General features: G+C 39.3%; 40 protein-coding genes and 1 riboswitch. Of the genes, 12 read left to right on the top strand and 28 right to left on the bottom strand.

All coding sequences use genetic code 11. The features are described from left to right. The first annotated feature begins 333 nt into the window (after positions 1 to 333). Positions 334 to 1,182 (top strand): alpha/beta hydrolase, encoded by an 849-nt coding sequence (locus IV81_RS07445; RefSeq protein ID WP_236696851.1) that lies wholly within the window; start codon positions 334 to 336, stop codon positions 1,180 to 1,182. A gap of 76 nt (positions 1,183 to 1,258) precedes the next feature. On the opposite strand, the gene IV81_RS07440 is transcribed toward IV81_RS07445, so the two are convergent. From IV81_RS07440 to IV81_RS07430, 3 genes are read right to left on the bottom strand one after another with little or no spacing between them, the layout of a single operon-like run. Continuing rightward, positions 1,259 to 1,891 (bottom strand): TetR/AcrR family transcriptional regulator, encoded by a 633-nt coding sequence (locus IV81_RS07440; protein WP_057803831.1) that lies wholly within the window; start codon positions 1,889 to 1,891, stop codon positions 1,259 to 1,261. Positions 1,892 to 1,894: 3 nt separating this feature from the next. Next, positions 1,895 to 3,037: an ABC transporter permease gene (locus IV81_RS07435; protein WP_057803828.1), complete on the bottom strand. Its 1,143-nt coding sequence runs from the start codon at positions 3,035 to 3,037 to the stop codon at positions 1,895 to 1,897. Next, positions 3,034 to 3,759, bottom strand: a complete 726-nt coding sequence (locus tag IV81_RS07430) for an ABC transporter ATP-binding protein (RefSeq protein WP_057803827.1) — start codon at positions 3,757 to 3,759, stop codon at positions 3,034 to 3,036. Before IV81_RS07430 ends, IV81_RS07435 begins: the two co-directional genes overlap by 4 nt. Positions 3,760 to 3,960: 201 nt before the next feature. Here IV81_RS07430 and IV81_RS07425 point away from each other — a divergent pair, with 201 nt between their 5' ends. The 3 genes from IV81_RS07425 (at position 3,961) to IV81_RS07415 (ending at position 6,602) form a co-directional block, all read left to right on the top strand. After that, the gene (locus IV81_RS07425; protein ID WP_057803825.1) at positions 3,961 to 4,674 is read left to right on the top strand and encodes a MerR family transcriptional regulator; all 714 of its coding nucleotides are present in this window, start codon (positions 3,961 to 3,963) and stop codon (positions 4,672 to 4,674) included. Positions 4,675 to 4,758: 84 nt separating this feature from the next. Further along, complete coding sequence (locus IV81_RS07420; protein ID WP_057803823.1) at positions 4,759 to 5,280, top strand: GNAT family N-acetyltransferase; 522 nt, start codon at positions 4,759 to 4,761, stop codon at positions 5,278 to 5,280. Positions 5,281 to 5,426: 146 nt separating this feature from the next. Further along, positions 5,427 to 6,602, top strand: coding sequence for a multidrug effflux MFS transporter (locus IV81_RS07415; RefSeq protein WP_057803821.1), 1,176 nt, complete (start codon positions 5,427 to 5,429; stop codon positions 6,600 to 6,602). Between the two features lie 84 nt (positions 6,603 to 6,686). Here IV81_RS07415 and rbsU read toward each other — a convergent pair whose 3' ends face one another. From rbsU to IV81_RS07375, 8 genes are all read right to left on the bottom strand, one after another. Further along, a complete protein-coding gene (gene rbsU / locus IV81_RS07410) occupies positions 6,687 to 7,571 on the bottom strand; it encodes a ribose/proton symporter RbsU (protein WP_057803819.1) in 885 nt (294 codons plus the stop codon). Between the two features lie 37 nt (positions 7,572 to 7,608). Continuing rightward, a complete protein-coding gene (rbsD, locus tag IV81_RS07405) occupies positions 7,609 to 8,004 on the bottom strand; it encodes a D-ribose pyranase (protein WP_057803832.1) in 396 nt (131 codons plus the stop codon). An 88-nt stretch (positions 8,005 to 8,092) separates the two neighbouring features. Then, entirely contained in the window at positions 8,093 to 8,998 is a 906-nt protein-coding gene (gene rbsK, locus IV81_RS07400) for a ribokinase (RefSeq protein WP_057803817.1), read from the bottom strand. A 133-nt stretch (positions 8,999 to 9,131) separates the two neighbouring features. After that, positions 9,132 to 10,130 (bottom strand): ribose utilization transcriptional repressor RbsR, encoded by a 999-nt coding sequence (rbsR, locus tag IV81_RS07395; RefSeq protein WP_057803816.1) that lies wholly within the window; start codon positions 10,128 to 10,130, stop codon positions 9,132 to 9,134. A 226-nt stretch (positions 10,131 to 10,356) separates the two neighbouring features. Next, positions 10,357 to 10,680: a hypothetical protein gene (locus tag IV81_RS07390; RefSeq protein WP_057803814.1), complete on the bottom strand. Its 324-nt coding sequence runs from the start codon at positions 10,678 to 10,680 to the stop codon at positions 10,357 to 10,359. A gap of 270 nt (positions 10,681 to 10,950) precedes the next feature. Then, positions 10,951 to 12,294 carry an Nramp family divalent metal transporter gene (locus tag IV81_RS07385; RefSeq protein ID WP_057803812.1) on the bottom strand — a complete coding sequence of 448 codons (1,344 nt, stop codon included), beginning with the start codon at positions 12,292 to 12,294 and terminating at the stop codon, positions 10,951 to 10,953. Between the two features lie 403 nt (positions 12,295 to 12,697). After that, positions 12,698 to 14,461, bottom strand: coding sequence for an ABC transporter ATP-binding protein (locus IV81_RS07380; RefSeq protein ID WP_057803810.1), 1,764 nt, complete (start codon positions 14,459 to 14,461; stop codon positions 12,698 to 12,700). A gap of 3 nt (positions 14,462 to 14,464) precedes the next feature. Further along, positions 14,465 to 16,177 (bottom strand): ABC transporter ATP-binding protein, encoded by a 1,713-nt coding sequence (locus tag IV81_RS07375; RefSeq protein ID WP_057803808.1) that lies wholly within the window; start codon positions 16,175 to 16,177, stop codon positions 14,465 to 14,467. Between the two features lie 212 nt (positions 16,178 to 16,389). On the opposite strand from IV81_RS07375, the gene IV81_RS07370 reads away from it, so the two are divergent. Together IV81_RS07370 and IV81_RS07365 are read left to right on the top strand one after the other, a co-directional pair. Next, positions 16,390 to 17,436, top strand: a complete 1,047-nt coding sequence (locus tag IV81_RS07370) for an LLM class flavin-dependent oxidoreductase (RefSeq protein WP_057803806.1) — start codon at positions 16,390 to 16,392, stop codon at positions 17,434 to 17,436. Between the two features lies 1 nt (position 17,437). Next, positions 17,438 to 18,124 (top strand): NADPH-dependent F420 reductase, encoded by a 687-nt coding sequence (locus IV81_RS07365; protein ID WP_057803804.1) that lies wholly within the window; start codon positions 17,438 to 17,440, stop codon positions 18,122 to 18,124. Between the two features lie 72 nt (positions 18,125 to 18,196). Here the strand turns inward: IV81_RS07365 and IV81_RS07360 are convergent, their stop codons facing one another. After that, on the bottom strand, positions 18,197 to 18,754 hold the full coding sequence (locus IV81_RS07360) for a hypothetical protein (protein WP_057803802.1): 558 nt from the start codon (positions 18,752 to 18,754) through the stop codon (positions 18,197 to 18,199). Between the two features lie 344 nt (positions 18,755 to 19,098). On the opposite strand from IV81_RS07360, the gene IV81_RS07355 reads away from it, so the two are divergent. The 3 genes from IV81_RS07355 to IV81_RS07345 all read left to right on the top strand — a co-directional run bounded on the left by IV81_RS07355 (position 19,099) and on the right by IV81_RS07345 (position 20,968). After that, on the top strand, positions 19,099 to 19,704 hold the full coding sequence (locus IV81_RS07355; protein ID WP_057803801.1) for a histidine phosphatase family protein: 606 nt from the start codon (positions 19,099 to 19,101) through the stop codon (positions 19,702 to 19,704). Positions 19,705 to 19,772: 68 nt separating this feature from the next. Further along, positions 19,773 to 20,378, top strand: a complete 606-nt coding sequence (locus IV81_RS07350; protein WP_057803800.1) for a histidine phosphatase family protein — start codon at positions 19,773 to 19,775, stop codon at positions 20,376 to 20,378. 59 nt (positions 20,379 to 20,437) lie between these two features. Beyond that, on the top strand, positions 20,438 to 20,968 hold the full coding sequence (locus IV81_RS07345; protein WP_057803798.1) for a GNAT family N-acetyltransferase: 531 nt from the start codon (positions 20,438 to 20,440) through the stop codon (positions 20,966 to 20,968). A gap of 54 nt (positions 20,969 to 21,022) precedes the next feature. Here the strand turns inward: IV81_RS07345 and IV81_RS07340 are convergent, their stop codons facing one another. From IV81_RS07340 to IV81_RS07330, 3 genes are all read right to left on the bottom strand, one after another. Next, complete coding sequence (locus IV81_RS07340; protein WP_420848349.1) at positions 21,023 to 22,822, bottom strand: ABC transporter ATP-binding protein; 1,800 nt, start codon at positions 22,820 to 22,822, stop codon at positions 21,023 to 21,025. Position 22,823: 1 nt separating this feature from the next. Then, positions 22,824 to 23,414 carry a MarR family winged helix-turn-helix transcriptional regulator gene (locus IV81_RS07335; protein ID WP_057803795.1) on the bottom strand — a complete coding sequence of 197 codons (591 nt, stop codon included), beginning with the start codon at positions 23,412 to 23,414 and terminating at the stop codon, positions 22,824 to 22,826. 151 nt (positions 23,415 to 23,565) lie between these two features. After that, complete coding sequence (locus tag IV81_RS07330) at positions 23,566 to 24,201, bottom strand: NAD(P)H-binding protein (protein WP_057803793.1); 636 nt, start codon at positions 24,199 to 24,201, stop codon at positions 23,566 to 23,568. Positions 24,202 to 24,406: 205 nt separating this feature from the next. Between IV81_RS07330 and IV81_RS07325 the strand changes: the two genes are divergently transcribed. After that, complete coding sequence (locus IV81_RS07325; protein ID WP_057803791.1) at positions 24,407 to 25,675, top strand: MFS transporter; 1,269 nt, start codon at positions 24,407 to 24,409, stop codon at positions 25,673 to 25,675. Positions 25,676 to 25,741: 66 nt separating this feature from the next. On the opposite strand, the gene IV81_RS07320 is transcribed toward IV81_RS07325, so the two are convergent. The 3 genes from IV81_RS07320 to IV81_RS07310 all read right to left on the bottom strand — a co-directional run bounded on the left by IV81_RS07320 (position 25,742) and on the right by IV81_RS07310 (position 28,802). Continuing rightward, positions 25,742 to 26,431, bottom strand: a complete 690-nt coding sequence (locus IV81_RS07320; protein ID WP_057803789.1) for a 2,3-diphosphoglycerate-dependent phosphoglycerate mutase — start codon at positions 26,429 to 26,431, stop codon at positions 25,742 to 25,744. 94 nt (positions 26,432 to 26,525) lie between these two features. Next, positions 26,526 to 27,812 carry a phosphopyruvate hydratase gene (gene eno / locus IV81_RS07315; protein WP_057803787.1) on the bottom strand — a complete coding sequence of 429 codons (1,287 nt, stop codon included), beginning with the start codon at positions 27,810 to 27,812 and terminating at the stop codon, positions 26,526 to 26,528. A gap of 57 nt (positions 27,813 to 27,869) precedes the next feature. Continuing rightward, positions 27,870 to 27,933, bottom strand: a riboswitch (Fluoride riboswitch). 41 nt (positions 27,934 to 27,974) lie between these two features. Then, on the bottom strand, positions 27,975 to 28,802 hold the full coding sequence (locus IV81_RS07310) for a hypothetical protein (RefSeq protein WP_057803784.1): 828 nt from the start codon (positions 28,800 to 28,802) through the stop codon (positions 27,975 to 27,977). Positions 28,803 to 28,955: 153 nt separating this feature from the next. Here IV81_RS07310 and IV81_RS07305 point away from each other — a divergent pair, with 153 nt between their 5' ends. Then, positions 28,956 to 30,146, top strand: coding sequence for an SAM-dependent methyltransferase (locus tag IV81_RS07305; RefSeq protein WP_057803782.1), 1,191 nt, complete (start codon positions 28,956 to 28,958; stop codon positions 30,144 to 30,146). A 103-nt stretch (positions 30,147 to 30,249) separates the two neighbouring features. On the opposite strand, the gene IV81_RS07300 is transcribed toward IV81_RS07305, so the two are convergent. The 9 genes from IV81_RS07300 to ychF all read right to left on the bottom strand — a co-directional run bounded on the left by IV81_RS07300 (position 30,250) and on the right by ychF (position 38,659). Next, positions 30,250 to 30,582, bottom strand: coding sequence for an AzlD domain-containing protein (locus IV81_RS07300; protein WP_057803780.1), 333 nt, complete (start codon positions 30,580 to 30,582; stop codon positions 30,250 to 30,252). A gap of 21 nt (positions 30,583 to 30,603) precedes the next feature. Continuing rightward, positions 30,604 to 31,392, bottom strand: a complete 789-nt coding sequence (locus IV81_RS07295) for an AzlC family ABC transporter permease (protein WP_057803778.1) — start codon at positions 31,390 to 31,392, stop codon at positions 30,604 to 30,606. Positions 31,393 to 31,526: 134 nt separating this feature from the next. Beyond that, on the bottom strand, positions 31,527 to 32,789 hold the full coding sequence (locus tag IV81_RS07290; RefSeq protein WP_057803776.1) for a D-alanyl-D-alanine carboxypeptidase family protein: 1,263 nt from the start codon (positions 32,787 to 32,789) through the stop codon (positions 31,527 to 31,529). Between the two features lie 124 nt (positions 32,790 to 32,913). After that, complete coding sequence (locus IV81_RS07285) at positions 32,914 to 34,056, bottom strand: sensor histidine kinase (RefSeq protein WP_057803775.1); 1,143 nt, start codon at positions 34,054 to 34,056, stop codon at positions 32,914 to 32,916. Between the two features lie 10 nt (positions 34,057 to 34,066). Further along, positions 34,067 to 34,756, bottom strand: coding sequence for a response regulator transcription factor CroR (gene croR / locus IV81_RS07280; RefSeq protein ID WP_057803773.1), 690 nt, complete (start codon positions 34,754 to 34,756; stop codon positions 34,067 to 34,069). A gap of 93 nt (positions 34,757 to 34,849) precedes the next feature. Further along, the gene (locus IV81_RS07275) at positions 34,850 to 35,341 is read right to left on the bottom strand and encodes a methylated-DNA--[protein]-cysteine S-methyltransferase (protein WP_057803771.1); all 492 of its coding nucleotides are present in this window, start codon (positions 35,339 to 35,341) and stop codon (positions 34,850 to 34,852) included. Positions 35,342 to 35,656: 315 nt separating this feature from the next. Continuing rightward, positions 35,657 to 36,799, bottom strand: a complete 1,143-nt coding sequence (guaB, locus tag IV81_RS07270; RefSeq protein ID WP_057803768.1) for an IMP dehydrogenase — start codon at positions 36,797 to 36,799, stop codon at positions 35,657 to 35,659. Positions 36,800 to 36,821: 22 nt separating this feature from the next. Further along, positions 36,822 to 37,526, bottom strand: coding sequence for a DUF1129 domain-containing protein (locus IV81_RS07265; protein ID WP_057803766.1), 705 nt, complete (start codon positions 37,524 to 37,526; stop codon positions 36,822 to 36,824). 26 nt (positions 37,527 to 37,552) lie between these two features. After that, positions 37,553 to 38,659: a redox-regulated ATPase YchF gene (ychF, locus tag IV81_RS07260; protein ID WP_057803764.1), complete on the bottom strand. Its 1,107-nt coding sequence runs from the start codon at positions 38,657 to 38,659 to the stop codon at positions 37,553 to 37,555. Positions 38,660 to 38,821: 162 nt separating this feature from the next. Between ychF and IV81_RS07255 the strand changes: the two genes are divergently transcribed. Continuing rightward, entirely contained in the window at positions 38,822 to 39,544 is a 723-nt protein-coding gene (locus IV81_RS07255; RefSeq protein WP_057803762.1) for a CPBP family intramembrane glutamic endopeptidase, read from the top strand. Positions 39,545 to 39,639: 95 nt separating this feature from the next. On the opposite strand, the gene IV81_RS09555 is transcribed toward IV81_RS07255, so the two are convergent. Then, entirely contained in the window at positions 39,640 to 40,695 is a 1,056-nt protein-coding gene (locus tag IV81_RS09555) for a hypothetical protein (RefSeq protein WP_236696850.1), read from the bottom strand. Between the last annotated feature and the right edge of the window lie 42 nt (positions 40,696 to 40,737).

Raw genomic sequence — 40,737 nt, 5'->3', positions numbered from 1 at the left:
CGGAAACTCTTGCCTTTCGGAGTTCGACTAAAATCAGGATGTGAAAGAAACCGGGTAGAAGTTGAGGATTAGTCTAGCTATGCCGAATATCCACGGGCTTGGTGGATGTTGGTCATGGCGTAACTAACCGCAGACTTCTGGTTTCTGGAACTCAACTAAAATCAGGATACGGAGAAAGATGGGCTGAGTTTGAGGACTAGCATAGTCTGGTGCAAGGACTTGCGAAGCAAGGCATTGTGCTGGACGTAGCTAGCCACAGAACTCAATCTTTCGGAGTTCAACTAAAGCATACGCAAAAACCTCTAAAAATTTCAATTATAAAAAGGACAGGACATGCTTATGAAAACATCTGGCAAAGTATTTTTATGGATTGTTAGTATTATTATCGCAGTAGGAATTGGATTTGCGATTCCTGGATTTGCGCAACAGCAAAAAAAGCAGTCACAAACGACCATACCAACCTTTTATCTCCATGGTTACAGTGGGACGGCTAACTCGACCAATGGCATGATCAGTTACGCTACTAAAAATAGCAACGCTCATAAGGTATTTACGGCAACCGTAGATAAAAATGGTAAAGTCACTTTAAAAGGTGATTGGAGTAAGGACGTATCACGCCCAATCGTCCAGGTCGTTTTCCAGGATAATCGCAATAACAACTTCAAAGTTACTCAATCTTGGTTTAAAAACGTGCTTACGGCGGTTAATAAAAAGCATTCATTTAAACAATTTAACGCTGTTGCACATTCGATGGGAAATTTAACCTTGATGTACTATGAACTCTATAATGGGCCTAATAAGAAGCTACCTCAGTTACAAAAACAAATTAATATTGCGGGGCATTTTGATGGCATTCTTGGCCGGGATGACAAGGCGAACGAGAATACCATCCAAGCGAATGGTGAGCCTAAAATTTTAAATTCTTACTATAAAGATCAGCTTAACCGTCGCAATAACTTTCCAAAGGACCAGGTTGATATTTTAAACATCTATGGTAATTTAAACGATGGTTCAAACTCCGACGGTGATGTAACTAATGTTTCTTCACAGTCGTTAAGATATCTCCTCCGTGGTCGCTTCAAAAACTATGAGGAATTCCGTGTCTTTGGTCCTAAAGCTCAACATAGTCAACTCCACGAAAATGAGCAAGTTGATAAACAGATCAGTAACTTTCTATGGTGATTAAAAGCGTGTCAAAAGCCAATCCATCGACTTTTGACACGCTTTATTTTAATTAGATTACTACAAAAATAAACGTTTATTTTTTTAAAAAAGATATAATTTGTTCTTCAATTAATCGGAGATCATGTTGTTCATCTTTAACCCCTAAAAAGCGCGATTGGATCAAATAGCTTCCAATTGAGCCAATCAGAGTCCGAACAAGCGTAACTTCATCCAGATCAGAACGAATTTCCCCTGTATTTTTTAGAATTTGACCCACCTCATTTGGAATGGATCGATCTGATCTCTTCAGAGTATCAATAATCAATTTTCTAACTTGTGGACTTACTAATACCTGGGTCATCAAAATCATAACAGCATCCTCATTATCTTTAGCAAATTTATATCGGTTTTGAACAAAAAAATGAACAAATTCTCTAAGTGTCTTAAACTCTTTTAATTTTGCTAAAAAATCATCTCGATATAGTGGGAAGAAATTCTGCATCACGGGCCCTATAATCGCGACCAATAAGTCTTGTTTTGTTTTAAAATATTTAAAAATAGTTGCTTGACTAACTCCAGCGTACTCAGCAATTTGCGCCGTTGACGTTCCATCGTAACCCTGCTTTGCAAATAGGTCCAATCCGGCAAGCAAAGTTTTTTTCTGGCCATTGGGTATTTTTTGATCTTCAAGCCAGATTCGATAGTTATCAAATATAATTCCTGTCATTTTCTACACCTTCCGATATCGTTTTAATCCAATAATATTCAGAATTGTTAACACTACTAGAAAAATTAGTAGCACTCCGATATCCCCGCCAAGGTCGAATAAGCTTGTTCCCCGCATCATAATCTGACTAACGGCATCACCGGCGTATTTAAGCGGGATTATATATGAAATATTCCGAACCCAATCTGCCATCGAATCTAGCGGAATAATTCCCGCAAAAAAGACCTGCGGAACAATTACGAGCGGGATAAACTGCATCATTTGAAATTCAGAATTGGCGAAAGTCGAAAGTAAAATTCCAAATGCTAAGGCTACCAGCGCTAGAAGTAAATTGATCACGATGATATTAAACACGCTACCAACAACTTCTGTTCCCAATAACCCGATCGTCACCAATACAATTACTATCGTTTGTAAAATTGCAATTACACCATAGCTAAGCATATATCCAAAAACAATTTCGGATCTTTTAACCGGGGTAGCCAAAAGACGGTCGAGTGTACCACTTGTTCTTTCCTTTAGTAATGCCATTCCCGACACTAAAAAAACAAAGAAGAAGACGAAAAATCCCATTAAAATTGGCAATATTTTATCAAAAAAGCTCGTATTCGCATCGCCATAAACATAATGGTTTATTAGTTTTGGTGCTTGAGGTTGAGATGACTCCTGCGGTGCATTAACTTTTGTTTTAGTGATTGAAGCTAACTTCGCTTGTAGTTCAGAAATTGCTGCGGTACTCTTCTTTAAACCTTGTTTTAATTCACTAATGCTATTAGCCGTGAGTGCGTTGCCAAAGGCCATTTTAACCGCATTTGTCTTGGAAGCATCCGTATTTGCGTATGTTAATCTAAAGTTGTTACCATCCTTTTCAACAATCGCGTCGTTCTGCTCGTCATCTAAACTTTGTTTTGCTTTTTGGTTTGTATCATATTCGGTTACTTTCACATGTTTAATCGAGTCCAATTCACGATTTATTGACTTAGAAACTCCTACCGTAGCAACGCTAACATTGGTCGTTTCATTATTGTTAAAAATAAAACTCATTAAAAGTAAAATTAGTATTGGAGCAAGAAACATTAATGCAAGTGTACGTTTATCTCGGAAAAGTTCAACTAGCACCCGTCGCATGATCGATATAGTTCTCATTGTTCAGCCCCCTCTGCTTTCAAAAAGACGTCTTCGATTGTTGGCACCTGATACTTCCTTTTAAGCTCTGTCGGACTGTCCAACGCAATCACATCGCCATTCAAGATTAATGCCACCTGGTCCACTTGTTCGGCTTCATCCATCACATGGGTGGTTACTAAAACACTTTTACCATCATTTTTTATTCGTTTTAGCTCCGCCCAAATCTGACGCCGCAATGCTGGGTCAATCCCCACCGTTGGTTCATCTAAAATTAACAACTCGGGATCACCCAACAACGCAATTGCCAAGGAGAGCCGTCGCATCATCCCACCCGAATATCCTTGTACTTTACGGTTCAACGCATCCGTTAAATCAACGACTTGACTAACATGCTGAATTTGTTCTTGAAGTTGTTGTCCTTTAATTCCCTTCATTTGCGCATAAAACTTGAGGTTTTCGCGACCAGTTAGCGTCAAATATAGTGCGTCGGTTTGCGCCATATAGCCGATCCTTGAAAGCAAGGTCCGATTAGGCATCTTTTGGCCAAAAATCTTGGCTTCACCCCGATTGGCGACTTCCATTCCCAGTGCAATTTTAATAATCGTTGATTTCCCCGACCCCGAAGGTCCAATCAAACCAACAATTTGCCCCACATCAACGTTAAAATCAATTTCTTTTAAAACTTCTTGTTTGCCAAATTTTTTAGCAATTTGACTTAATTCAATTATTGGTTGAGTCATTTGCTTTCCTCCAATGTAAAAAGTGAATGGACAGGTGAGTGATTAATCACTTATTTAAGGATATTCTATTCCATTTCCTATAAATGTCAACATCTGAAGTTCAATTAAAGTTAAAATATGAAAAGATACTTCAATTTAAAAATAATGCTTGCTAATTACGCGACGTCATTATGTATAACTAAGCTAAGGAGGTGATTTTCAATGTCGACTTATACAACTGGAGATTTGGCCCGAAAAGTTGGCGTTTCAATTCGGACGGTTCAATATTATGATCGAAAAAAACTAGTAATCCCTTTTAAAATATCCGAAGGTGGACGAAGAATCTATTCTGACACCGAACTTAAACGTTTGAAATTTGTACTATTATTAAAATCACTTGGCTTGTCATTAAGCACAATTAGAGATTTACTCGACAGTTCAGAATTCAATAATGTATTAAAAGATCTTTTAAAACAAAAAAGAACTCAACTCGATCAGGAAATTTCAGAAAAAAAGGATCAACTTGATTCGATCATTAAGGTTGAAAATGGTCTGAATAACGGACTACCGTTATCTCCAAATTCATTAAATGACGTTGAAAAGATCATGGAAAAAAGCAAAAAATTATTTTGGCTCAGAACGCGTTTAATTGCGTTTGGCCTTATACTCGATGTGCTTGAAATCGGTGTTATCTGGTATGGAATCGTAACCGGAAACTGGCTACCTTGTCTTGTTGGCTTTATCGCAGTTTTTATTTTTGTTTACTTTTTAATGACGAATTACTATAGAAATGTCCGCTATATCTGTCCAAACTGTGAAAAAATCTTTCAACCGCGTCTTAAAGATTTTTTCTTTTCACGGCATACACCTAAAACGCGTCAATTAACCTGTCCTAACTGCCATTATCATGGATTTTGCGCTGAAATCTCGAAATAAATTAATTTCTCTAAATTTCCTAACGAAGTATTTTGTTAGGGAATTTTGTTTTATACTGAATAAAAACTTAAGGAATGTGATCATATGAGTAGTATTTATATCAAAAAAGCTAAAATTGAAGATCTTTCAAAAATTATGGAAATCATTGATGCTGCAAAAGCACTGTTAAAAAAAGATGGAAGCCCCCAATGGCAAGATGGCTCACCTAATATCAATACACTTAGGCAAGATATTCAAAATAATGAATGCTGGTTACTGATGGTGGGAAAAGAGATCGCCGGAACGGCAACGTTATTAACTTCAAATGATCCTCATTATGATGTCATTAAAGACGGCCATTGGAAAAATATTATCGAACAATACGCGACCATTCATCGAATTGCCATTTCGTCAAAATTTCGAGGTATGTCGCTTAGCAAATTTTTCTTTTCAAACTTAATTTCCATCGGTTATCAACAAGGACTGCATAACTTTCGAATCGATACACATGAAATGAATCGCCGCATGCAAAAATTGATCACTGATTTTGATTTTGAATACACCGGAATTATTTACGTAAATGATCATGAGGACGGTCGACGGGTTGCTTTTGAATTGAATTTGTAATTTGATATCCAAGTGAATTCTTTGTTACAATGATCAGATTATCAATCTACATGGAGGAAAAGATTTGACTTACGCAAGTTTTATCGCTAGTGCGACCGTAATAAAATTAGGACGTTTTTCTGCATAATAAATTTAAGGAGCATAAAATGAAAAACGTCCAAAAACAAGTTCCATCACTATTAATTATTATTGTTTTAGTTGGCTTTCCACAAATTAGCGAGTCAATTTTTACACCTGCCTTACCGGCATTAAGTAACGCACTCAATGTCACGGCCAAAACGGGACAACTAACAATGAGTTCATACTTCGTTGCTTTCGCTATCGGGGTTCTTTTCTGGGGTGGTTATTCTGACCACGTCGGACGTCGAAAAGCAATGTTAGGTGGACTAATCGTTTATTTAATCGGAAATATTGGGCTACATTTTGCACCTAATTTCGCAATCTTAATCTTTTTCCGTCTCGTGCAATCTTTCGGAGCCAGTGCCGGTTCCGTTGTCACGCAATCCATCATGCGTGAATCCTATACTGGTGCTAGGGGTGCTAAAGTTTTCGCCAATGTCGGTGCTGCTTTAGCCCTCTCACCCGCAATTGGGCCACTTTTAGGTGGAATCGCGCAGACCTACTTCGGATATCGAAGCGTCTTTTCCATTCTAATCGCTATCGCAGTTAGTCTAATTTTTTATACCTTTTTGGGGTTGCCGGAAACCAATCACAATATTAATTCAAGTGAATCTGCACCATCAGCCAAATCAATCACGCTGCGCTTACTGACAGATAAAAACGTTTGGGTCTATTGCCTATTGATTAGCGGAATTAACGGCCTTCTCTTCAGCTTTTATGCTGAAGCGCCTTTTATTTTTATCAACCATTTTCACACTAGTTCCGTTCAATACGGTGTTTTAGGTGTAGTAATTGCCCTTTCTAGCATTTTAGGATCAATTACCATTAACCGATTAGTGACAAGATTCAGTCCAACCAAAATCACTAAGTTAGGATTGCTAATAGCTCTAATCGGCAGCCTCCTACTAGTTGGCGCCGGATTTGCCGATAACATTATTCTATTTATTATTTGCATCTTTGTTCTATTCTACGGCGTCTATGTTACCCTTCCCATGGCACTTAATCTCGCACTAGTTGGCTATGAAGAAGTAATTGGTGTTGCCAGTGGAATATTTAGTTTCATTTACTACCTCGTCATCAGTTTCTTTACTTATCTGATGAGCGTCTTGCATACCGGTTGGATTGGCGTGCTACCACTTTATTTCTTAGGAATCACTGGTTTAATGACGGTCAGTTATTTTTTGAGGTTTAGACACGAATAAAATAACTGAATTTTAATATTTTTTCAACAAAGAAGGGAGATGACATAAGACGTCATCTCCCTTTTATAATTTCAAATAATATTTTTATATCATGACCGTAATTGTTGCGGCGACTAAAATTAACACCAATCCACCGATTGTCACAGCCATTTCTTTTGGCGTTTTCTTCTGACCTAAGAACCAGATTCCGGTTAAAGTTGCCAACACAACGGAAGTTTGCGAAAGGATAAATCCTGTTGCGAGACCGTTCATGTTTGGTTGAGCTGAAATCAAGTACGTCAATGCCGCAAAGGCAAAGAAGAATCCAGAAAAAATTTGGCGATATGATACAGACTCAGTCAACGCTAACTTTTCTCCACGCATTGAGAGGAACAGCGCATAAACCACTGCTACAATCACCATTCCGATTGCTTGGGGAAGAAAAGCATGCATCCCGTCAACCTTTGTCGCTTGAGGAGCTGCAGAATATGCCCAATAACCGATTTCACCAACGGCAAGCCAGATCACTGCTTGCGTCAAAAGCTTTGAGCCCTCTTCGTTTTTATGTTCCTGCCAAACAGTCAAGGTTGCACCAATAATGATTAATACCAATGCCAACCCACCAAAAATTTTAGCGTTCACTCCGGGCCAATTGCCCAGCGCAATCACACCCCAAAGTGAGGCTCCTAGAAGTTGAAATGCGGTCGTAATTGGCATCGCCCGTGACGAACCAATCATTGTAAAACTTTTGAAAGTAATGATTTGGGCACTGGCCCAACCAATTCCAGAAAGAATTGTAAATACCAAATCCATTCCTGTCGGCATTGCTAGTCCATTGACCATTGCCAAGACTAAAGCGAAAATCAATGTACCAAACGTTGTTCCTAAGATTTGATTGACCGGACGACCACCAATTTTTGATGCAATCGTGGGAAAGAGCCCCCAACCAAGTAGCGGTCCAAGTCCAATTAGTAATGCTGTAGCGTTCATGTGTTTCCTCCTTATGTCAAATAACAGTGACTTCTAATTAAAATACAACGCCACTCTCTAAGATTATATTAGAATAAGGAGTCATTTCGCCAGTACGAATAAATGCGTGAGCATCACTAAGATCTTTTTTCATTTCTGAATGTGGAATAAACGTAACTGGTGTATCCGGCATTAAGTCCTTGATTTGTTCAAGCATTTTAGGATTTTCAGTTTTAATTTCTTCAGCAAGATAAATTCGTTGTACCTCAAGCTCTTCCAAAACGTTCGTCAAAACTTGAATGAAACTTGGAATTCCATTATCAACAGCTAAATCAATCTTTTCTGTTCCAGCTGGAACGGGCATTCCAGCATCACCAATACTCAATGTATCAAAATGGCCCATTTGAGCGATTACACGTGAAATATCTGAGTTAATTACCTTTGTTTTTTTCATTTTAAAATCTCCTTGTATTTGCTTGATTTTATTTTTGTGGTTTAGTTGAATTTCAGAAACCAAAAGCCTCCGATTTTCTCCACATCCTTTATTTTAGTTCCTTCTTATATGGAATCGATGGTTGTGCACCAAACCTTTGAACAGTTAGTGAGGAAGCTTTATTTCCGTACAAAATGGCATCTTCTAGGTTGCTAAAATCTTTGTTCAAAACACTACTCATGGCTCCGATGAATGTGTCCCCAGCAGAGGTTGTGTCAACTGCTTTAACCTTGAACGCAGGGACAATACCGCTCTTACCAGCAACATCGTAGAAAGTTCCCTTGCTTCCGATGGTGATCAATACGGCTTCAATGCCTTGGTCATGAAGTACCTTAGAAGCCTTCTTCATACTTGCTTCATCGGTAACTTCAATTCCAGTTAAAATTTCCGTTTCTGTTTCATTAGGAATAATCATGTCGGTCACTGCTAGTAGATCATCTGGCACTTTTTCAACAGCAGGAGCTGGATTAAGAATCGTCTTAACACCAGCTTCACGAGCGATCTTAAAGGCTTCCGTAACTGAATCTAATGAGCTTTCAAATTGAGCAATGATGAAGTCACTTTCTTTAATTAAATCTGCTTTAGATTGAACATAGTCAGGAGTAAACGCTTCGTTTGCACCGGCGTGAATCATGATTTCGTTTTCTCCGGCATCGTCAACAACAATGTAAGCTTGCCCTGTGGCTTCGTTATCAATCGTTGTTACACCTGATAAATCAATATCTTCATGTTTTAAAAGTTCAAGCATTGCGCGACCAGCATCGTCATTACCAACCGCCCCGATAAAATTAGTCTTTGCTTCGGAACGTTGAGCAGCTACCGCTTGGTTAGCCCCCTTGCCCCCACCAGCAGAAAAAATTTCCTTGGTATGCATTGTTTCGCCGGGTTTTGGCATCTGTTTGACGCGAATTGTTCGATCCAAATTAATGCTTCCGATAATAGTTACAGTATTCATATTGTGACCTCCACTTACTAGCTGAAATAAATTTATTAAAACGTTTTAATAAAACGTTTTATTAAAACGTTTTAATAAAACGTTTTATGAAAACGTTTTAATCGGTTAAGAAAAATATAGCACATTCAAATTATTAATTCAAATGCGCTGTTGAAAATCTTTCAATCAAATTAACCGGTAACATCCGTTCTTCCCAGTCTTTAGATGGGTTTTCGATTCTTTCTAATAACATTTTTGCGGTAATCTGACCTAACTCAAAAATCGGCTGTGCAATCGTCGTCAATTGTGGAACCATGTACTCACACATATCGATGTTATCATAGCCAATCACGCTGTAATCTGCTGGAATTTTTTTACCCGCTTCTGACAATCCCAAGTATAATCCCAAAGCGATTTCATCATTAATGGCAAAGATCGCAGTGGCTGTTGTTTTTAAGACGGCTGGTACTGCCGCTCGACCACCAGTTTTAGATAATTCGGCATCCACCAAGTCAATCTGTTCTTCACCATAAATCGACCGGACTCCAGACAGCCGTTTTTGAATATTTGCAGGGGCGTTTTTGGGCATTGCAATTGCAATTTGCTCGTGTCCAAGTTCTTTTAAGTGCTGAGCCGCCAATTGGCCTCCCGTATAGTCATCGGTAATAATTGCGTCACTGATTCCCTCGGCCTTTTTTTGGTCAAGAACGATAAACGGGTGTCCATTGGCCTTCAAAGTTGCATTAATGGATTCGTTGGAAATTGCCGAACTCGCGATGATAAAGCCATCGACGCCTCGCCGAGTGAGTTCCCGCAAGTAAGTATCTTCCTTTTCTTGATCCAAATCGGCATTACAAAGCATCGTAATGAAGTTTTCCTTATATAAAATATTTTCGATGCCGCGAATTAACTCACTAAAAAAAGGATTAGTAATATCTGGAATTAACACTCCAATGGTCTTACTTTCCTTCATTATCATTCGACGAGCAAAATAATCAGGTTCATAACTCAATTCATCTCGGGCTTTTAGCACCCTTCTAACCGTTCGAGGAGTAAAATTTTGTTCATATCCGTTTAAAATTCGAGAAACGGTGGAAACCGAAACCCCAGATTTTTTTGCGACGTCCTTAATTGTTATCTTTTTATTGTCCATATTTTTCACCATAATTTAAAAACGTTATTCTTTTATCAGTTTACACCAATATACGTAAATAATCGCCGTCTATGTCTGTTTAATTCGAGTATCGAACCCATACCGGCTCTTCCTTGCTCGTATATTAAAATAATGTTGAGCCAAGGATTCAGCTGTTAAGTAAAAAAAGACAAAACAAATTTGGTTTCTTTTCAATAACCTTATCAAAATCGCTACCTTAAAGCTATTAAAGCCATAGATTAAGATTAATCCAAATGCCAATAACGGCCGACGCTACCATGATACTGCCAACTCCAACCGCTGCTTTTTTCAAAGAATTTTTAATATGGAAAAGTTTCATTACCCAACTAATGATGACTACCAAAAGATTTTCACCCGATCCACCACTTTCGAGTGCATCTAATAAATCTTTTTCGTTTAAGAGCGAGCCGCTTACAACGAATACTACACCAGTTATCAATACAATGAACCACGCAATCCTTATCCACGTGGTAGTGTTGACACCAAATACCGCGTCTGCCGCAACCGTCAAACCTTCAATGTTAACCATGGCGCCCCTCCCTATAAAATCTGTAATAAATTCAGTTATAGTTCAAAAGTTGAAAAAACACGCTTTTATACATTTTAAGGTTTATTTTAACCAAAGGCAAAAATTACATACCGTTTTTACTTATTAAAGGATAGATAATTTTATAGTTTTCGACGCAGATTAATTCGCATATAACAAAAATCGGGCTGCGACCGATTCTTGTCGTAACCCGATTACTTACATTTTAAACAAATTATGAACTTCAATTGTAGTTAAAGTTCTCTACACTCTTTACTTAACTAATCCCATAGTTTGAAGGATCAAATAAATATTTAATAAAATCAGGACAATTGTTGCAGTCCAAGCGCACCACTTAACCCATGTTTTATTAGCAAATTCACCCATTAATTTCTTGCTACTTGTATACATCACCAGTGGGATTACCGCAAATGGTAATGCCACACTTAGGAATACCTGTGAGAACGTCAATAAGTTTTCAATCTTAGCTTCATTATCATGATAATAGATTGCGAAGGCTAATACCGGAGCCACTGATAGCAAACGTGTTACTAATCTTTGAACCCAAAGTGGCACCCGTAAACGAATGAAACCTTCCATGATAATCTGTCCTGAAAGCGTTCCGGTAATTGTTGAACTTTGACCAGAAGCCAGCAATGCAACTGCGAATAACATACTTAGCATTGGACTAGCAATGGCACCAACAATTTGGTTGTTACTAAGAGCATTGAAAAGATCAACAAATCGTCCAAGCGAACTATCCGTTCCATAAAATAGCGCTGCTCCTAAAATTAATAGCAAACTGTTAACAATGAAAGCTAAAAATAACTGCATATTAGAATCAATTGTTGAAAAACGGATGGCTTGTGCAATATTCTTTCGGTCTTGACGCTCAACTTCACGTGTTTGTGAAATTGATGAACCTAGATACAAATCATGCGGCATAACCGTCGCACCAACAATTCCTAGTGATAAATACAACATTGAGTTATTACCCAAGATTTCTGAAGATGGGAAGTAACCTTCGATAATTCCAGAAATACTTGGTTTTGAGAGAAACACCTCGTAAGCAAAAACAATTAAAATAACTGCTACTAAGGTTGCAACAATTGCCTCAATTTTTCTAAAACCGAGCTTCATCAATAGAAGCAAAATCAAAACATCGGCAGCGGTAATCAAAATACCGACAACCAATGGAATTCCAAACAACAACTTCAGCGCAATTCCTGAACCAATGATTTCGGCGATATCAGTCGCCATAATCGCTAATTCAGCAACAATCCACAGTAAGAACCCAACCTTTTTACTTGTTCGTTCTCGCGTTAGTTGCGCTAAATCTTTTCCTGTTACAATTCCAAGCCTCGCCGACATCGCCTGCAATAGCATTGCAATCAAACTGGAAAGTAAAATAACTGAAAGGAGCGTGTACTTAAACTGTGCCCCACCAGCAATTGATGTGATCCAGTTTCCTGGATCCATATAACCAACTGCAATTAAAATTCCCGGTCCGGAATACGCCATGAGCGTTTTCCAAAAGCCCGCGTTCTTCGGTACTTTAATACTACCGTTGATTTCGTCTAGACTTTTACTGTCTACTTCATCAAGTTTCTCTGACATATGAGTCCCTCTTTTCTATTGGTTTAGAAATTCGGTAACTTGAAATAAACTCTCCACCATAAAACTGACCCATTTTTAAGCGCGGAACTTGGTTAAAAATGGATCAATCGACAAATGAATTGTTAGTATATTCTTTTTCTAACGGAGCGCTCTTTTCAAAAACCATAACTACTATAACACATTAGTTAATGTTAGTGATAATTAAGAGTAGTATTTTTAAAGCTGATTTATTTGGTACCGCTTTACTATTGATAATAGCGTTGTTCATAAAATAGAATTTTTTTCATAATCAAAATTTCTAAAGATAATCGTACCTCAATTCAACACCGATTGTTAGAAAAAGTTGTTCCTATAGGCTATTAAATCTATAACAACTTATATTTTATGAATAGCAACCAAACAATTATTCTCCAAACACAAATTGACTTCGATACAATTCAGCATAAAAGCCATTCTGCTGGAGCAGTTCCGCATGATTTCCCTCTTCGATTACATTTCCATTTCGGAGAACGACAATTTTGTCCGCGTTTAAAATTGTTTTCAACCGGTGGGCGATCACAAAGCTCGTCCGCCCTTGAATCACGTTATCCATTGCCTTTTGAATTTTAGCCTCCGTCACTGTGTCCACGTTGGAAGTCGCTTCATCTAAAATTAGTAACTCGGGATTCGTTAAAATCGTCCTTGCGATGCTCACTAATTGTTTTTGACCCGTTGAGAAAATTGAATTTTCATCAGAAACATGCGTTAAATAACCATCTGGTAAGCTTTCGATAAAGTCGTGAATATTAGCTTGTTTAGCGGCCGCGATCACTTGATCATCCGTTGCCTCAGGATTTCCGAAAACGATGTTGTCTCGAATTGTTCCATCAAACAGTACGCTATCTTGAAGAACAATCCCGACGTGATCCCGCAAACTTTTCAGATTGAACTTTCTTAAGTCTTTCCCGTCAATCGTGATTGACCCCGAATCGACGTCATAAAAGCGATTAAGTAAATTCATTATCGTTGTTTTTCCCGATCCCGTCGGACCGACTAATGCGACCATGTGGCCCTTTTCCACACTGATGTTTACTCCATGCAAAATTTCCGTGTTCGTATTGTAACTAAACCGAACATTGCTTAACTGAATCTCATTTTTGATTTTTTCCATGACACTTCCATCTGGAACAGTGTCTTCTTCTTTCTCATCAAAAATCTCCGTTAAACGATGCGCACCAGTTACTGCCAATTGAAACATACTATAAAGTGAAGCAATATTGATGATTGGTTGGTAAAATTGTTGCGAATATTGAACAAAAATCACTACCAATCCCAGCGCCGTTGCACGTTCCATGCCACCATTCATCGCCAACCAGCCACCAAAAAATATCACAATGGCCGTATTAACTAACGAAATCCCGTTCATCACTGGCATCAGCATCCCAGAGTAAATTTGTCCCCTAGTTGTTGCTTGCCGAACTCGTTCATTAATGGGAATAAAGTTCTTAATCGACTTTTTTTGTAATCCATTGGTGATAACGATTTTTTGACCACTAATCTGTTCGTTAATGTAGCCATTTAAATTTCCAACCTCTGCCTGCTGTAAATTAACATAATGCCGAGTTTGCCGAATCAAATATGCCGCTAATATTAGCGCAATTGGTGACGAAGCCATTGTGACCCAAGCTAGTGTTACGTTAACGCGAAACATCATAATGATAATTCCAACCATCATAAATACATTGGTTAAAATATCAATTAACGACTGATTCAGTGCATTTGAAATGTTATCAAGGTCACTCGTAAAACGGCTCAGGATGTCGCCATCTTTATGTGAGTCAAAATATTGAATCGTCAGACGCTGTAGCTTTCCAAACAATCCCCTTCGCATGTTGTTTGTTGAATACCCAGAAATCAAAGTAACTGCCGCACTTGCAATAAACGATCCGACACTATATAGAATGTAAAAGATTAACAGCAACCAAAGTGCCTGCCAAAACTGATTCTGATTTTTTTCGGTATCCGAAACGTACTTTGCCAATTCCGTGATGGAATTTCCAAGAAAAACGGGCGCTTTAACCTGAAAATAGGTTGATGCCAAAAGGGCAACGGTCGTAACCAAAAATCCCAGTCGATATTCTTTCATGTAGTCGTAAAAGAATTTAGTTGTACGTTTAAATTCGCTCATTGGTTATTCCTCCCTTCCCCGTTGTGTTTCATAAATTTCATGATAAATCGCGCTTGTTTTTAACAACTCTTGATGACTGCCCACTCCGACCAATCGACCCTGGTCCATGACAAAAATTCGATCCGCATGAATAACTGATGAAATTTTTTCAGCAATAATTAGAGTTGTAGTCCCCTTTAAATCCTGATGTAACGCTTTTTGAACCAATTTTTCTGAATTAGCATCCAACGCTGAAGTCGAGTCGTCCATAATTAGAATCGGCGGTTTACCAATCACGCCACGCGCAATGGATAAGCGTTGCTTTTGTCCGCCAGAAAAGTTAGATGAGCGTTCTTCAACGGGCGCTTGATACTGATTAGGAAGGCGATCAACAAATTCCGTTGCTTGAGCGATCCCAGCTGCACGTTGCATTTCCGCCTGGGTGGCGTCTTCTTTTCCATGGCGGAGGTTGTCTGCAATTGTTCCTGAAAAGAGAATCGCACGTTGCAGTACAAACGACACCGTTTTCCTTAAGGATTTTTCATTGACATCCCTCAGATTGACCCCGCCAACCCGAACGGCGCCCTTTTGTGGATCATATAAACGCGGAATCAATTGTGCAAGTGTCGATTTACCAGAACCAGTTGCACCAACAATTCCGATCATCTCCCCTGCCTTAATTTGAAAGCTAATATCTTTTAAAGTTGGGTGATCATCACCGGCATAACTGAAAGATACATCTTGAAACTCAACTGTTCCGGTTAAATTCTGTTCTGGAACATCTTTATAAACTAAAGTTCGCTTTGTATCCAGCACCTCATGCAAACGTCTTAGTGATACCAACGCTCGGGCACTAAATGTCATCATCATTCCAGCCATCACCAGGGCAAAAACGACTTGAATCAGATAATTGGTAAACGACGCCACCGCTCCGACAATTTCTGGATTATTTTGTGCAATATTTCCTGCTAAATAAATCGCCAAAACCAATGCCGCATAGCCAATCATTGAAAACGCTGGAATAATAATGGAAAAGATCATTCCGACACTTATGTTTTCCTGATTAAACTCATCTGAAACTACGTTAAATTTTGCTTTTTGATTTTCTTCTTGGTTAAAAGATTTAACCACTCGCACCCCAGCCAAATTTTCTTTGGCAATTTGATTAAGCCGGTCAATCAAATTTTGTAACTTTTCAAAGTGCTTACCCATTTTACCCATTGCAATGGCCGATACTAATCCGACTACAATCACCATCACCACGATAATCCACCAAAGTTGTGGAATCGTCACAATCGCTAAGATAAACGAACCAATAAACAGAAATGGAACCCGGATCAACGATTGCAAGATTGTCATTACCAGATTTTGAACTTGGTTAATATCGTTCGTCAGTCGAACCACTAAGTTACCAGCCTGAAATTTTTCGATATTTTCAAATGAAAAGTCTTCGATTTTTCGATAAACCATTTCACGAGTGTCGGCACCAATGCTTTGGGCAACCCGTGCAGCTAAAATTGTATTTATCACCCCTGCAATCAATCCAATTACCGCAATCACAATCAGTTGAACCCCTAGCGCTAGCATTTGATCTTGATTATTTCTCATAATGGCATTAATTACATCCTGTAATAATTTAGGTTGCCATAGAGTTGAAACAACCATCAGTGTCACTGCGATTAACGATCCCACAATTGATTTCCAGTATTTTGGAACCTGTTTTAACACAATATCCACAAGCGTTCCTCCTCATTTTTCAATATATTGTTTAATTCTACTATGAACTAAACGGTTTATAAACGATTTTGGAGAATTTTATTATAAAATGATTAAAATTCGATAAAAACAAAATACTTTTCTTAGTGGACTTTAAACTTGCATTTAATTTTAAAGAATGTATACTTACATAAAGTAAGTGAAAGATAATAAAAAACGGAGGCTTAATATAAATGGCTGAAAAAGAAAAATATACTTTTGGGATCGAAACATTTGGTGACATTGGTTTTAACGAAGACGGTACACAACTAGATGCTGGTCAAGCACTTCGACAATTGATTAAAGAAGCAAAGCTAGCCGATGAATTGGGAATCGATGTAATCGGGCTCGGTGAACATCATCGTTCAGAGTATGCCGTGTCCAGCCCAGAGATTGTTTTAGCAGCAATTGCTGAAGTAACCAAAAATATTAAGTTGAGTACCGCAGTCACAGTACTTAGCTCGGATGATCCTGTTCGAGTCTTCGAACGGTTCTCAACCCTTCATGCTTTATCAAACGGTCGGGAACAAGTTATGTTAGGACGGGGCTCTTTCACAGAGTCTTTCCCATTGTTTGGTTTTAATATGGAAGATTACGACAATCTTTTTGAAGAAAAAATCGCAATGTGGCAGGAACTCTTGAAGGGCGAAGCAATGAATTGGAACGGTAAGTTAACTCAAAAATTGACTGATACAACCGTCTATCCACAACTTCCAAAGGGTGAAACGATTGATACAGTGGTCGGTGTTGGTGGATCGCCTGACTCAATTGTACGTGCCGTATACTACGGTTATCCCGTGATTTTAGCAATCATCGGTGGTGAACCATCACGATTCAAACCTTACGTTGAACTCTATAAAAAAGCTTCAGATCAATTTAAGAAACCCCTTCAACCACTCGGAATGCATTCGCATGGAATCATTCTAGAAGATGGTGAAGAAGCCAAGCGCGTTGGCTGGGAATACATCAAAGCTTCGATGGACCGCATCGGTGCTGACCGTGGTTGGGCACCAATGAGCCGTGATCGTTTTGAATTTGAAGTTGATAAGGGTTCCTACTACGTGGGTACACCAGAAGAAGTTGCTCAAAAAATCGCTAAGAATATGAAAGATCTTGATATGAACCGTTTCGATTTAGTATACGGAACTGGTGGACAACTCCTTCATCAACGAAATGAAACCATTCGCTTGTACGGCGAAAAGGTTGTTCCTCGCGTAAAGGAATTGCTGGGAGGCGAATAGTATGGCAAAACCAATTATTGGAATTTTAGGTGCTGGTAAGTTAGGTTCCACGCTTGCTCGTTTGGGCGTTCAGGCTGGATACGATATCATCATTGCCAATCGCCATCCCGTTAGTCAATTAAACTGGATTATGGCAACCATGGCGCCCGGCGCAACGGTAATGACGGCTGAAGAAGTGGTTATGAATGCTGACGTAATTATTTTAGCGATTCCACTAAGTCACTATCGCAATTTAGATCCAGAAGCCTTCGCTGGAAAAATCGCCTTGGATGCGACCAACTACTGGTTTGAAGTTGATGGGACGACCAATACGATTTCCGATTTAAAGAAGTCTTCCTCCGAGGTAATCCAAGAACATCTTAAAGATAGCTTGGTGGCCAAGGCGTTCAATCACATGGGCTATCACGATCTTGAAATCGAAGTTGACCGTCATCCTCATGAAAAACGAGCAATGGCTTATGCAACTAATCACGATTCCATCCGTCCAACGGTTGAAGAAATCATTACTAACTTTGGATTTGCTCCATTCGATTTAGGTGCATTACGCTTTGGACTCTATCTCGAACCCGGCAGCCCACTGTTCGGTGAAGCGATCACAACTGAAGAATTCAAAGAAAAAATCGACCACATTTACGACAGCTCCTTTGGCAAAAAGATCATTGAAGCTCGTGGCGGTGAAATTAAGTAAATTAAAATGAGGTTTCTACGGCTCGAATTGAGCGGTGGAAACCTCATTTTTTAGTTAAAGAATTAAAACCTATTACCTAGTCATCATCATATTACTCTGCTTAAGATAAGCGATGGCGTCTCTAATTTCAGATGTGGCATCTTTTTTACTCCACATTTGATCCCAAGATAAATCAATATTAATTGTTCTGCCACCCCTTGTTTTTACTGCAATTAAATATTTTGGCCGAAGCCATGGCATAAATAATTCTGGTAAATACCACGTTCCTAAAATTGATTTAGATGTTATTTGATCTTTATTTTGAACAACACGCATTTCGCTGATATCTTCAAAATTAATAACTTCAAATTTACTTTGAGTCGGGCTAAAAACTTGCTTCAATCGGCGTCCGTACGTACTCATATCATAATAATAAATTTTATCGCCTGATATTTCCCATGCGCCGTATAAATAAGTAAGATAATGCGGATAATATCCCAAACTAACCAGCAGAAAAACCGCAGCTCCGCTCAATATGATTCCGATCAACGATACTTGAAATAACATTATAATTAGCGCGGCAATCACTCCACAAATCACACTTTGTATTATCGGATGATAGTTAATTCTCTTTCCAAATTTAAAATCCATAAGACATCCCTCCATCAGTAAACTCGTAATCGACTTGTCACTATTGATTCTTCTATCGATCACCCCAAAATGTATCCGCTTTCAATTAATATTTTACTCTCTTCTGTGGCGGATTACATTTTTTCGTATAAACGTACGTAAACGCATTATTAACGTTAAAAAAGTTGGAAATTGAATGCCAAATTACACACGAAATCAACGAGCAAAACAAAGCGTTTGCTGGGTTCAATCCGTGGATTAATACGTTTAATCGTTAATTGCACCGATTTTACGTCCTTGACCAAACACCTTTATTATCGTATTGTAAGCGTATTAATAACATTTGAGAGTGAGGATTTTTATCTATGGATTTAGTTATTGTTCGACACAGTATTAGTACTGACAATCATGCTGGACGTGTTTCGGGCGCTGGGTCAAACGTTGAATTATCCCCCGCTGGAATTGACTATGCGAAAAAAGTTCGTGAAGCTTACGATTGGGATCGCTTTGATCAAGTCTTTGCCAGTCCACTTCGGCGAGCACAACAAACAGCCCAAATTCTGACGAATGACAGTCCTAACATTAAACTTGACCAACGTTTATCTGAACTTCATTTTGGTGATTGGGAAGGGGCCGATGAGAAACAATTATTTGCTAAACATCCAGACGTTTTCGACTACGCTGGAATGTTCAATGAAAAGTACTCTAATTTTGCGCCGAACTCCGAAAGTTATGCAGATTTAGTTCTTCGTTCAAAAAGTTTCTTAAGTGATATAATTGGTCCTTACGCGAACCGCTCCGTTTTATTAGTTTGCCATGGGATGACCATCCGTGCGCTGTTCGCTGCTATTTTTAATTCGAAGGTATCGGAATTCACCACCGTTAATAACGTCACTTTAAATGAAGTATACTTCGATCCAAAAAATAATTTCGATCCTCGTTTATACAGCTATAATCAAAAATTAGTATAATAACTACTATTACTGGGGCTGAAAGGCCCCTTTTAGATTTCAATTAATTTAGGATGGTATTTTTAATTATGGATTTAACAATTGTTCGACACAGTATGAGTACTGATAATAACAGTGGCCGCATTTCTGGAGCGCGATCTGATGTTAATTTATCTGATGAAGGAATCGCATATGCTAAAAAGGTCAGTGCCGCCTACGACTGGCATCAATTTGACCAAGTTTTTTCTAGTCCGATGAAACGCGCTCAACAAACTACCCAAATTTTGGTCGGTAAAGACACCCCGATCGAATATGATGCGCGACTAAAAGAACTGGATTTTGGGGACTGGGACGGTCAAGTTGAGGCAGAAATTTTCAAACAATATCCCCAAGCCTTTGTGCATTTGGGGATGCTTAAAAATAACTACGTTGACTACGTCCCAAGTGCGGAAAGTTATGCTCATTTAATTCAACGAGCTGGAGACTTTTTAGAAGAACTCAAACAAAACCATGACGATCAGTCCATTTTAGTTGTCTGTCATGGCATGACCACTCGGGCACTTTTAGCTGCCGCATTTAGCAATGATATTGCTAATTTTGGCACGGTGGACAACGTTTCATTAAGCCATCTTCATTTTGATGGTAGCAATCAGTTTCCTCCTCGAATGGACAGCTACAATCAAAGTGTTGTGTAAAACTTTGCTTTTCCCTAGTCGTTCATGATAAGTTGGACCAAACAATCACGGAGGACTCTATGTTACAAACCAAAATAGTCAATCGCCAATTACCAGAATATCGCCAAATCGTTAAGCTTTTTAAAACAGCTTTTCCAAAGGAAGAACAGATGCCAATCTGGCTTTTACGTGCACTATCTCATCGCCGTGGAATCAACTTTTTGGCTTTCTTTGATGAAGATATTTTCTGTGGTTTGACCTACTTTATTCGTAAAAATAACAATCTATTCTTACTCTTTTTTGCCGTTGATGGTTCAATTCGGTCGAAGGGTTATGGAACTCAGATTTTAACCTGGCTGAAAACGCACTACCCAGATGATCAAATCTTTTTGGAAATTGAAACTGTTGACTCAACTTCCGCTAACTATCAACAGCGCCAAAGCCGGCAAAAATTCTACTTCAAGAATGGGTTCAAAGACACCGGTGTTAAATCTAAGGAACAAAATGTTGTTTATGATATCTTATCTACTGCTGACAGCTTCTCTGCGCAAGATTACAAAGATTTGATTCGGCATTTTTCCTTTGGTTTAATGCGGGCAACAACGTTTTGACATCAAAAAACTTCGATATTGAGAAACCTAATATCGAAGTTTTATTTTTTTATCTTAATTATTCATTTCTGATGATATACCCACTTTAAACTGTTCACTAACGTACTTCGCATACGTTTGATGCGATTTCACCAGATCTTGGTGGTTTCCGGAACCGGTTACTTGGCCCTTTTCGATAAAGTAAATTCGGTCACTATCCACGATGGTTGCCAAACGATGGGCAATTACCAAAGTTGTGCGACCCTTCATCAAATTGGTTAACGCATCTTGGACTTTCATTTCAGACTCCGAATCCAAGCTAGCAGTGGCTTCATCCAGCATTAAAATTTTAGGATCACGAAGAAATGCGCGGGCAATGGCGATGCGTTGCCGTTGTCCACCAGAAATTTTAACGCCTCGTTCACCCACTTCAGTATCGAGCTTTTGAGGCATACTTTCGACAAAATTTCGTGCGTATGCCAAATCGAGGACTTTCCAAAGCTGATCGTCGGCAAACTCTTTGTCCAGCCCATAGGTTAAATTGTCCCGAATCGTTCCAGCCATGATCGCTGAATCTTGTGAGACAAACCCAATTTGTTTTCGATAATCAGTCAATTTAATATCGTGCACGTCGATGTCATCAAATTTAATTGTTCCACTCGTCGGTTCGTAAAAACGTTCTAGCAAACTAAAAATGGTTGATTTTCCACCGCCCGAAGGACCCGCAAACGCGATGATTTGATTGGGTTCAGCTTTAAACGAAATATCTTTTAGCACTTGATCATCTGGATCATCGGCATAAGCAAAATCGACGTGATCAACAGACAATACTTTATGGGCTAAATCAACATCCGTTCCAGCCTCAAAATCTTCAGGTTCCTCTTCCAATAGTTCCTCCACCCGGCGTGTTGAACCGGCTGCTTTCGCTAGCTCTGAAAACAAAGTGGCAATCGTTGGCATCGCTCCGATTAAGTTAAAGAGGTACATTAGAAAACTCATCAAGGTTCCGATCGCCATTGCCCCAATCGCAATCCGATGCATCCCGTATGCTAAAAGACCAAAAACCATGCTCATAAACACCATCATCATTAACGGCTGCATCGTTGCATCAAAAATGGCTTCTTTTTTTCCAATTTTGAATAGTCGATTGACTTCTTGTGTTGCCCGCCGTTGTGCCTGTTCTTCGGCATTGGACGTTTTCACCAACCGAATTTCGCTTAACGTTTCATTTGCCACTCCGTTAAATTGCGCTAACGCATCTTGTCGAATATGACCCACCTTGGTTCCAAAAGTCATGATCGGAATCATGAAGATGATCACCACGGGTACAGCGATCACCATTGCTAGCGTCATGTGCCAGTCCATCCGAATCATCATGTAGATTGTTCCAATTACGGTGATGACACTCGCCAAGGTTTGCGGAAAGGTGGCGGCTAACAACTGTTTAACTTGTGTCGTATCGTTGACTAACCGACTCGAAATTTCACCAGCTTTAACCGTATCAAAGTAACTTACTTTTAAAGTCGTTAGTTTCTTCCACAGTCTTTTTCGCAAGTTCTGAATAACATCTTCACCAAAAATACCAAGAATCGTACCACCCACTGCCGAGATCAAAGCCGCGGCAACGAATAGTCCAACCACTTCACCCAATAGACCATAATTAACCCCTTTAGTAAAATTATTGACTAACGTTGAAGCGAGTTTTGGAACGTAAACTTGTACACCTGAACTAACGGCCAGAAGTAAAACGCCAAAAAGTAATAACCAGTAATTCGGTTGCGTCTTTTGAATTAACGTCGTGAAGTCTTTAAATTTAAACTTCGTCTGATCCTTCCGAACCGCATCATTAAATCCCCTTTGATTATTTGAATCCATTTTAACGACGGCCCCGCTTCCATCCATCAAATCCGCCAAAATGACCGTCGAAGTCTCGGTGATGATGATTATGTGCTAGCATTTGATTTCGTGCTTTAGCGAAAAATGGACTCATTTTCCCAAAACGTTCCCATCGCTGATCATTATTAAAAATCTCTTCCAGCTTATCTTGGAATTTATCGCTTGAAATATTATCCGCCATTCGCTGAAGATAATCATTTAAGTGGTCAAGTTCTTCGTTGGTAAAATCTTCAAATAAAACGTCTTTTAGGGTTGATCCAATCGCACCATGTGCCGACAAACTTTCCCGGCCCTTATCAGTAATTTTAACTAAAGTTACCCGTGAATCTTGTTCAGATTTTTCACGGATTGCGGTTCCCGCTTCCTCCAATTTTTTAATAATTTGGGTTACACTCGATGGTTTGACATCCAATACTTCTGAAATTCTACCAGCAGTGACATTTTCTTCATCGTTAAGTAACTTAAGTGTTTCAAATGCACTATCCGTCTTTTCCTCAACATTATTTGCAAAAACTAAAAATGGCTGATGCGTAATCTTCATCAAGTTGTCTAAAATTTCATTTTTATTCATAATCTAAAATCTCCTATTAATTTATTTAGTTGATATCTTAACTAACAAAATAAATTGTATTGCGAATTATTTAGTTTGTCAATACTCAAACTAACTAAAATTAAAGAAATAAAAAAAGGACCTTTCAGTCCCAGTTAAATTAACTCATGAATTAAATTTCAGCTAATGCCGCCCCAATCTCATCATTCCCATCGCTCATCATGATTACTTTTCCGATGGTATTATCAGCGTCCAAAATTGCGGCAAGTACGGCAGCAACATTTTCAATTGAGTTTGTCGAATTTGTCGCTGTACCAATTGAAACCTTTCCGCTTCCTTTTTCTTCAACTAAGGTAGTCGGTTGAAGAATGGTATAGTCGAGACTTGTCTGATTTACAAGATAATTATCAGCGAAGAATTTGGCAATATTGTAATTTGTTAACTGATCAAGTCCCCGTCGATGCCATTGTTCGGGCTCTAAAGAATACATTGAACTTAACATGATGAACCGTTTAATTTCATTTTTTTCGGCCGCCTGCATCACTTTTACTGCCCCAAAGGCATCCGTTTGAAGCAGATCCTTCCCACGGGATCCCGCCACAAAATAAACTGCGTCAACGCTATCAATTACTTCACTAATTACATCAACGTCCGCATGTAAGTCTAAATGAACCGGGTGAACATGGTCCATTTTAACAACCCGTTCTATCTGACGAGCTCCCGCAAAAACTTCGTGGCCTCTATCTACTAAGTTCTTGATTAAATTTGACGCAACCCTTCCAGTCGATCCAACAATAAATACTTTCATGACAAACCTCCTACTTCTGTTCTTTTAACTAATTATACAAAAATATCAATGATAATATGAATACTACCACTTATCTGAGCAATTAAATCCGAGTATCAATTATTTGTTGCATAAAAAATACAATGAGGTAATTGTTCTTCGTTGACTAGTAGGTTGCCCTTTGGTAAGCTTTTCTAGCTAATCCAATTCAAGGAAGGTGATTTACATGCCAAATTTTGAACTATCCGGGATCCAAAATTGGAAACAAAACATTTATATCTTTTTAACTGGACAGTTTCTTTCAGGAATTACCAGTATGATTGTTCAGTATTCAATTATTTGGTACCTAACTATGCAAACAAAATCGGCAACGATTCTAAGTGTTGCTTCAATTTTGGGAATGCTACCAATGATCCTATTATCCCCATTTGTTGGTGGACTAATTGACCGCTCTAACAAACGTGCTCTGTTAATTATTACCGACGCAATTGTTGCCATTTTTGCGGTTTTTCTTAGTATTGCAGGCAGTTTGGAATCCAGTTTTCCGCTCTGGCTAGTATTTGTTAGTCTATTTATGCGAGCCGTCGCCCAAACTTTCCAGCAACCCACGATCCAGTCGGCACTCCCAACCATGGTTCCTGCCGACGAATTGACGCGGTTTAATGGTCAATTGGGAATGATTCAATCCGCCAATTTTATCATTGCTCCCGCGCTTGGAGCATTTCTTTTTAGCATCGTCTCAATTCAATATTTGATTCTTCTGGATGTGATTGGTTTTATCATTGGGGCTAGTCTACTACTCTTGGTAAAAATCCCCGACAATTCTGCTAATGCCGTTACGGAAGTTCACGCCGGGCAAGATGCCATTTTTGGGTTAAAAAAACTAAGAACCCGTCCTGGACTATGGCGAATCACTTTGATCGGTACTCTTTTTACGCTCTTATTTATGCCAGTTGGTTCAATGTATCCATTAATGACTGTTCAATATTTTCACGGGACGATTGCTCAGGCGGGAATTGTAGAAGTAGTTTGGTCAGTGGGAATGTTATTCGGTGGTGCAATCATTGGGATTCAAAAAAATTGGCATAATCGCATGATTCCATTAATCATTGCTTTCTTTATTGTTGGGATCACCATTGGTGGCTCCGGATTGCTTCCTGGAACCACCCTTGGATTTTGGATTTTCATCGGCTTAAACGGCATTGCCGGCTTTTCAGTCCCCTTTTTCAACACCATGCTAATGGCGATGATCCAACAAAGCTATCCGCCAGAAATACTCGGTCGAATCATGGGAGTCTTTGGCAGCTTGATGAGCATCGGCGGCCCAATTGGCCTCATCTTTGCCGGACCGCTTGGGGACCAAATTGGTGTCCAAAATTTATTCCTAATTGGTGGCATCGGGAGCGTTTTGTGTGGAATTTTAATTCTCTTTCTACCTAGCGCTCGCCGCTATGATCTTGACTTACAAAGTGAAATTAATGCCTCAGAAAAATAAATAGTATACTAAAAAAAGTGCTGATTCCCAAGGAGGGGAATTCAGCACTTTTTACATTAACTAAAATTAGTTAAGCTTTGTTTTGCTTTGTACTTCAAGCTTTTCGTTGAAGTCGTAAACAACTGGTTCGCCAGTTGCCATTTCAAGGTTGATGATATCTTCATCAGAGATACCTTCGATGTACTTGCTCAATGCACGAAGTGAGTTACCATGTGCAGCAATGATGATGTTCTTGCCATCAATCAACTTAGGAGCAACTTCGTCTTCCCAGAAAGGAATAACACGTTCAAGAGTTACCTTGAGGTTTTCACCACCAGGAATGATACGTGGGTCTAAGTCAGCGTAACGACGGTCGTTTGCTGCTGATCCTTCATCATCTGCACTCAATAGTGGAGGAAGAACATCGTATGAACGACGCCATGTATGAACTTGGTCATCGCCCCACTTCTTAGCAGCTTCAGCCTTGTTTTGGCCTTGAAGAGCACCGTAATGACGTTCGTTTAAGCGCCATGTCTTCATTTCAGGAATCCAAAGTTGGTCTGAACCTTCCAAAGCATAGTGCAAAGTCTTGATGGCACGTGTCAATACTGATGTGTAAGCTTGGTCAAATTCAAGACCAGCTTCCTTGATTAACTTACCAGCGTTTTGTGCTTGTTTTACACCTTCGTCGCTAAGATCAACATCAACCCAACCAGTAAATTGGTTTGATAAGTTCCATTGACTTTGTCCATGACGGATTAAAACTAATTTTGCCATATCGTTTAAATACCTCTTTCTTCAAATAAATTTCTAACACTACAATTTTACAATTTTTCACGGATTTTCACAAACTGAAAGTGAAAAAGTTTAATCAATCGTAATCAACATTGTCAGGAAAATGGGCCAGGCGGGTCCCAGCTTGACCAAGTTCCTCCTCAATCCGCAACAATTGGTTATATTTTTCGACCCGTTCTGATCTTGCAGGGGCGCCAGACTTTAATTCAGCTGAATTAGTCGCAACCGTAAAGTCGGCGATAAATGGATCACCCGTTTCACCAGAACGGTGTGACATCATGGTGGTATAACCATTCTTCCGCGCTAAACGAATTGCCTCCAGGGTTTTGGTAACTGTGCCAATCTGATTTAATTTAATTAAAATTGAATTGGCCATCCCCTTCTTAATTGCCTCTCGAATCAATTTTGGATTAGTGCAGACCGGATCATCGGCAACGATTTGAATTTGTTGTCCATATTTTTCAGTAAATTCGGCAAAACTATCCCAATCTTCCTCTCCATAAGGATCTTCGATTGAAATAATTTCTGGAAATTTTTCAAACAGACTGGCGTAATATTCTCCAAGTTCACGTGGTGAATACGTTTTTCCTTCAAAATCATAGTTCTTAGTTTCTCGATTAAAAAAGTATGAGGCCGCGGCGTCAAAAGCAATCGCAATTTCTTTTCCTGGTGTGTATCCCGCCTTTAAAATTGCATCATGGAGCATCTGCAACGCTTCTTCTGAAGAACTTAAATCTGGTGCAAAGCCGCCCTCGTCGCCTAATCCCGTCGTATAGCCAGCTTCTTCAATCACCTTCTTTAGGACGTGGTACGTATTGACGATTTTTTCAAATCCATCTCTAAAACTGTCCCGTTCAACCGGAGTAATCATAAACTCCTGAATATCGATCCCGTTATCAGCGTGTTCTCCACCATTGATCACGTTGTGAAAAGTCTGTGGAAGTTCCAAATCTGTTCCACCTAAATAGCGATAAAGTGGTACTTTCAAGGAATTAGCTGCCGCCCGTGCGACGGCCATTGAAACTCCTAAAATCGCGTTAGCTCCTAGTTTCCGTTTGTTTTCAGTGCCATCTAAATCAATCATCATTTGATCCACCAGGGCTTGATTAAATGGATCGGTTCCCTTTAAAGCCTGTGCAATATCTTGATTAACATTCATAACTGCTTTATGAACCCCTTTGCCTTGGAGCCGAGTTCCGCCATCACGCAGTTCCACCGCTTCCTTTTCACCGGTAGAGGCCCCCGAAGGAACCTCCGCTCTTCCCCGGGTTCCATCTGAAAGAATCACATCGACCTCCACAGTTGGGTTCCCACGTGAATCAAAAATTTCTCTTGCCTTAATGCTTTCGATTACCTTTTCCATGCTAAAACTTCCCCTCTTAGGTAATAAAAAAAGACGCCTATTACTCCAGCACAAACTAAAGTAATAGACGTCATCAAATTATTATCAATTATTTACGGCGAACGTCATCGCCTATTCAATTACAACCAAATTATAGTTCCCCAAATCAAAATTTACAAGAACTTATTTTGATGAAGCGTCACTTTTTGAAGAACTGTCCTTAGAGGAGCTTTCCTGCTTTGAATCACTTGTACTAGATTCATCTTTTGCCTTCGACGAACTTTCTGAACTCTTTTTGGAACTAGAAGAGCTTGACGCCTTCTTGTCAGGTGTTGACGGAGCCGTCGCCGGTCCCGGCCCACGATATCTTGGAGCAATGCTTGGCTGATTTGAACTAGAGCCTCCCCCATTATCAGGCGTCGTATCATCACTAAAGGCACTTTGATCGGCCACAATCCCGGCATTGTTAAAGCGCTGTAAAATAACCGCTTGGTCGTACAATGTTTCGTAGTAGTTCTTTTTAAACTCCGCGCTACTCAATAAGCTATCAATGGTTGCATTCGAACCATAGAAATTCCATGCGGCGTTCATCTTTTTAGCTTCTTCCAACTGCTTGTTAAATTTTTTAACATTTTTCTTAATTTTATCGATTAACGCAATTTTATCTTTTGCGCGCTCTTTTAACGTCTTAGAGCCTTTTTTATATTTGTCAACGCCCTGGTAGTCGATGCGAGCGCTCGTAAATTCATGGCTCTTAAACTCCGACTCCGCTCGGACAAATTTTTTAGTTTGTTCAAAAAGATCATTTGCGACCGGATCATATTTTTTCTTCGTCAACGCCCGTGAAAAATAATTTTCTGCTGCGGCATAATTGGACTGTTCGATCGCAGTTTGACCATTAACCACATTTCGACTGTATTGAAGTTGGTCTTCATGGTAATGGGCTACCGAATAGCCGCCCACAACCCCTGCTACCAAAAAAATCAGCACGGCCCAAATCCATCTTTTCATCGACTAACCTCCTGCAAAAGTATCTGTTTAATTATACCACGCGAACCAAATTTAACTTATCTTCAACGTTTTAAACCTAAGATTTTACATTTGAAATGTTCTTCAACTAACGTTATAACAGTTGTATACCTTAATTTGGAAAGGATTGGAAAAATGTTTGATAAACAATTTTATAAATCGTTTTTGAAGCGTTCATTTAACATCCCTGTTCGCGTCAATTACTGGGACGGAAGTACAGCCGTATACGGCGATGGTGATCCTCAAGTAACCATTACATTTAATAAACCCATTCCCATCAAAAGCATTGTTAAAAATGCTTCAATCGCGCTTGGTGAAGCATATATGGATGGTACGATTACAATTGAAGGTAGTTTACAACAGTTAATTACATCTGCTTATGAAAATGCGAATAGTTTTTTCCATAATAAAAAATTTATTCATTTTCTTCCAAAACAAGGCCACGGTGAACAAGAAAGCAAAGAAGATATTCAAGATCACTATGACATTGGCAATGACTTTTACAAACTCTGGCTAGACCCAACGATGACTTACTCCTGTGCCTACTTTGAAAATGAGCACGACGACCTTGAAACTGCTCAAATGAATAAAGTTCGTCATATTATTCGTAAGCTCAATCCGCAACGGGGAAAGACCCTTCTAGACATCGGCTGTGGCTGGGGGACACTAATGTTAACCGCAGCCAAAGAGTTCGATCTAAAAGTTGTTGGTGTAACCCTCAGTCAGGAACAATATGATTTCGTTCAGCAGCGAATTAATGATGAAGGCTTAGCTGGCGTTGCTGAAGTTCGCCTGCAAGACTATCGGGAACTTGGAGACGCCAAATTTGATTACATTACCAGCGTTGGAATGTTTGAACACGTCGGTAAAGAAAATCTTGGAATTTACTTTCAAAATGTGGCCAAATATCTTAAAAATGATGGTGTAGCCCTAATTCATGGTATCACCCGTCAACAAGGCGGCGCCAATAACGGTTGGCTTAACAAATGGATTTTTCCCGGTGGCTACGTTCCTGGATTAACCGAAAATATCGATCATATTATTGAAAGTGGTCTCCAAATTGATGACATGGAACCCCTTCGTCGTCACTATCAACGAACCACCGAAATTTGGGATTTGAATTTCAACAAGCATCGCGCGGAGATTCAATCAATGTTTGATGAACGCTTCGTTCGCATGTGGGATCTCTATCTGCAAGCTTCTGCTGCTTCATTTGAATCTGGAAATATCGATGTAATTCAATATCTACTCACCAAAGGAGCTAGCGGTCGGACCCTTCCAATGACCCGCAGTTATATGTACGAAAAAGAAAACAAAACAATTTAATTTAGACTGACAAAAAGGAGTTACGACGTCAATTGACGTTGTAACTCCTTTTTACAGCGGATATTGACCAAACTTAATGGCGTTATTATCCGCTTTTATTTTTTTAAATTATCATCGTTAAAATCATTACAGTTACTAGTCCAACAATTACGGACATCGCCATTGAACGTGTCCAATAAGCAATTAATATTACTACCAATCCGCCGATAATTAAGGCGAGATTTCCATTGGTAACTAGCGTATATTTGCTTGAAATAAAGATTCCCTTAACTACTAGTGCCGTAAACAAAGATATCGGCACATACTTCATCCAATCGTTAAACCAGTCCGGAATTTGACGTTTTGAAAAAAATAGTAGCGGTAAGTAACGTGGTGCAAATGCCACAAAGAAACCTAGAATAATAATCATGAGATGATCTAATGAACTGTACTCCATATACGATTTCTCCTACATAAATTAAAGAATATTTGACTCTTTTTTATCAATCTCTTCGATAATCGGACCGCCTTTACGAGATCCAATATCCTGTAGCAACGCGCTTGCTGGCCGCTTCTTAACTAATAATTCTTCCGTTAAAAAGCCGGTAAATGAAGCGATTAGTGTTGATGCTACAAGTCCCAAGGTACTCTTAGTAACAATTAAGCAAACCGCTGCTAGTACGCCAGAAAAAATACAAATTAGCAATGACAGACGTGATTTAACTTGCATCACAATCATATAAATAAATAATGCTGTCAAAGCAAAATCAACAACCGTTAAGTTGATACTTAAGACACTACCAATCAGTGAACCAATGATGTTTGATACTGACCAAAATAATAGTGACCAATGTTCAACTTGGCGGGCATCATTTGGTGTCCAGTTCTTATCCGTCGCAAACTTTAAGTAGTTCACGGCATAATTTTCATCATTTAAAGACAGTGCAAACGTAAAGATGGAAGTATGGCTCTCCCCCTGCAAATACTTTGAAAGGCTTGATCCGAGTAATGCGTACCGCAATTCCAAGAAAAATAGCATCAAAACAATTGTAAGAATCGGAGCGTTTACCGTTAACATTTGAGCAATCAAAAACTGAGCTCCACCGGAAAAGATCACCAACGAAACTAATCCAGTAAGAAGCGTATTGAAACCTGCAGCGTGCAATAAAATTCCACACGCTAACCCAATTGGTGTGTAACTTAAACAAAGCGGCCACGCTACCTTAAAAGTTTCTTTCCAGCGTGCCTCTGTTTTAACTCGTTTCAAAGTTCGTCCTCCAAGAAAACTAGATATTAAAAAGAATATATTAAATTTTTGCAAAGCATACGAACTAATTTTAACATGCTAAATAACTTTTTAATAGTAGACTGTAAAATATACTGTCTGAACCCTTCAGCACATTAACTGAACCAATCGGCAATCGTTCGCCCAACTTGAACCAAAATATTTGCCTTTTTTACGCTTTGCGTCGATGCTAAAGCGACTTTTAGTCCTGACTTAGATCCTTCCAAAAAATTGCTGTCATTTAAACTTAAATAGCCAGTGGCAACCGTTTCGCCCGCCGAAAATGGAGTCTGTTTTTTGTCATTTAATTCAATTTTATTGAGCGTTAATTTCGTGCTATCGTCCTTTTTGGCCCAGTAATCAAACGGTACCGAAAGCCTTAAGCCAACTTTTCCGTCTTCGGCTGAGTTCATTTTAACATTTGATTCATTTTTTAAGTCAGTTTTCTTTAAAACTAATCGTGACATCAGCGGATCCCATATCTTCTTGGTATCTTTAAAGCGCTGATCTTCTTTAGAACCCATAACGATGCTGATTACTCGTCGCTTGTTAATTAATCCCGTAGCGGCAAAATTTTCACCTGCTTTTTCAGAAGTCCCCGTCTTCAGGCCATCCAGCTGATACTTTTGATCGTACTGTTCTCCATCTTTCAGCATCTCATTATGATTAATCATCTCTAATTTTTCAGTTCCAGTATTAAAATCAGCGGACTGAACGCTGGTCACTTTTAAAATTTCTGGAAACTCTTTTAAGACATGTGTGACCACAATTGCCATATCTTTTGCTGACATCTCGTTTTCAACATTATCTGCCGTTTGAGGATATTTTTCCGTTCCAACCTGATTTTCTAGCAGTCCCGCAGCATTATAAAGTTTAGCATCATGAATTCCCCATTGTTCAACGGTGCTTCGCATTTTATTAACAAACTTTTCAGAGCTTCCCGCTTCCGTTTTTCCAAGCGCAAGAATTGCCGCATTGGCGGAATAAATCAGGGATGCGTCAAAAAGTTCTTTAACCGTATATTCTCGACTTGAATCTAAAGGAACGTTGGTTAAATCCTTATTCTCGCTCACTTCTTCAAGACTCTTATTGACGGAAACTTTTTGATTCCAGGTCATTTTTCCTTCTTTAACGCTTTTCATTATTAAATAAGCCGAAATCACTTTGGACATTGAAGCGATCGGCCGTACAGTTGACGAATCTTTATCATATAAAATTTGCCCCGTTTCTTGATCAACGGCGATCGCTGACTTTGCGGTAATATCTGCGGCCGTCGTTTCCACAAGTGGTTGTATCTGCGATTGTGAGGCAGCCAGTGCTGGCGTTAGCATCCCCATCATCAGTAGAAATGACATTATTGTGGTAAATATTTTTTTCATGTATTGGAAACCCCTTTTAAATAAAAAAAGGCCTGACAAATGCCATGGCCTCTATCCATCGAATTAATCGGATTATAGCTGAAATTCAGTGACTTTATTTTAATCACCGTAAAAACTCAATCGGTTAGTTTTTTCCTTGAGCAGTACTTTCAGGCTGGCGTAATGGTAATTGAATTACAAAACTCGTTCGCTTATCATTCGAATGAGCTTCAATAGTTCCATTATGCATTTCAACAATGCTTTGAGCAATAGCCAATCCTAGACCCGTCCCACCTGTTGCCTTCGAACGGGATGTTTCCACTCTATAAAAGCGGTCAAAAAGCTTGCCCAGAGCCTCAGATGGAACCTTTTGACCATCATTGGCAACCTCGAAAATAACCGTATCGTTAATTTGATGGGCATTTAAGTAGATGTTTTTCCCACCATTTCCGTACTTCAAAGCGTTGGTAATTAAATTATTAAACACCCGCCCAATTTTTTCAGCGTCCCCTGTAATCGTTAAATCCTGGGGAGTGCATTTGGACGTAATCTTAAAGCCCTTCTGACTCGCCTCTAGTTCAAAGCTCGCCGCCAATTGCTGTAGCATTGAATCCACATGAATCGTGTTAATTATCAGATGCGGATTGGACTGGCTAACTTTAGTGTATTCAAAGAGATCTTCGACCAAGGACTTCATCTGTAGAGATTTCAAATATGCCGTATGCGTGTATTTTAAGATGTCGTCTTCACTTTGATACTGACGATCCTCAATCAATCGTAAATAACCAATAATCGACGTTAACGGCGTTCGCAAATCATGGGATACATTTGTAATCAAATCGTCCTTAGACTGTTTGAGGGCCCGTTCTTCTTCCATTGAATTAATGACGCTATCCACCAGTGAATTAACGCTATCTACAACCCGTTGATGATCTCCGCTTAATTCAAACGGAATTCGATGATCAAAATGCCCATTGGCAATGTAATGCAATTCAGCAATGATGTGTCGAAGCTGCATTTGCTTGTACCGTCGTTCTAGCCGCCAGTAAAGTACCACGGCATCCACTAGGAACATGATCAAAATAAATATATTTTGATAGCTCCAAATTTGAATTCCACCAATGTGAATCGAATTCTTAACTAGGAAAACCGCGTTCGACAGCGCCGGGTTCGATTTTAATGCGCTATCAATTAATATAAAAATTGATAAATTAAGGAGCAGTAAAAGGATGATGGTAATAATACCTTCACCAAACAACTCGTATTTTTCGCGACCAGTTAACTTCATCGGCCTTCTCCTAATGTGCGACTACTTTATATCCGACACCCCAGACAGTTTCAATTACTTTTTCTCCGCCAGTTGCTTCTTCGATTTTATCGCGCAAATGGCTCACGTGAACCATTACCGTTTTAGCCGAAATCACGCTTTCTTGCTGCCAAACTCGCTCGAAAATTTCATCAGCTGAAAAAACACGGTTAGGATGGCTTGCTAATAAGTATAAAATCCCAAACTCCAGCGCTGTCAATTGCACTTCTTTGCCTGCCAACGTCTTAACTTCATGCGAATCACTGTTGATAACCAAAGATCCGATATCTAAGATTTCGGGTTCTTCAGCTGTCATTTCTTTTTCACTTCGTCTTAATAGCGATTTTACACGCGCCATTACTTCTAGCGGGTTAAATGGTTTTGCAACATAATCATCCGCTCCCGTCAAAAGTCCTTTGATTTTGTCCATGTCGTCCGTTTTTGCTGACAACATTAGAATTGGTAAGTCCGAATCCTTTCGAACTTCTCGAACGACCTGCATTCCATCCATTTCTGGCATCATAATATCCAAAATCATTAGGCTGATATCTGGATCCGTGTGCAATTTAGTCAAGGCTTCCTTACCGTTGTAGGCAGAAACTGGTTCATAGCCTTCATTTTTTATATAAATATCTAGTAATTCAACAATTTCTTTATCGTCATCAACAACTAAAATTTTCATTGGTTAAATTCCCCTTTTTTCACTGTCATTTTCTTATAGTCTAGCAAATTTTGGTTCATATCCCCGTGTATTTAGGCTTATTTTTAGCAATCTTTAAGAAAAAGACTCTAATTTGAGTAAGTCTTTTTTCATTTCACTACCGCCCCGATATTGTCCGATCGATCCGTCTTTTCGAACTACGCGATGACACGGTAAAACGATCATCAATGGATTCCGTGCCACTGCTGTTGCGACCGCACGAATGGCACGTTCTTGTCCCACCTTTTTAGCCAATTTCGAGTAGTTTATGGTCGTCCCACGCGGTATACCGCCTATTGCTAACCATACTTTTCGTTGAAGTTCCGTTCCCATTTGAATGTCAATTGGTATATCGAATTCTTTTCGTTCACCGTTTAAATATTCGGTAATTTCTTGAATTGCTTTTTGGTTAATTGATTGGTTTTGAACTAGCTCAGCTTCTGGATAAAACTGTTGAATTTCATCTAAATCATGGTTAGGCGCTCCGACAAAAAGTAATCCCTTTTTAGTCGAAAAGATATAATAATTTTCTCCACTAACGGTCATTTGTGCGTAATAGACTTTCATTATTTTTCCTCCAATGACTTTATAAGAATTAGTTTGCACTAAAAAAGAAATTTAGTAAACGAATTAGCCAAATCTCTTTTAAGTCTTATATTTATCATCATATTTAAAAAGAGATTTAACCAATAAATTTACTGGTTAAATCTCCTTTAAAATTAGGCGAATTTTGAAAGACAAGAGTCTTTCCTCGTATCCTTTAGTTGAACTCCAAAAGACAAGAGCTTCCGGTTTGCGACGCCCTGCACAACGCCTTACTGCGTAAGTCATTGCACCGGGCTAGGCAAATCCTCAACTCTTAACCGTCTTTCCTCGTATCCTTTACTTATGATAATTAGGCGCAATCTTGGTCATTTGAACGTCGTGTGGATGTGATTCCACCAAACCAGCGTTTGTGATTTGAATAAACTGAGCTTTTTCAGCCAGTTCGGGAACCGTTTCAGCACCAACGTAGCCCATTCCAGAGCGAAGTCCGCCTAGCATTTGGAAAATGATGGCTGCAACCGAGCCCTTGTAAGCAACTCGTGCTTCAATTCCTTCTGGAACCAATTTGTTGGCTTCGTTAACCCCACCTTGGAAATAACGATCAGCAGAGCCCTTTTCCATTGCTCCAACGGATCCCATTCCACGGTATGATTTGTACTTTTTGCCGGCTTCTTCAATAATTGAACCTGGTGTTTCATCCGTTCCAGATAACATACTTCCGAGCATTACGGCATTACCACCGGCAACCAAAGCCTTAACAATATCACCGGAAAACTTGATTCCACCATCAGCAATGATTTGTTTACCATATTCGCGTGCTACGCCAGCAGCATCGTAAATTGCCGTAATTTGTGGAACTCCAACCCCTGCAACAACTCGAGTTGTACAAATTGAACCAGGTCCGATTCCAACCTTAACAACATCAACACCAGCGTCAAAAAGCGCGCGCGTACCATCAGCGGTTGCAACATTTCCTGCGATTAAAGTCTGCTTTGGAAAATGCTGACGAATTTCAGCCACTTTCCGAAGCACACCAGCAGAATGTCCATGAGCCGTGTCAATAACAATTGCGTCAACGCCCGCTTCGATTAACCCTTCGGCACGTTCGAACGTATCACTTGTAACACCAACCGCAGCGGCAACCAAAAGTCGACCTTGGTCATCAACTGCAGCGCGCGGATTATCTTCCGGATTAACATCCGCATTTTTTACGATTGAAACTTCGGCAGCCTGTTGTTCAGCGCTCATATTTTTATGAATAACGCCTAAGCCACCTTGACGAGCCATTGAGATACCCATTGCAGATTCAGTAACTGTATCCATCCCTGCACTAATAATTGGAATATTAAGCTTTAAATTATCGGCCAATTTTGTTGATATATCAGCCTCGTTTGGTAATACATGGCTTTCGCCAGGAATTAATAAAACATCATCAAAAGTTAATCCTTGTTTCGTAAACTTGTTATCCCAATTGCTCATCATACTCTCCCTTTTCCCTAATCTAAAATAAGCCACCTACAATATGAAACTTTCGTCTAAGATACCACCGTCCGCCAAAAGCTGCAACTGCTAATATTGCATATCCGTAAATTGGGAGGGTTGGATTGATTGCATTTGGTAGCATTGCAAAGCTCATGTAGAAGACAATCCACAATAAAATTGCTACTACGGCAATTCCGGCCTGTTTCCACATCGATGGTCGTGTTTTTTGTTCTGGACCAAGCACCCGGTAGACATATGCCATTCCGATTCCACCAACAATTGAAGTTAATAGAATTGCTAAAATTCCTGATGGACCCGGTGTTGCTTTAATTGACGCTGGTTGAATTAACATCATAATTGCATACATCGCAGCAAACAACGCAGCAAAGATTAAAGCATTATCCAAGGCACGAATCCACATATTATTATTTTGAGCTTCTGCCTTAGCTTTCTTTGGTCCTTCAACAATCTCTTTTAATCTTTCAGTTGGCGTTCCAAAAAGTTGTTTAGCAGTTTTCCCAGTCTTCTGAGCCTCAAGCAGTCGTGTTTCGGTATCGATCAATGCTTCGCTGCGTTCTTGATCATTTAATTTACTTTCTTTAACTTCCTTGCGTAAACGGTACATAAAGTCAGCGTTTCGCTTGGTTAACTCTGTTTTTTTCGGTTTTTCAGCATGCTGGGTTTCATTAACCTGCTTTCCAGCGTTGCGTGGTTCTTCACTCATATTATTTGCTCCTCATTTGTTTGATATTAAACGTTGAAACGGAATTCGATGATGTCGCCATCTTGAACAAGATATTCTTTTCCTTCAAGACGAAGCCGGCCTGCTTCTCGTACACCTTGCATGCTTCCGTATCGATCAAGGTCTTCAAACGAGACCGTTTCAGCGCGAATAAAGCCCCGTTCAAAATCGGAATGAATGACTCCCGCCGTCTGTGGAGCCGTCATCCCCTTTTTAAAGGTCCATGCACGAGTTTCTTTTCCACCCGCAGTGAAAAATGTTTGTAAACCTAACAGGTGATAAGAAGCGCGAATCAAGCGATTTAATCCAGGCTCTGTGATCCCTTCAGCTTCCAAGAAATCAGCTTTATCTTCATCATCAAGCTCAGCAATTTCCTGTTCTGTTTCAGCGGAAATCCCTAAAACTTCAGCTTCAGGATCTTCTTGAGCGACGTACTCTTGAATTTCTTTAAAGTATTTTGAATTTTCTGGATCAGACATGTCATCTTCGCCAATATTGGCAACGTAGAGAACCGGCTTCGTTGTTAGCAAGAACAAGCTCTTAACGATGGGGAGCTCTGCATCATCAAAATCGATTGTTCGCGCAGCCTTCCCTGCTTCAAGAACCGGATGAAGCTTTTGAAGCACAGCCAGCTCAGCAACGGCTTCTTTGTCACGACCTTTAGCTGCACGTTGAACTTTAGATAGTCGCTTTTCAACGCTTTCAAGATCAGCTAAACTTAGCTCCAGATTAATCGTCTCGATATCTTCAATTGGATCAACTTTTCCTGAAACCGTCGTAATATTGTCGTCATCAAATGCTCGGACAACATGCACAATCGCATCAACTTGCCGAATATTTTCAAGGAATTTATTTCCAAGTCCTTCACCTTTACTTGCTCCCTTAACAATTCCAGCAATATCTGTAAACTCAAAAGTTGTATGAACGATTTTTTTAGCGGGAATAATTTCCTGAATTCGATCTAATCGATCATCCGGAACTTCCACCATCCCGACGTTTGGATCAATTGTAGCGAAGGGATAATTTGCCATTTCGGCTCCTGCCTTCGTGATTGCGTTAAATAACGTTGACTTACCGACATTTGGAAGTCCAACAATACCAGCTGTTAATGCCATTTTAATTACACTTTCCTTTCAAAATGCGTGTTCTTCTCTATATGTTATCAAAAAATGAGACCATATAACAGGCTCGTTCAATCCTAAAATCTCGTTTAAGCTATGGACACTGATCCTATTCTCCTCTATTCTGTTAGTAATAATTTTAGAAAGGAATTTTTTATGCGATTAATTTTAAGTTGGGTCATCGTCATGATCACCATTCTCCTCAGTGCCTTTATTTTCCCGGCAACTTGGCCCTTATCAACCACGATACTATTACAAGATGTGATCGTACTTCTAATTGCAATTTTGATTAATCATTTTGTCATTAAAGAAAGAATTGGTCTAGATTTTAAATCTGGTTTGTCAAACGCCATTGTTTTAAATATACCAACCTGGTTTATTCTAACGAGCGCCGTAACCCTCGCTTTAGATCCTAGGTATCAAAAAAACTTAGTTCTAGCTCTAAGCGTTGCTATCAGCGCCGCCGTTTTTGAAGAGTACTTTTTTAGGGGGATGTTGCTTCCCTATGCTATCCGACATTTTAATAACCAACATGCCATCCTAATTGGTGTGATTGTTTCGAGCGTTTTATTTGGGTTTAGCCACATGCTTAACCTAGGCGAGCAACCACTTGAACCAACGCTAATTCAGGGTGCTTCCGCCTTTTTAATCGGTTTATTTATGGCTGCAATCTACCTTCGAACACATAATTTAATATGGCCAATTTTATTTCATTTTACAAATGATTTTGGCTCCGTTATTTCTTCGGGAACGGCCGTCTATACGAGCTACTTAAACCCCGTACGTTTACTTGGAACTCTAATTTTGTTTGGTGGTCTGTCAGCATTTTATTTACGAAAAGATCGCCAAAAACAAATCAAAGAACGCTTTAACTTTTAATTAAAAATCCGTGATACAAAAAAAAGACAGCATCCGCGCAAAATCATATTTGCATCGATGCTGTCTTTTCCATACTAATTTTTACAATCTATTTTCTATCTATACCATTGTGATGTTCCGTTTGCGGTAGTTAATGTTAAATGTCCATCACTCACTCTTTGGACGGTATATTGAACAGTAGTCCCACCACTGTAATAGTTTTCAGTTCCCTTTAGTACGTATGTGTGGTTCCCCAAAGCTTTATACTGAACACTATTCAAAATTTGAGGATCATTGACGGTTAATGTTGAACCATTACCTGCCATATTCCAATGTCCCGTAAAGTATCCCAGTTTAGCTTGCCAGCTCCCTTGTAGTTCCATCGGGATCCCACTTACGAATTCACTATTTGTGTTTGTATTCGTATTAGTGTTCGTGGTATTTGACTGATTTGTTTGTGTTCCATTGTTTGATTGGTTGTTTGTGCTATTAGTAGCCGGAGCTTGATAGCCAATAAAATTGAAGTTAATATCAAACTTGTATCCTGAACTCAATTTAACCGCTAACACATCGGTCTTTGTCAACTGTCCAACTTGACTTCCATTCAAGTTAAAAGTAACGGTTCCTGCTTCTGCAGCTGTTTTGGTTGCAATTGCTTGGCCAAGGTTGTTTTTGAGGACAACCGTTGAACCCTTTCTAATATTTGTTACGGAAACAGAGTTACTTGTTGTAGTTACGTATGAATATTTTTCGTTAGTTTTATTAGAAGTTGAAGTCGAAGGCTTTACTACCGGTGCCTTTCCATTTGGATCAACTTTAATTGTTGAATGGCCATAAAAATGGAAGTTAATATTATACTTGTATCCTGAGCTTAACTTAACTGCTAACACATTTGTACTAGTCAATTGGTCAACCTGAGCTTTACTCAATTTAAAGTTAATTGTTCCAGCTTTGCTAGCTTGGGCCGTTGCAATCGCTTGATTTTGATTGTTAAGTAAGGTAATCGTTGAACCCTTTCTAATATTTGTTACAGAAACAGAGTTGTTTGTCGTTGTTACATATGAATAACTCGTTGTCTTCGCAGAAACCGGTGTGGTAGTTGCAACTTGTGATAATGGTGCAATAATTCCTAAACTCATAGCCGCTGTGGCGATAACAAAACCTTTTTTCATGATAAAGCCCCCCAGGGAATGAGGTATACCCAAAAAGTTAAA

Source organism: Pediococcus stilesii (genome assembly GCF_001437075.1).
Classification (GTDB): domain Bacteria; phylum Bacillota; class Bacilli; order Lactobacillales; family Lactobacillaceae; genus Pediococcus; species Pediococcus stilesii.
This window is presented reverse-complemented; position numbering and strand designations above follow the sequence as displayed.

Excerpts from the sequence above, each read along its gene's own strand:
- IV81_RS07445 (WP_236696851.1), top strand. The coding sequence starts at position 334 with ATGCTTATGAAAACATCTGGCAAAGTATTTTTATGGATTGTTAGTATT.
- IV81_RS07440 (WP_057803831.1), bottom strand. The coding sequence starts at position 1,891 with ATGACAGGAATTATATTTGATAACTATCGAATCTGGCTTGAAGATCAA.
- IV81_RS07435 (WP_057803828.1), bottom strand. The coding sequence starts at position 3,037 with ATGAGAACTATATCGATCATGCGACGGGTGCTAGTTGAACTTTTCCGA.
- IV81_RS07430 (WP_057803827.1), bottom strand. The coding sequence starts at position 3,759 with ATGACTCAACCAATAATTGAATTAAGTCAAATTGCTAAAAAATTTGGC.
- IV81_RS07425 (WP_057803825.1), top strand. The coding sequence starts at position 3,961 with ATGTCGACTTATACAACTGGAGATTTGGCCCGAAAAGTTGGCGTTTCA.
- IV81_RS07420 (WP_057803823.1), top strand. The coding sequence starts at position 4,759 with ATGAGTAGTATTTATATCAAAAAAGCTAAAATTGAAGATCTTTCAAAA.
- IV81_RS07415 (WP_057803821.1), top strand. The coding sequence starts at position 5,427 with ATGAAAAACGTCCAAAAACAAGTTCCATCACTATTAATTATTATTGTT.
- rbsU (WP_057803819.1), bottom strand. The coding sequence starts at position 7,571 with ATGAACGCTACAGCATTACTAATTGGACTTGGACCGCTACTTGGTTGG.
- rbsD (WP_057803832.1), bottom strand. The coding sequence starts at position 8,004 with ATGAAAAAAACAAAGGTAATTAACTCAGATATTTCACGTGTAATCGCT.
- rbsK (WP_057803817.1), bottom strand. The coding sequence starts at position 8,998 with ATGAATACTGTAACTATTATCGGAAGCATTAATTTGGATCGAACAATT.
- rbsR (WP_057803816.1), bottom strand. The coding sequence starts at position 10,130 with ATGGACAATAAAAAGATAACAATTAAGGACGTCGCAAAAAAATCTGGG.
- IV81_RS07390 (WP_057803814.1), bottom strand. The coding sequence starts at position 10,680 with ATGGTTAACATTGAAGGTTTGACGGTTGCGGCAGACGCGGTATTTGGT.
- IV81_RS07385 (WP_057803812.1), bottom strand. The coding sequence starts at position 12,294 with ATGTCAGAGAAACTTGATGAAGTAGACAGTAAAAGTCTAGACGAAATC.
- IV81_RS07380 (WP_057803810.1), bottom strand. The coding sequence starts at position 14,461 with ATGAGCGAATTTAAACGTACAACTAAATTCTTTTACGACTACATGAAA.
- IV81_RS07370 (WP_057803806.1), top strand. The coding sequence starts at position 16,390 with ATGGCTGAAAAAGAAAAATATACTTTTGGGATCGAAACATTTGGTGAC.
- IV81_RS07365 (WP_057803804.1), top strand. The coding sequence starts at position 17,438 with ATGGCAAAACCAATTATTGGAATTTTAGGTGCTGGTAAGTTAGGTTCC.
- IV81_RS07360 (WP_057803802.1), bottom strand. The coding sequence starts at position 18,754 with ATGGATTTTAAATTTGGAAAGAGAATTAACTATCATCCGATAATACAA.
- IV81_RS07355 (WP_057803801.1), top strand. The coding sequence starts at position 19,099 with ATGGATTTAGTTATTGTTCGACACAGTATTAGTACTGACAATCATGCT.
- IV81_RS07350 (WP_057803800.1), top strand. The coding sequence starts at position 19,773 with ATGGATTTAACAATTGTTCGACACAGTATGAGTACTGATAATAACAGT.
- IV81_RS07345 (WP_057803798.1), top strand. The coding sequence starts at position 20,438 with ATGTTACAAACCAAAATAGTCAATCGCCAATTACCAGAATATCGCCAA.
- IV81_RS07340 (WP_420848349.1), bottom strand. The coding sequence starts at position 22,822 with ATGGATTCAAATAATCAAAGGGGATTTAATGATGCGGTTCGGAAGGAT.
- IV81_RS07335 (WP_057803795.1), bottom strand. The coding sequence starts at position 23,414 with ATGAATAAAAATGAAATTTTAGACAACTTGATGAAGATTACGCATCAG.
- IV81_RS07330 (WP_057803793.1), bottom strand. The coding sequence starts at position 24,201 with ATGAAAGTATTTATTGTTGGATCGACTGGAAGGGTTGCGTCAAATTTA.
- IV81_RS07325 (WP_057803791.1), top strand. The coding sequence starts at position 24,407 with ATGCCAAATTTTGAACTATCCGGGATCCAAAATTGGAAACAAAACATT.
- IV81_RS07320 (WP_057803789.1), bottom strand. The coding sequence starts at position 26,431 with ATGGCAAAATTAGTTTTAATCCGTCATGGACAAAGTCAATGGAACTTA.
- eno (WP_057803787.1), bottom strand. The coding sequence starts at position 27,812 with ATGGAAAAGGTAATCGAAAGCATTAAGGCAAGAGAAATTTTTGATTCA.
- IV81_RS07310 (WP_057803784.1), bottom strand. The coding sequence starts at position 28,802 with ATGAAAAGATGGATTTGGGCCGTGCTGATTTTTTTGGTAGCAGGGGTT.
- IV81_RS07305 (WP_057803782.1), top strand. The coding sequence starts at position 28,956 with ATGTTTGATAAACAATTTTATAAATCGTTTTTGAAGCGTTCATTTAAC.
- IV81_RS07300 (WP_057803780.1), bottom strand. The coding sequence starts at position 30,582 with ATGGAGTACAGTTCATTAGATCATCTCATGATTATTATTCTAGGTTTC.
- IV81_RS07290 (WP_057803776.1), bottom strand. The coding sequence starts at position 32,789 with ATGAAAAAAATATTTACCACAATAATGTCATTTCTACTGATGATGGGG.
- IV81_RS07285 (WP_057803775.1), bottom strand. The coding sequence starts at position 34,056 with ATGAAGTTAACTGGTCGCGAAAAATACGAGTTGTTTGGTGAAGGTATT.
- croR (WP_057803773.1), bottom strand. The coding sequence starts at position 34,756 with ATGAAAATTTTAGTTGTTGATGACGATAAAGAAATTGTTGAATTACTA.
- IV81_RS07275 (WP_057803771.1), bottom strand. The coding sequence starts at position 35,341 with ATGAAAGTCTATTACGCACAAATGACCGTTAGTGGAGAAAATTATTAT.
- guaB (WP_057803768.1), bottom strand. The coding sequence starts at position 36,799 with ATGAGCAATTGGGATAACAAGTTTACGAAACAAGGATTAACTTTTGAT.
- IV81_RS07265 (WP_057803766.1), bottom strand. The coding sequence starts at position 37,526 with ATGAGTGAAGAACCACGCAACGCTGGAAAGCAGGTTAATGAAACCCAG.
- ychF (WP_057803764.1), bottom strand. The coding sequence starts at position 38,659 with ATGGCATTAACAGCTGGTATTGTTGGACTTCCAAATGTCGGTAAGTCA.
- IV81_RS07255 (WP_057803762.1), top strand. The coding sequence starts at position 38,822 with ATGCGATTAATTTTAAGTTGGGTCATCGTCATGATCACCATTCTCCTC.
- IV81_RS09555 (WP_236696850.1), bottom strand. The coding sequence starts at position 40,695 with ATGAAAAAAGGTTTTGTTATCGCCACAGCGGCTATGAGTTTAGGAATT.